The 52,910-nt window shown below is 62.0% G+C and carries 66 protein-coding genes and 2 tRNA genes (1 of these 68 running past the window's edge); 45 read left to right on the top strand and 23 right to left on the bottom strand.

What is annotated here, in order from left to right; translation table 11 throughout:
- The 5 genes from F2P46_RS20750 to F2P46_RS20730 form a co-directional block, all read left to right on the top strand.
- Window positions 1–1,838, top strand: the 3' portion of a protein-coding gene (locus tag F2P46_RS20750; RefSeq protein WP_166893675.1) for an LPS-assembly protein LptD. Its footprint begins 388 nt before the window's first position; only the last 1,838 of its 2,226 coding nucleotides appear in the window; its start codon lies off the left edge, out of view; its stop codon occupies window positions 1,836–1,838.
- A gap of 62 nt (window positions 1,839–1,900) precedes the next feature.
- The gene (locus F2P46_RS20745) at window positions 1,901–3,274 is read left to right on the top strand and encodes a peptidylprolyl isomerase (protein ID WP_166893673.1); all 1,374 of its coding nucleotides are present in this window, start codon (window positions 1,901–1,903) and stop codon (window positions 3,272–3,274) included.
- A 4-nt stretch (window positions 3,275–3,278) separates the two neighbouring features.
- Complete coding sequence (pdxA, locus tag F2P46_RS20740) at window positions 3,279–4,397, top strand: 4-hydroxythreonine-4-phosphate dehydrogenase PdxA (RefSeq protein WP_166893671.1); 1,119 nt, start codon at window positions 3,279–3,281, stop codon at window positions 4,395–4,397.
- A gap of 34 nt (window positions 4,398–4,431) precedes the next feature.
- Window positions 4,432–5,217: a 16S rRNA (adenine(1518)-N(6)/adenine(1519)-N(6))-dimethyltransferase RsmA gene (rsmA, locus tag F2P46_RS20735; RefSeq protein ID WP_166893669.1), complete on the top strand. Its 786-nt coding sequence runs from the start codon at window positions 4,432–4,434 to the stop codon at window positions 5,215–5,217.
- 13 nt (window positions 5,218–5,230) lie between these two features.
- Window positions 5,231–5,584: a DUF5710 domain-containing protein gene (locus tag F2P46_RS20730; RefSeq protein ID WP_166893667.1), complete on the top strand. Its 354-nt coding sequence runs from the start codon at window positions 5,231–5,233 to the stop codon at window positions 5,582–5,584.
- Between the two features lie 186 nt (window positions 5,585–5,770).
- Here the strand turns inward: F2P46_RS20730 and F2P46_RS20725 are convergent, their stop codons facing one another.
- Window positions 5,771–8,023: a PhoX family phosphatase gene (locus F2P46_RS20725; protein WP_166893665.1), complete on the bottom strand. Its 2,253-nt coding sequence runs from the start codon at window positions 8,021–8,023 to the stop codon at window positions 5,771–5,773.
- A 221-nt stretch (window positions 8,024–8,244) separates the two neighbouring features.
- On the opposite strand from F2P46_RS20725, the gene F2P46_RS20720 reads away from it, so the two are divergent.
- Window positions 8,245–9,363 carry a serine hydrolase domain-containing protein gene (locus F2P46_RS20720; protein WP_166893663.1) on the top strand — a complete coding sequence of 373 codons (1,119 nt, stop codon included), beginning with the start codon at window positions 8,245–8,247 and terminating at the stop codon, window positions 9,361–9,363.
- Between the two features lie 252 nt (window positions 9,364–9,615).
- Here the strand turns inward: F2P46_RS20720 and F2P46_RS20715 are convergent, their stop codons facing one another.
- Together F2P46_RS20715 and F2P46_RS20710 are read right to left on the bottom strand one after the other, a co-directional pair.
- On the bottom strand, window positions 9,616–10,230 hold the full coding sequence (locus F2P46_RS20715) for a hypothetical protein (RefSeq protein WP_166893661.1): 615 nt from the start codon (window positions 10,228–10,230) through the stop codon (window positions 9,616–9,618).
- 47 nt (window positions 10,231–10,277) lie between these two features.
- Window positions 10,278–10,895, bottom strand: a complete 618-nt coding sequence (locus tag F2P46_RS20710; RefSeq protein ID WP_166893659.1) for a hypothetical protein — start codon at window positions 10,893–10,895, stop codon at window positions 10,278–10,280.
- A gap of 227 nt (window positions 10,896–11,122) precedes the next feature.
- On the opposite strand from F2P46_RS20710, the gene F2P46_RS20705 reads away from it, so the two are divergent.
- Complete coding sequence (locus tag F2P46_RS20705; protein ID WP_166893657.1) at window positions 11,123–11,839, top strand: HAD family hydrolase; 717 nt, start codon at window positions 11,123–11,125, stop codon at window positions 11,837–11,839.
- Between the two features lie 129 nt (window positions 11,840–11,968).
- Window positions 11,969–12,985: a heat-inducible transcriptional repressor HrcA gene (hrcA, locus tag F2P46_RS20700; RefSeq protein WP_166893655.1), complete on the top strand. Its 1,017-nt coding sequence runs from the start codon at window positions 11,969–11,971 to the stop codon at window positions 12,983–12,985.
- Between the two features lie 41 nt (window positions 12,986–13,026).
- Here the strand turns inward: hrcA and fur are convergent, their stop codons facing one another.
- Entirely contained in the window at window positions 13,027–13,455 is a 429-nt protein-coding gene (gene fur / locus F2P46_RS20695; protein ID WP_126073843.1) for a ferric iron uptake transcriptional regulator, read from the bottom strand.
- Between the two features lie 90 nt (window positions 13,456–13,545).
- On the opposite strand from fur, the gene F2P46_RS20690 reads away from it, so the two are divergent.
- Genes F2P46_RS20690 through F2P46_RS20670 form a run of 5 tightly spaced genes read left to right on the top strand, consistent with a single transcriptional unit; the run spans window position 13,546 to window position 16,373 of the window.
- Window positions 13,546–14,106, top strand: a complete 561-nt coding sequence (locus F2P46_RS20690; RefSeq protein WP_166893653.1) for an outer membrane protein assembly factor BamE — start codon at window positions 13,546–13,548, stop codon at window positions 14,104–14,106.
- Window positions 14,107–14,148: 42 nt separating this feature from the next.
- The gene (gene dapB / locus F2P46_RS20685) at window positions 14,149–14,946 is read left to right on the top strand and encodes a 4-hydroxy-tetrahydrodipicolinate reductase (RefSeq protein ID WP_166893652.1); all 798 of its coding nucleotides are present in this window, start codon (window positions 14,149–14,151) and stop codon (window positions 14,944–14,946) included.
- 9 nt (window positions 14,947–14,955) lie between these two features.
- On the top strand, window positions 14,956–15,612 hold the full coding sequence (locus tag F2P46_RS20680; protein WP_166893650.1) for a MotA/TolQ/ExbB proton channel family protein: 657 nt from the start codon (window positions 14,956–14,958) through the stop codon (window positions 15,610–15,612).
- A 10-nt stretch (window positions 15,613–15,622) separates the two neighbouring features.
- Complete coding sequence (locus F2P46_RS20675) at window positions 15,623–16,045, top strand: biopolymer transporter ExbD (protein WP_166893648.1); 423 nt, start codon at window positions 15,623–15,625, stop codon at window positions 16,043–16,045.
- Between the two features lies 1 nt (window position 16,046).
- The gene (locus F2P46_RS20670) at window positions 16,047–16,373 is read left to right on the top strand and encodes a barstar family protein (RefSeq protein WP_166893646.1); all 327 of its coding nucleotides are present in this window, start codon (window positions 16,047–16,049) and stop codon (window positions 16,371–16,373) included.
- Between the two features lie 66 nt (window positions 16,374–16,439).
- Here the strand turns inward: F2P46_RS20670 and F2P46_RS20665 are convergent, their stop codons facing one another.
- Window positions 16,440–16,802: a VOC family protein gene (locus F2P46_RS20665; RefSeq protein ID WP_166893644.1), complete on the bottom strand. Its 363-nt coding sequence runs from the start codon at window positions 16,800–16,802 to the stop codon at window positions 16,440–16,442.
- Between the two features lie 151 nt (window positions 16,803–16,953).
- Here F2P46_RS20665 and F2P46_RS20660 point away from each other — a divergent pair, with 151 nt between their 5' ends.
- Entirely contained in the window at window positions 16,954–17,283 is a 330-nt protein-coding gene (locus F2P46_RS20660; RefSeq protein WP_166893642.1) for a hypothetical protein, read from the top strand.
- 186 nt (window positions 17,284–17,469) lie between these two features.
- On the opposite strand, the gene F2P46_RS20655 is transcribed toward F2P46_RS20660, so the two are convergent.
- The 3 genes from F2P46_RS20655 to F2P46_RS20645 all read right to left on the bottom strand — a co-directional run bounded on the left by F2P46_RS20655 (window position 17,470) and on the right by F2P46_RS20645 (window position 19,385).
- Entirely contained in the window at window positions 17,470–18,234 is a 765-nt protein-coding gene (locus F2P46_RS20655) for an AraC family transcriptional regulator (protein WP_166893640.1), read from the bottom strand.
- A gap of 53 nt (window positions 18,235–18,287) precedes the next feature.
- Window positions 18,288–18,896 carry a coiled-coil domain-containing protein gene (locus tag F2P46_RS20650; RefSeq protein WP_166893638.1) on the bottom strand — a complete coding sequence of 203 codons (609 nt, stop codon included), beginning with the start codon at window positions 18,894–18,896 and terminating at the stop codon, window positions 18,288–18,290.
- Window positions 18,897–18,983: 87 nt separating this feature from the next.
- A complete protein-coding gene (locus F2P46_RS20645) occupies window positions 18,984–19,385 on the bottom strand; it encodes a hypothetical protein (RefSeq protein ID WP_166893636.1) in 402 nt (133 codons plus the stop codon).
- Window positions 19,386–19,522: 137 nt separating this feature from the next.
- On the opposite strand from F2P46_RS20645, the gene leuS reads away from it, so the two are divergent.
- The 11 genes from leuS to F2P46_RS20590 all read left to right on the top strand — a co-directional run bounded on the left by leuS (window position 19,523) and on the right by F2P46_RS20590 (window position 34,022).
- Complete coding sequence (gene leuS, locus F2P46_RS20640; protein WP_166893634.1) at window positions 19,523–22,177, top strand: leucine--tRNA ligase; 2,655 nt, start codon at window positions 19,523–19,525, stop codon at window positions 22,175–22,177.
- A gap of 3 nt (window positions 22,178–22,180) precedes the next feature.
- Window positions 22,181–22,699, top strand: a complete 519-nt coding sequence (gene lptE, locus F2P46_RS20635; RefSeq protein ID WP_166893632.1) for an LPS assembly lipoprotein LptE — start codon at window positions 22,181–22,183, stop codon at window positions 22,697–22,699.
- A 7-nt stretch (window positions 22,700–22,706) separates the two neighbouring features.
- The gene (holA, locus tag F2P46_RS20630; RefSeq protein ID WP_166893630.1) at window positions 22,707–23,723 is read left to right on the top strand and encodes a DNA polymerase III subunit delta; all 1,017 of its coding nucleotides are present in this window, start codon (window positions 22,707–22,709) and stop codon (window positions 23,721–23,723) included.
- 60 nt (window positions 23,724–23,783) lie between these two features.
- A complete protein-coding gene (locus tag F2P46_RS20625) occupies window positions 23,784–25,049 on the top strand; it encodes a glutamate-5-semialdehyde dehydrogenase (RefSeq protein WP_166893629.1) in 1,266 nt (421 codons plus the stop codon).
- Window positions 25,050–25,064: 15 nt separating this feature from the next.
- Window positions 25,065–25,475, top strand: a complete 411-nt coding sequence (locus tag F2P46_RS20620; protein WP_166893627.1) for a CopD family protein — start codon at window positions 25,065–25,067, stop codon at window positions 25,473–25,475.
- Window positions 25,476–25,485: 10 nt separating this feature from the next.
- Window positions 25,486–26,085, top strand: a complete 600-nt coding sequence (locus F2P46_RS20615) for a 2-hydroxychromene-2-carboxylate isomerase (RefSeq protein ID WP_166893625.1) — start codon at window positions 25,486–25,488, stop codon at window positions 26,083–26,085.
- Between the two features lie 141 nt (window positions 26,086–26,226).
- Entirely contained in the window at window positions 26,227–27,396 is a 1,170-nt protein-coding gene (locus tag F2P46_RS20610; protein WP_166893786.1) for a class I SAM-dependent RNA methyltransferase, read from the top strand.
- 2 nt (window positions 27,397–27,398) lie between these two features.
- Entirely contained in the window at window positions 27,399–28,679 is a 1,281-nt protein-coding gene (locus tag F2P46_RS20605; RefSeq protein ID WP_166893623.1) for a multidrug effflux MFS transporter, read from the top strand.
- 330 nt (window positions 28,680–29,009) lie between these two features.
- Entirely contained in the window at window positions 29,010–31,241 is a 2,232-nt protein-coding gene (locus tag F2P46_RS20600) for an EAL domain-containing protein (RefSeq protein WP_166893621.1), read from the top strand.
- Window positions 31,242–31,329: 88 nt separating this feature from the next.
- Window positions 31,330–32,562, top strand: coding sequence for a putative DNA modification/repair radical SAM protein (locus F2P46_RS20595; protein WP_166893619.1), 1,233 nt, complete (start codon window positions 31,330–31,332; stop codon window positions 32,560–32,562).
- Window positions 32,538–34,022, top strand: a complete 1,485-nt coding sequence (locus F2P46_RS20590) for a UdgX family uracil-DNA binding protein (RefSeq protein ID WP_166893617.1) — start codon at window positions 32,538–32,540, stop codon at window positions 34,020–34,022. The genes F2P46_RS20595 and F2P46_RS20590 overlap by 25 nt, the downstream gene beginning before the upstream one ends.
- Window positions 34,023–34,047: 25 nt before the next feature.
- Here F2P46_RS20590 and F2P46_RS20585 read toward each other — a convergent pair whose 3' ends face one another.
- A complete protein-coding gene (locus tag F2P46_RS20585; protein WP_166893615.1) occupies window positions 34,048–35,172 on the bottom strand; it encodes a hypothetical protein in 1,125 nt (374 codons plus the stop codon).
- A 287-nt stretch (window positions 35,173–35,459) separates the two neighbouring features.
- Between F2P46_RS20585 and F2P46_RS20580 the strand changes: the two genes are divergently transcribed.
- Both F2P46_RS20580 and F2P46_RS20575 read left to right on the top strand, forming a co-directional pair.
- Window positions 35,460–35,535: transfer RNA gene (locus F2P46_RS20580), tRNA-Arg, on the top strand.
- 86 nt (window positions 35,536–35,621) lie between these two features.
- Window positions 35,622–35,695: transfer RNA gene (locus F2P46_RS20575), tRNA-Gly, on the top strand.
- Between the two features lie 70 nt (window positions 35,696–35,765).
- Here F2P46_RS20575 and F2P46_RS20570 read toward each other — a convergent pair.
- The 9 genes from F2P46_RS20570 to F2P46_RS20530 all read right to left on the bottom strand — a co-directional run bounded on the left by F2P46_RS20570 (window position 35,766) and on the right by F2P46_RS20530 (window position 39,799).
- Complete coding sequence (locus F2P46_RS20570; protein WP_166893613.1) at window positions 35,766–36,797, bottom strand: tyrosine-type recombinase/integrase; 1,032 nt, start codon at window positions 36,795–36,797, stop codon at window positions 35,766–35,768.
- Window positions 36,775–36,996 (bottom strand): DUF4224 domain-containing protein, encoded by a 222-nt coding sequence (locus tag F2P46_RS20565; protein ID WP_166893611.1) that lies wholly within the window; start codon window positions 36,994–36,996, stop codon window positions 36,775–36,777. Before F2P46_RS20565 ends, F2P46_RS20570 begins: the two co-directional genes overlap by 23 nt.
- 172 nt (window positions 36,997–37,168) lie before the next feature.
- Window positions 37,169–37,354 (bottom strand): hypothetical protein, encoded by a 186-nt coding sequence (locus F2P46_RS20560; protein WP_166893609.1) that lies wholly within the window; start codon window positions 37,352–37,354, stop codon window positions 37,169–37,171.
- Window positions 37,355–37,505: 151 nt separating this feature from the next.
- Window positions 37,506–38,126 carry a Rha family transcriptional regulator gene (locus tag F2P46_RS20555; protein ID WP_166893607.1) on the bottom strand — a complete coding sequence of 207 codons (621 nt, stop codon included), beginning with the start codon at window positions 38,124–38,126 and terminating at the stop codon, window positions 37,506–37,508.
- Window positions 38,123–38,446 (bottom strand): hypothetical protein, encoded by a 324-nt coding sequence (locus tag F2P46_RS20550; RefSeq protein WP_166893605.1) that lies wholly within the window; start codon window positions 38,444–38,446, stop codon window positions 38,123–38,125. The genes F2P46_RS20555 and F2P46_RS20550 overlap by 4 nt, the downstream gene beginning before the upstream one ends.
- Complete coding sequence (locus F2P46_RS20545; protein WP_166893603.1) at window positions 38,443–38,730, bottom strand: hypothetical protein; 288 nt, start codon at window positions 38,728–38,730, stop codon at window positions 38,443–38,445. The genes F2P46_RS20550 and F2P46_RS20545 overlap by 4 nt, the downstream gene beginning before the upstream one ends.
- On the bottom strand, window positions 38,727–38,996 hold the full coding sequence (locus tag F2P46_RS20540; protein ID WP_166893602.1) for a hypothetical protein: 270 nt from the start codon (window positions 38,994–38,996) through the stop codon (window positions 38,727–38,729). The genes F2P46_RS20545 and F2P46_RS20540 overlap by 4 nt, the downstream gene beginning before the upstream one ends.
- A complete protein-coding gene (locus F2P46_RS20535; RefSeq protein ID WP_166893600.1) occupies window positions 38,993–39,367 on the bottom strand; it encodes a hypothetical protein in 375 nt (124 codons plus the stop codon). Before F2P46_RS20535 ends, F2P46_RS20540 begins: the two co-directional genes overlap by 4 nt.
- Before the next feature lie 234 nt (window positions 39,368–39,601).
- Window positions 39,602–39,799 (bottom strand): Arc family DNA-binding protein, encoded by a 198-nt coding sequence (locus F2P46_RS20530; protein ID WP_166893598.1) that lies wholly within the window; start codon window positions 39,797–39,799, stop codon window positions 39,602–39,604.
- Window positions 39,800–39,909: 110 nt separating this feature from the next.
- Here F2P46_RS20530 and F2P46_RS38285 point away from each other — a divergent pair, with 110 nt between their 5' ends.
- Window positions 39,910–40,275: an Arc family DNA-binding protein gene (locus tag F2P46_RS38285; protein WP_166893596.1), complete on the top strand. Its 366-nt coding sequence runs from the start codon at window positions 39,910–39,912 to the stop codon at window positions 40,273–40,275.
- Here F2P46_RS38285 and F2P46_RS20520 read toward each other — a convergent pair.
- From F2P46_RS20520 to F2P46_RS20510, 3 genes are all read right to left on the bottom strand, one after another.
- Entirely contained in the window at window positions 40,272–40,997 is a 726-nt protein-coding gene (locus F2P46_RS20520) for an ORF6N domain-containing protein (RefSeq protein ID WP_208296710.1), read from the bottom strand. The two genes, F2P46_RS38285 and F2P46_RS20520, sit on opposite strands and share 4 nt — an antisense overlap.
- Complete coding sequence (locus F2P46_RS20515; RefSeq protein ID WP_166893594.1) at window positions 40,994–41,236, bottom strand: hypothetical protein; 243 nt, start codon at window positions 41,234–41,236, stop codon at window positions 40,994–40,996. Before F2P46_RS20515 ends, F2P46_RS20520 begins: the two co-directional genes overlap by 4 nt.
- An 84-nt stretch (window positions 41,237–41,320) precedes the next feature.
- Window positions 41,321–41,761 (bottom strand): helix-turn-helix transcriptional regulator, encoded by a 441-nt coding sequence (locus tag F2P46_RS20510; protein WP_166893592.1) that lies wholly within the window; start codon window positions 41,759–41,761, stop codon window positions 41,321–41,323.
- Between the two features lie 79 nt (window positions 41,762–41,840).
- Between F2P46_RS20510 and F2P46_RS38845 the strand changes: the two genes are divergently transcribed.
- The 9 genes from F2P46_RS38845 (at window position 41,841) to F2P46_RS20465 (ending at window position 48,873) form a co-directional block, all read left to right on the top strand.
- The gene (locus F2P46_RS38845; protein ID WP_166893590.1) at window positions 41,841–42,071 is read left to right on the top strand and encodes a Cro/CI family transcriptional regulator; all 231 of its coding nucleotides are present in this window, start codon (window positions 41,841–41,843) and stop codon (window positions 42,069–42,071) included.
- A 188-nt stretch (window positions 42,072–42,259) separates the two neighbouring features.
- Window positions 42,260–43,222: a hypothetical protein gene (locus F2P46_RS20500; RefSeq protein ID WP_166893588.1), complete on the top strand. Its 963-nt coding sequence runs from the start codon at window positions 42,260–42,262 to the stop codon at window positions 43,220–43,222.
- Window positions 43,219–44,724 (top strand): DEAD/DEAH box helicase family protein, encoded by a 1,506-nt coding sequence (locus tag F2P46_RS20495; protein ID WP_166893586.1) that lies wholly within the window; start codon window positions 43,219–43,221, stop codon window positions 44,722–44,724. The genes F2P46_RS20500 and F2P46_RS20495 overlap by 4 nt, the downstream gene beginning before the upstream one ends.
- A complete protein-coding gene (locus F2P46_RS20490) occupies window positions 44,721–45,662 on the top strand; it encodes a PriCT-2 domain-containing protein (RefSeq protein ID WP_166893584.1) in 942 nt (313 codons plus the stop codon). Before F2P46_RS20495 ends, F2P46_RS20490 begins: the two co-directional genes overlap by 4 nt.
- A gap of 255 nt (window positions 45,663–45,917) precedes the next feature.
- Window positions 45,918–46,142 (top strand): hypothetical protein, encoded by a 225-nt coding sequence (locus F2P46_RS20485; RefSeq protein WP_166893582.1) that lies wholly within the window; start codon window positions 45,918–45,920, stop codon window positions 46,140–46,142.
- On the top strand, window positions 46,139–46,627 hold the full coding sequence (locus tag F2P46_RS20480; RefSeq protein ID WP_166893580.1) for a hypothetical protein: 489 nt from the start codon (window positions 46,139–46,141) through the stop codon (window positions 46,625–46,627). Before F2P46_RS20485 ends, F2P46_RS20480 begins: the two co-directional genes overlap by 4 nt.
- A 93-nt stretch (window positions 46,628–46,720) precedes the next feature.
- On the top strand, window positions 46,721–47,560 hold the full coding sequence (locus F2P46_RS20475) for a hypothetical protein (RefSeq protein ID WP_166893578.1): 840 nt from the start codon (window positions 46,721–46,723) through the stop codon (window positions 47,558–47,560).
- The gene (locus tag F2P46_RS20470; RefSeq protein ID WP_166893576.1) at window positions 47,557–47,826 is read left to right on the top strand and encodes a hypothetical protein; all 270 of its coding nucleotides are present in this window, start codon (window positions 47,557–47,559) and stop codon (window positions 47,824–47,826) included. Before F2P46_RS20475 ends, F2P46_RS20470 begins: the two co-directional genes overlap by 4 nt.
- Before the next feature lie 108 nt (window positions 47,827–47,934).
- Complete coding sequence (locus F2P46_RS20465) at window positions 47,935–48,873, top strand: prohibitin family protein (RefSeq protein ID WP_208296709.1); 939 nt, start codon at window positions 47,935–47,937, stop codon at window positions 48,871–48,873.
- Window positions 48,874–49,001: 128 nt separating this feature from the next.
- Here the strand turns inward: F2P46_RS20465 and F2P46_RS20460 are convergent, their stop codons facing one another.
- Together F2P46_RS20460 and F2P46_RS20455 are read right to left on the bottom strand one after the other, a co-directional pair.
- Window positions 49,002–49,421 carry a type II toxin-antitoxin system HicB family antitoxin gene (locus F2P46_RS20460; protein WP_166893574.1) on the bottom strand — a complete coding sequence of 140 codons (420 nt, stop codon included), beginning with the start codon at window positions 49,419–49,421 and terminating at the stop codon, window positions 49,002–49,004.
- 136 nt (window positions 49,422–49,557) lie between these two features.
- Window positions 49,558–49,737, bottom strand: coding sequence for a type II toxin-antitoxin system HicA family toxin (locus tag F2P46_RS20455; RefSeq protein WP_166893572.1), 180 nt, complete (start codon window positions 49,735–49,737; stop codon window positions 49,558–49,560).
- Window positions 49,738–49,838: 101 nt separating this feature from the next.
- Between F2P46_RS20455 and F2P46_RS20450 the strand changes: the two genes are divergently transcribed.
- The 8 genes from F2P46_RS20450 to F2P46_RS20415 all read left to right on the top strand — a co-directional run.
- Complete coding sequence (locus F2P46_RS20450) at window positions 49,839–49,997, top strand: hypothetical protein (RefSeq protein WP_166893570.1); 159 nt, start codon at window positions 49,839–49,841, stop codon at window positions 49,995–49,997.
- Between the two features lie 191 nt (window positions 49,998–50,188).
- Window positions 50,189–50,410 carry a DUF2158 domain-containing protein gene (locus F2P46_RS38840; protein WP_166893568.1) on the top strand — a complete coding sequence of 74 codons (222 nt, stop codon included), beginning with the start codon at window positions 50,189–50,191 and terminating at the stop codon, window positions 50,408–50,410.
- Window positions 50,411–50,471: 61 nt separating this feature from the next.
- Window positions 50,472–50,699 carry a DUF2158 domain-containing protein gene (locus F2P46_RS38835; RefSeq protein WP_166893566.1) on the top strand — a complete coding sequence of 76 codons (228 nt, stop codon included), beginning with the start codon at window positions 50,472–50,474 and terminating at the stop codon, window positions 50,697–50,699.
- 7 nt (window positions 50,700–50,706) lie between these two features.
- A complete protein-coding gene (locus tag F2P46_RS20435) occupies window positions 50,707–50,880 on the top strand; it encodes a hypothetical protein (RefSeq protein ID WP_166893564.1) in 174 nt (57 codons plus the stop codon).
- A 24-nt stretch (window positions 50,881–50,904) separates the two neighbouring features.
- Window positions 50,905–51,231, top strand: coding sequence for a DUF3126 family protein (locus F2P46_RS20430; RefSeq protein WP_166893562.1), 327 nt, complete (start codon window positions 50,905–50,907; stop codon window positions 51,229–51,231).
- A 2-nt stretch (window positions 51,232–51,233) separates the two neighbouring features.
- Entirely contained in the window at window positions 51,234–51,560 is a 327-nt protein-coding gene (locus F2P46_RS20425) for an HNH endonuclease signature motif containing protein (protein ID WP_166893560.1), read from the top strand.
- A 154-nt stretch (window positions 51,561–51,714) separates the two neighbouring features.
- Entirely contained in the window at window positions 51,715–52,185 is a 471-nt protein-coding gene (locus F2P46_RS20420) for a phage terminase small subunit P27 family (protein ID WP_166893557.1), read from the top strand.
- Window positions 52,130–52,910, top strand: a 781-nt coding sequence (locus F2P46_RS20415; protein WP_229509374.1) for a terminase large subunit, incomplete at its 3' end; no start/stop codon positions are given. The genes F2P46_RS20420 and F2P46_RS20415, both read left to right, overlap by 56 nt.

Genomic DNA, 52,910 nt, shown 5'->3' with positions numbered 1-52,910 from the left:
AGGTCAACAACGCGCAGGGCTCGGCCAGGCGCGTCGATTTCATCAGCGAAGACGAGGCCATCGTCACCGACGGCACCTACACCACCTGCGAAGGCTTGCTGCCCGACTGGTACCTGAAATCGAACACCCTGCGCCTGGACGCCGGGCGCGACGTGGGCGTGGCCGGCAAGACAGTCATCTATTTCAAGGGCGTGCCGATCATCGGCGCGCCGGCGCTGTCGTTCTCGCTGTCGGGCGCGCGCCGCTCGGGCTGGCTGCCGCCGACCATCGGTTTCCGCTCCAAGGGCCGGGCCGAAATCCTGCAACCTTACTATGTCAACATCGCGCCGAACCGCGACCTGACCCTGTATCCGCGCTGGATGCTCGACCGCGGCCTGCAGTTCGGCGCCACCGGACGCTACATCGGCGAAAACGACTACGGCGGCTACGAGGGCAAGACCCACGCCGAAGTCTTGCTCAACGACAAGATCACCAAAACCGACCGCTGGCGCCTCGATTCGCAGCACACCCAGGGCATCGCGCCCGGCTGGTCGTACGGCTGGAACCTGAAGGCGGCCTCGGACGATAATTATCCGAGCGACTTCTCGCAGTCGATCTCGACCAGCGCGGAACGCCAGCTGGTGCGCGAAATCCGCACCGACTACCGCACCAAATACTGGAACGCCTCGGCGCGCGTGCAGAGCTACCAGGTGCTGCAGGACCCGGTCTCGGTGACCGATCCGAGCCGCACCGTGCCGCGTCCCTACGACCGCTTGCCGGAACTGCTGTTCCACGCCGGCCGCTACGACGTCAAGGGCTTCGACTGGGCGGTGGACTCGGAAATGACGCGCTTCTCGCATCCCGACCTGCCGACCGGCAACCGGGCGGTGGTGGTCTCGCAGCTCAGTTATCCGATTGTGCGTCCCGGCTATTTCGTCACGCCCAAGCTGATGCTGCACGCCAGCGCCTACGAGCTCGAAAAAACCAAGGCCGACGCCCCGCGCACGCTCACGCGCTCCCTGCCCACCTTTTCGCTCGACAGCGGGCTGGTGTTCGAGCGCGACGCCAAGCTGACCGGGCGCAAGATGACCCAGACCCTGGAGCCGCGCCTGTTCTACGTCTACACGCCGTACAAGGACCAGAGCAAGTTCCCCAACTTCGACACGTTTGAGGCGACGTTTAACCTGGCCCAGATCTTCAACGAAAACCGCTTCATCGGCAACGACCGCGTGTCGGACGCCAACCAGGTGACGGCGGCCCTGGTCTCGCGCTTTTTGGAGACCAACGGCGCCGAGCGCCTGCGCCTGGTGCTGGGGCAGCGTTTTTACCTCAACGAGCAGCGCGTCCAGCTGGCCAACACGCCGCGCACCGAAAACCGGTCCGACGTGCTGCTGGCCGCGTCGGGTCGCATTTCGGACAAATGGAGCTTCGACAGCGCCGTGCAATACAATGCCAGCGCCAGCAGCGTGGTGACGCAGAACTACGGCGTGCAATGGCAGCCGGGCGAAAAGAAGGTGATCAACGCCGAGTATCGCTATTTGCGCGACGTCGTCAAGAATGCGATGGTATCTTCCCAGTGGCCGCTGTCGAAACGCTGGTATGGCGTGGGCCGGGTCACGTATTCGGTACTGGAACATAAAGTCGTCGAGAGCCTCGTCGGTCTCGAATACCAGGCCGACTGCTGGGTGTTCCGCATGGGTGGGCAGCGTTTCGTGACCACCACGCGCAACACCTCGACGCCGATCTTCTTCCAACTGGAACTGAACGGCTTGTCCAAGCTCGGTTTCGGCAGCCCGCTCGAATCGTTTTACAAGAGCGTTCCAGGCTATACGAGGCTGAACCAGGGCTCGGGCCGCTAAGCGGGACGTCGGATTGTTTTATTCACATGAATATGAGTTCCCAGATTATGCGCAATATCCGTATGCACCAACTCAAGATCGCCGCCGCCTTGCTGTGCGCCCTGACCGCCGGCCAGGTGGCTGCCCAAGCCACGCCGGCCAAGCCGGCAGCGGCCGCGGCCAAGCCGTCGGGCGGCTTTTTGCCGCCGGCCTCGGCCTCGGCCAACGTCATCGATTCGATCGCCGTGGTGGTCAACGATGAAGTCATCACCCGCAACGAAATCACCGCCCGCGTGCGCGCCGTCGAAGGCGCGATGAAGTCACAAAACGCACCCGTGCCCGAGGCGGCCGACCTGCAGCGCCAGGTCATCGAACGCATGATCGTCGAACGCGCCCAGATGCAGCTGGCCAAGGAGATGGGCGTGCGGGTCGACGACACCATGCTCGACCGCGCCATCGGCCGCATCGCCGAGCAGCAGAAGCTGTCGGTGCAAGAGATGCGCAACCAGATGGAAAAGAGCGGCACCACCTTTGCCGCCTTCCGCGAAGAGATCCGCAGCGAAATCATGATGCAGCGCCTGCGCGAGCATGAAGTCGACAACAAGATCCAGATTTCCGACGCCGAGGTCGACACCTACCTGGCCGCCGAAAAAGCCGCCGCCGCCGACAAGGTCGAGATGAACCTGGCGCAGATCATGGTGCGCATTCCCGAAAACGCCTCGCCCGAGCAGATCGCCGCGCGCCGCGCGCGCGCCGACGACGTAATGCGCCAGTTGCGCACCGGTGGCGACTTCGCCAAGATCGCCGCCACCTACTCCGATTCGAGCGATGCGCTCAAGGGTGGCGAAATCGGCTGGCGCGCCGCTGACCGCTTGCCGCCGCTGTTTTCCGACGCGCTCGGCAAACTGAAACCTGGCCAGGTCACGCCGGTCTTGAAGAGCACCACCGGTTTCCACATCCTGAAAATGGTCGACAAGCGCAACCTGGCCGACGCCAGCGCCCCGGCGGCGGTGCAGCAGACGCGCGCGCGCCACATCCTGCTCAAGGTCAGCCCGACCATGACGGCGGCCGACGCCAAGCGCAAGCTGACCGAATTGAAGGAACGCCTCGACAACAAGGCTGCCAAGTTCGAAGAACTGGCGCGCCTGTTCTCCAACGACGGTTCGGCCAGCAAGGGCGGCGACCTCGGTTGGCTGTACCCGGGCGACACGGTGCCGGAATTCGAAACCGTCATGGCCACCCTGAAACCGGGTGAACTGAGCGACGTCATCGAAACCCCGTACGGCTTTCACCTGATCGAAGTCATGGAGCGCAAGAGCGATGACCAGAACAAGGAACGGGTGCGCATGGCTGCGCGCCAGGTGATCCGCGACCGCAAGCTCGAAGAAGCGACCGAAGACTGGGCGCGCCAGGTGCGCGACCGCGCCTACGTCGAATTCCGCGACGAGAACAAGTAAGCGCATGCGGCAGGCAAGCACACGGCCGGCGATCGCCATCACCACGGGCGAACCGGCCGGGATCGGGCCGGAAATCTCGATCCGCGCCGCCTGGGCCATGCGCGCGCAGGTCAACTGCGTGCTGCTCGGCGACGCCGCCTTCCTGGCGCTCACCGCCAGCCTGATCGACCCCGATATCCAATTGGCCGCCTTGTCGGTGCAGGCGCTGCGCAACGGCGGCCTGCCGCAGTTCGGCCCATCGCGCATTTGCGTCATCGACGTGCCGCTCGGCGCCCACGTGGTGCCGGGCGTCCTGGACCCGGCCAACGGCCGCGCGGTGCTGGCCACGCTCGACCTGGCGGTCGAAGGCGCGCGCGCCGGCTGGTTCGACGCCATGGTCACCGCGCCGCTGCAAAAGAGCACCATCAACGACGCCGGCGTGGCTTTTTCGGGCCACACCGAATACCTGGCCGAGCAGACCGCCACCGCGCAGGTGGTGATGATGCTGGCCGGCGAAACCGCGTCGGCTACCGCGTCGGCTACCGGGTCGGCTACCGCGTCGGCTACCGCGTCGGCTACCGCACCTGACACGCCAGACAATGTTGCGCTGCGGGTGGCGCTGGCCACCACCCATTTGCCGCTCAAGGATGTCCCGGCGGCGATCACGCGCGAGGGGTTGGGGCGGGTAATCGACATCATTCACCACGACCTGAAGACCAAGTTCGGCATTGCCGCCCCGCGCATCCTGGTCACCGGTCTCAATCCGCACGCGGGCGAGAACGGCTACCTGGGACGCGAGGAAATCGACACCATCACGCCGGCGCTGGAAGCGGCGCGCGCACGCGGCATCGACGCGCGTGGGCCGTATCCGGCCGATACCCTGTTCCAGCCCAAGTACCTGATGGACGCCGACTGCGTGCTGGCCATGTACCACGACCAGGGCCTGCCGGTGCTCAAATACGCCACCTTCGGGCGCGGCGTGAACATCACCCTCGGCCTGCCGCTGATCCGCACCTCGGTCGACCATGGCACCGCGCTCGACCTGGCTTGCGCCGGGCTGGGACAAGCCGACTGTGGCAGCATGGAACAAGCCATCCGCACTGCATTGCAGATGGTGGACGCACAGCGCGCATCACAGCTGTAGATTGCACCCTTAGAACCGCATTGAGAAGAAGAATATGAAACACGTCGCCCGCAAGCGCTTCGGCCAGAATTTTTTGACCGACAAACTCGTCCTCGATAACATCATCGACGCCATCGGACCCGAGAAGGGCCAGGCGATGGTCGAAATCGGGCCGGGCCTGGCCGCCATGACGGCGCTGCTGCTCAAGCGCCTCGACCACATGCACGTGGTGGAACTGGACCGCGACCTGGTCGCGCGCCTGGAAAACAACTTCCCGCGCGAGAAGCTGACCATTCATTCGGGCGACGCGCTCAAGTTCGACTACGGCCTCATTCCGGTACCGGAAGGGCAGAAGCTGCGCGTGGTCGGCAACCTGCCGTACAACATTTCGAGCCCGCTGCTGTTTCACCTGGCCGACTTCGCGCACCTGATCGAAGACCAGCACTTCATGCTGCAAAAAGAAGTCGTCGAGCGCATGGTGGCCGCGCCCGGCAGCAAGACGTACGGACGCTTGTCAGTGATGCTGCAGTGGCGTTACGACATGTCGCTCATGTTCATCGTGCCGCCGACCGCGTTCGACCCGCCGCCGCAGGTGGAGTCGGCCATCGTGCGCATGGTGCCGGTGCCGGCCGAACGCAAACTGGCGTGCGACGGCCCGACCCTGGAGGCGGTGGTGATGAAGGCGTTCTCGCAGCGCCGCAAAGTGATCCGCAACTGCATGGCGGGGATGTGTACCGAAGCGCAACTGGTCGAAGCCGGAATCGACCCGTCGATGCGTCCGGAGACGGTCGGCCTGGCGCAGTATGTGGCGCTGTCGAATTTGCTCAAGCAGCCGGCCTGACAGGAGTGCCCTCATGATCATGCTCAAAGTTCCGTACGCCGAAAAAGACGAGGCCAAGGGCCTGGGCGCGCGCTGGAACAAGGATAGCAAGCTGTGGTACGTGCCGGACGGGGTCGATGCGGCGCCGTTCCAGCGCTGGGTGCTCAAGGGCGTGCCGCCGCCGGCGTCGGGCAAGCCATCGGGTGCGCCGGCGGGCAGGGTCGATTCGTATGTGGGCAAGCAGGTCGTGGGAGCGCGCTATGTGGCGCTGGAACACGGGTGCAATCCGTTCGCGCCGTGCGCGGAGTGCGGGCCGAAGCTGGCCGCGTCGGGATGGACCGATGCGCGTGCCGAGGTGCTGCGCATTGTGGGTGGTTTGAAGACGTAAACGCTAGCTGGATTTTGGCTGCATTCTTTAGCCACCAACCCAAAAACCGTCATTCCCGCGAAGGCGGGAATCCAAGGCACCGTCGCTTAGCGTAGAGGCCTTGGATTCCCGCCTTCGCGGGAATGACGGTTTTGAGGCAGGTGGGAACGAGGCCTGATCAGGCCCGCCCACCTTCCAAATCGCTACTTACGTCCCGATCCGGCCGCCATCATTCTTGGTGATCACAATGGTCGCCGAACGCGGGCGCTTGCCCGGGCCGTAGCCGGCGTTGCTCGGCCACTGGCTTGTGTACTTCGACGGATCGGCCAGATTCGCCTGCGCGGTGTTCTCGCCCGGGTGCTGGATGTTGATGAACATCGACTTGCCATCCGGCGTTTCGCAGATACCCGTGATTTCCGAACCCGCAGGGCCGACCAGGAAGCGCTTGAGCGTTTCCGCTGTCGGCTTCTTGCCCACATACGTATCGACCGCCAGGGTGCCGCCAGCCGCTTTCGGATGGTTCAGGGTGACCTTGGCGCCGTCGCCGACCGTGCCCGGCACTGCCGCCAGCATCATGCAGTTGGTGACGTCGGTGTAGGCGCCATCGTCGGTCTGGATCCAGCAGATGCCGGTGTACGGGCTAAATGCCAGGCCGTCCGGGCTCGAGAAATCCTGGTCCGCGGTCAGGTTCGATAGGTTCACGAAGCCGCCATTGGCGCCCGCTTCGGCGCCGAACAGGTACACATCCCAGGTAAAGCTGGTGGCTGCCGAGGCGCCGGCGCCTTCTTTCATGCGCAGGATATGGCCGTTCGGATTACCGGCTTGGGCCGAGCTGCCTTTCATGTCGGTGTAGGCGCGCGGGTTCGAGCTGTCCGGTGCAAGTTGCGACGAGGTCGGGTCGACCGCGCGGTTCGAGTTGTTGGTCAGCGAGTAGTAGATCTCGCCGTTGGCCGGATTGACCGAGCACCACTCGGGACGGTCCATCTTGGTCGCGCCAACCGCATCGGCGGCCAGGCGGGCGTTGACCGCAATGTCGGCCTGGTCGGCGAACTTGTAGGCGCCGTACGCGGCGATGGCGGCGTTCGACATGGCCAGCTCGATCCACTGGCCAGTGCCGTCGGCGTTGATTTTGGCGACATACAGCTTGCCGCTGTCGAGGTATTTGTCGCCCGTGGCCATGCGGTCCGTGGCGGTCGCGTCGGCGGCTGCCCAGACGGCGCTCGAGACGAATTTGTAGATGTACTCGTTGCGCGAATCGTCGCCCATGTACACGGCCAGCTGCTGGCCGACCACCGGGTTGCCGAAGGCGGCGCTTTCGTGGGCGTAGCGGCCCAGGGCCGTGCGCTTCTTGGCCGACTTGGACTTGTCGTACGGGTCCATTTCGACGATGTAGCCCATGCCGTTCATTTCGTTGCGGTAGTCGTCGCTGCCGTCGGCCGACGCGCCTTTTTTGCTGATGTCCCAGCGTGCGTACTTGTCGTCGGTGCCGGCGCTTTCCCAGCCGTGGCGCGAAGTGGCGCCCTGGTTGCGGCCGTAGCGCTTGAGCGAGGCGATGCTCTTGTCGCCGGCGCGGGCGGCGTCGTCGGCGGCGCCACGCACGAAGTAGCCGGACCAGTTTTCTTCACCGGTCAGGAACGAGCCCCATGGCGACTTGCCGGTGCCGCAGTTGTTCAGGGTGCCGCGCGTCTTGGTGGCGGTCGGCGAGTATTTGGTCTTGAGCAGGGCATTGCCGCGCGCGGGACCGGACAGTTCGATGTCGGTCAGCGGGGTAATGCGGTGGTTGAAGGAGGACTCCTTGACATAGGACCAGGCGGCGCCGGTCTTCTTGACTTCGACCACGCTCACGCCGTGGATCGCCACTTCCTTGTCCACTTCCGACGCGGGGCGCGGCAGGGTGGTCACGCCGCCATTGGCGTGCAGGAAGAAGGACGACAGTTTCGAGTCGGTGGTCGCTTCGTGGTTCACGGCCAGCAGGCCGCGGTCCGAGCTGGTGGTGGTAGCGCTGCCGGTGGCCGACAGGCCATAGAACTCCATGCCGTCGTGATGGTCGCCGGCGCGGGTGTCGAAGTTGTTGTCGGTGCCGTCGTTCTTGAAGGCCGGGGTGGTGCCGTTGAGCGGGTCGCCCAGCGCATAGATGACCGAGGCGGTGTAGCCGGCCGGGACGCTGACCATGTCGGCCAGGCTTTTCGGCACGGCCGTGAAGGCCAGCAGTTTTTCAGCCGCGACCGGCGGCGGGGTCGGCGTTGGTGTCGGCGTGACCGGCGCCGGGTCGTCGCTGCTGCAGGCCGACAGACCGACTGCGCCGAAAATCGCCGTGGCGGCCGAGGCCATGCCGCCGCGCAGCAGGCTGCGGCGGCTCAGGCGGGCGTTCAGCACCGTGTTGAAGTGTTCGTTCGGCGAATCATTGCAGTCGATGTCATCTGGATCGATGGAGCTAACCAGATCGTTTGGCTTGTTCATGAAGGTCCTATGGCTGGGGGGTGGATTTAGCAAGCCGGATTCTAGCCAGCCCAGATGACCGTGCCGTGACGGCAAGATGACAGGAAGATGACAAGCTATCCATCACCTGTGCGGTCCATCCGGAAATATCATTTCCAAATAGCCAACGTTGCCCATTTTCATGCCATGATGACGTGGCGCTTGCCGACCCGGTTTGCCACCACCCTAAGGAATGTCACCCGATGAGATTTGCACGCACATTGTGTTTTTTGCTCGCCAGCCTGACTGCCAGCCTGCCCGGTGCGGCCGTGCTGGCCGCGCCTGCCGCCGGGACCGCGCCGGCGGCCGAGAGCGCGGCCAACGAGGCGGTCCTGGAATATATTCGCGCCGAAATGCAGGAGCGCCGCATTCCGGGCATGCAGATTGTTGTGATCCAGCATGGGAAGGTAGTGCTGTCGGGCGCGTTCGGGGTGGCCAATCTCCAGCACAAGGTGCCGGTGGGCGAGGGCACCGTGTTTTCGATCAATTCCGCGACCAAATCGTTTACCGGCGTGGCCATCATGCAGCTGGTCGAGCAGGGCAAGTTGGCGCTCGATGCGCCGCTGTCGCGCTATCTGGACGGCTTGCCGGCGTCGTGGCGGGGCGTGAGCATCGCCCAGTTGCTCAACCATACGTCCGGGCTGCCCGACGTTCTCGATGCGCAGGGCGACTTGCTGCCGGGCGGCATGGACGGAGCGTGGAAAACCGCGCTGGGCACGCCGCTGCAGTTTTCACCTGGCCAGCGTTTCAGCTATAACCAGACCAATTATGTGCTGCTGGGGAAAATCATCGACCGCCTCAGCGGCAAGCCTTTTGTGGAATTCATCCGGGGCGGGCAGTTCGAGGTGGTGGGCATGCCCAACAGCAGTTTTGGCGACACCGGCGACATCATCATGGGCAAGGCCAATTCCTACCGCTTCGCGGGCGGTGTGCTGCGCAATGTGGTGGAGGAATTTCCCCCGGCCATGCGCACCGGCGCCGGCATGAATACCACCGCGACCGAGCTGGGCAAGTGGATCGTGGCCCTCCAGCAAGGGCGTCTGCTCAATCCGGCCAGCCTGGCGGCGATGTGGACGCCATCGACCTTTGCCGACGGGCGCCCGGCGCCGTGGGCCTTGGGCTGGCCGGCGATCCGCCGCGGCCCCGGGGTGCAGCGCGCAGTGGCCGGCAATGGCGGCGGACGTTCGGCTTTTTATGTGTATCCCGACGACGACCTGGCGGTTATCATCTTGACCAACCTGGCCGGGGGCCGGCCGGACCAGTTGATCGACACCGTGGCCGGTTTTTATGTGCCGGCCCTGCGCAAGAGCGCCGTGCGCTGAACCGCACGCCAGAGAAGCGAAGGCGGCCGCGCCTGTGAGGCCGGAACGGCGCCGCAAGCCGGAACGCAGGTTAGAACGAAAGCCGGGACAAAAAAAAGCCCGCTGTGAAGCGGGCTTGAAATCCAATTCTTTTTGAGGAGAGTTGGAGGAGACAGGTGCAATTATGCTGCGCTACAGCATATCAGGCCAATTTATCTTTGGAATATCAGTTATGCCTTTTGCAAATATCACCTTCACAAGCCCTCGATCGCCTTACTTTTCGCGGCACAGCACGTTGACGTTGGTCACCTCGGCATCGCCCATTTCGCCGATGCCACGGTCCACCGAGCAGACCAGCTTGCCGCCGTCCGGCTGTTGCAGGACCGACACGCCGTAGCTGGTGCCGAAGGCGATCGCACCGCCGAATTTATACGTTTGCGCATCCTTGGCGACGTTGATCCTGTCGCTGCTGCCGTTGATCAGCACCAGGTTTTCGCCGACATACGGCTTGGCCGCGCCATCGGCGCCGACGATCTTGACGTTGCCGCCGATCAGATAGGTGTAGTCCCTGCAAGTAATGGTGACGTTGATGGCAGCCTGGCGCCCGGCGGTGTCTTTGCTGTTGTCCGGGGTGCAGTCCTGGTGCAGCGCGCTGGTTTTCACCTTCACGTCGTACTGCACGCCGTATTCGATGGCGTTAGGAAAGCGGAAGCTGGTGGCCTTGGCATCGACCGGCAGGTCGTTCATGCCGATATTGCTCAGGACCAGGCCAGAGTGCTTCAGATTGACGACTTTGCCTTCGACAGGGAAGGTCGCTTTGCCGCCGCACGCGGCCAGGCCCAGGGCGAGGGTCAGCAGCAGCGAATGGCGCAGGACGGATGACTTCATGAAATTCTCCAGAAAATAGGGCGCCGCCCGCTCGGGGGCGGCCGGGATCAGTTGCAGGTGATGAGGATGTTGTCGACGTCGGTCTTGCCCATGATGCCGATCGCGTTGTCGATGCGGCAGGTCAGGCCGGGCGGCTGCTGCAGCACGCTCAAGCCGTACGCCTGGGTTTCGCCGACTTGGCCAGGCATGGGTACGGGTTTCTTTTCATCGATGGGATCGACCCGCAGGTTGAATGTGCTCTGGTTGGCGCGAATGTTCAGGCGATGGGTGCCGTTGATGATCACCAGCGGCTCGGTGGTCAGGCCAACGATCTTGCCTTTGACATCGTGCGGTTTCAGGGTGCAGCTTACGCCGATCTGGCCGATGCCGTAGGTGCTCGACTTGCCCTTGCCGTTGACCATCTTGCAGGTGGCGTTCGAGGGAATCGATTTGAAGGTAATGTCGTACTCGGTATTGACGGCGATCAGGTCCGGGAACACGAAGCTGCCCGCGAACGGCTCGACCTTCAATTCCGGTCCACCCTTGTTCTGCAGCACCAGGCCGTCGATGGTGACGCCTTCGACGACGCCCCTCAATTGCATGGTGCCATCATCGTCGCCGCCGCAAGCGGCCAGGCTGAGCGCGCACGCAAGTGCCACGGCGGAACGCAGGTACAGATTTTTCATACTTTCTCCAAAACGAATGCGGGTAAGGTGGGGAGGCTGGGCCGCCGATGGGCAGCTTGATATGGACGTCATTTTAGAGCATTTGTCAACGCCGCGGCTCATTGCCTTGTATCGGGGTGTAAGGCCGCCGCCGTGGCGCTCCCGTCCTGGTGCGCGCGCCCGACAGTCCGGTTGATTTTCAGGCTGTGCCTCGCTATGCTGGAAGCGGACCAACTACCGAGAAGAACATGCCGACCACGCCACGCCGCACCTGGCCCAAAGCCATCCTGTTCGACCTGGACGATACGCTGTGGCCGATCGCCCCGGTCATCCTGCAAGCGGAGCAAACCCTGCACGCCTGGCTGCACAGCAACGCGCCCCGGGTGGCCGAGCGCTTCACCATCGACGCCCTGCGCCAGGCGCGCCTGGCCTTGCTGGCGCAGCAGCCCGAATTCGAACTCGACCTGGGCGCCTTGCGCCGCGCCGGCCTGCTGTCGGCCTTCGAAGCGGCCGGCGAAGACGCGGCCAAGGTCGAGCAGGCCATGGTCCATTTCTATGCCGCGCGCAATGCCGTCATCCCCTACGACGACGTGGTGCCCGGCCTGTTGCGCCTGAAAGCCCGCAGCATGCTCGGCTCGGTTACCAATGGCAATGCCGACCTGCAGGCGATCGGCCTGTCGCACCATTTCAAGGTGTCGGTGGCGGCCAGCCAGTTCGGCCGCGCCAAGCCCGACGCCGCAATTTTCCTGGCCGCCTGCGCCGAGCTCGGGGTCGACCCGGCCGACGCGGTGTATGTGGGCGACGATGTGCTGCTCGACGTGCAGGGCGCCCAGCGCGCCGGCCTGCGCGCGGTTTGGCTCAACCGTACCGGCAGCGAGCGCCACCTCGAGCACGGCGTGGCGCCGGACGCCATCTGCCGCAGTTTCGACGAGCTGCTCGACTGGCTCAAGCGCGAGCACGACTGAGGCGCCGAATGCGGCGCATGCGCCGCGCCTGCCACATAAAGCCCCGCCACGCTGGCGAACGTGCATAATAAGCGGATCAGCACTTGTGCTTGGCCTTGTTTTTGTCCTTACCGCCCCTCACCTAGAATCATGCAACTCGATACCCGCGCGCAAACGCTGCTCAAAGCCCTGGTCGAACGGTATATCGCCGACGGCCAGCCGGTGGGGTCGCGCGCGCTGTCGAAAATCTCCGGACTCGACCTCTCGCCCGCCACCATCCGCAACATCATGGCCGACCTGGAAGAGCTCGGCTATGTGGCCAGCCCGCACACCTCGGCCGGCCGCATTCCGACTCCGCGCGGCTACCGCATCTTTGTCGATACCTTGCTGACTGTGCAACACCTCGACGAGCACGCGGTCGACGCGCGCCTGCGCCTGCCGGCCCAGCAGCCGCAAAAGATGATCGCCAATGCGGCGCAGATGCTGTCGTCGCTGTCGCAGTTCGCCGGCGTGGTGCTCAGTCCGCGGCGCGAATCGGTGTTCCAGCAGATCGAATTCTTGCGCCTGTCCGAAAAGCGCATCCTGCTTGTCATTGTCGACCCGCGTGGCGACGTGCAGAACCGCCTGCTGTTGACCGAAGCCGACTACACGCCGGCGCAGCTGGTGCGCTCGGCCAATTACATCAACCAGAATTACGGCGGCCTGTCGTTCGACGACGTGCGCACGCGCCTGACCAAGGAACTGCGCCAGTTGCGCGACGATATGGGCAGCCTGATGCAGGCAGCGGTCGAAGCCGGCAGCGAGGCGATGACCGACCAGTCGGACGACATGGTCATTTCCGGCGAGCGCAACCTGTTGAGCGTGTCGGACCTGTCGTCCAACATGAGTTCGCTGCGCCAGATGTTCGACATGTTCGAGCAAAAGACCGGGCTGATGCAGTTGCTCGATGTGTCGAGCAAGGCGACCGGGGTGCAGATCTTTATCGGCGGCGAGTCGAACCTGGTGCCGATGGATGAAATGAGCGTGGTGACCGCGCCCTACGAGGTCAACGGCAAGATCGTCGGCACCCTGGGCGTGATCGGGCCGACCCGCATGGCGTACGAGCGCGTCATTCCAATCGTCGATATCACCGCCAAGCTGCTCTCGAACGCGCTCAGCCACTCGTGAGCGTAGCGCGGCGCGGCGCAGTAGCTTGGTCGAGGTTCCCCTTAGGTTTTGTGGGGGCAGGCTGGCTTGACGCAGTTGCCGTAGATCGCCAGCGCGTGTTCGGCAATCTTGAAGCCGCGCTCGACCGCCACCTTGTGCTGGCGCGATTCGATCTCGTCGTCGTAGAACTCTTCCACCCTGCCGCAGTCGAGGCACACCAGGTGGTCGTGGTGGGAGCCGGCGTTGAGCTCGAAAATCGCCTTGCCGGTTTCGAAATGGTTGCGGTTGAGCAGGCCCGCTTGCTCGAACTGGGTCAGGACGCGATACACGGTGGCCAGGCCGACATCCATATTATCGGTCAACAAAATCTTGTAAACGTCTTCTGCGGTCAGGTGGCGCACCTCGCTGTTCTGGAAAATCTCGAGGATTTTCAGGCGGGGCAGGGTGGCTTTCAGGCCGCTGGCTTTGAGGTCGCTGGGATTGTTACTCATGTTTGTTACTCGTATATTGGCGTAGTGCTTTATCATATAGCGTTTTAGACGGAGGTGCCTAGGCTTCCGTACAACGATTTGAGGTCATCTATGCCTGTCGATACTGCCGTTTTGCCCCGTTTTAGCCTGCGCGCGCCCCTGATGGCGACCTTGGCCGGGGCCGTCCTGAGCCTGTCCGGCTGCACCATGTTCGGTGGCGCCAAGGATCCCGTGGTCCCGGTCAGCGCCTCGCCCGACGCCGGCGCCCAGACCGTGCAGGCCAGCAAGCTGCAAAAGTTCCTGTGGATCTTCTCGCCGTATCGTCCCGACATTCAGCAAGGTAACTTCATCTCCCAGGAAATGCTGACCCAACTCAAGGTCGGCCAGACCCGCGAGCAGGTCAAGTTTCTTCTCGGCACGCCGCTGCTGACCGACATCTTCCACGCCGACCGCTGGGACTTTCCGTTCTACCTGGCGCGTGGCGATGGCGAGCTGACCAGCAGCCGGGTCACGGTCTACTTCAAGGATAACAAGGTCGAGAAATTCGACGGCGGCAACCTGCCGACCGAGAAAGAATACATCGCGCGCATCGCCGGTCCGTCCAAAGTGGCCGCCAAGCAAGCGCCGAAGCGGGAAGAAGCCGGTTCGGCCTCGATCAAGATCACTAAATAAGTCATTCCATACCAGCGCACCGGTAGCACGAGGGTCGGCACAATGAATCAGATGAAAATTGCAGTAGCGGGCGCCGACGGGCGCATGGGACGGATGCTGGTGGACGCGCTCGCCGCGGCGCCGGACGCCGTGCTGGCCGGCGCGCTCGGCCTGGCCGGCTCGCCCGCCATCGGCCAACTGGTCGGCCCGGCTCCCGGCGTGACGATCGAAGCGGACCTGGGCGCCGGCCTGTCTGGCGCCGATTTCCTGATCGACTTCACCCGCCCCGAAGGCACGCTCAAGCATCTTGCGTATTGCGCCGAGCACGGCATCAAGCTGATCATCGGCACCACCGGTTTCGACGATGCCGGCAAGGCCGCGATTGCCGCCGCCGCCGAAAAAACCGCAATCATGTTCGCTCCGAACATGAGCGTGGGTGTGAACGTCACCCTCAAGCTGCTCGAACTGGCCGCCAAGAGCATGTCCGAGGGCTACGACATCGAAATCATCGAAGCGCACCACCGCCACAAGGTCGATGCGCCGTCCGGCACCGCGCTCAAGATGGGCGAAGTCATCGCCGACGCGCTCGGGCGCGACCTGAAGGAATGCGCCGTCTATGGGCGCGAAGGCGTCACCGGCGAACGCGATCCGTCGACCATCGGCTTTGCCACCATCCGCGGCGGCGACATCATTGGCGACCATACGGTGCTGTTTGCCGGCACCGGCGAGCGCATCGAAATCAGCCACAAGTCGAGCAGTCGCGCCAGCTACGCCAGTGGCGCCCTGCGCGCCTGCCGCTTCCTGGCCGACAAGGCGACCGGTTTGTACGACATGCAGGACGTGCTGGCACTCAAGAACTAAGGCGGCGTCATGCCACCGGTCAATCATTTCAGCATTGCGCGCTACTGGGAACAGGGCGACGCGCTCAGCCACGCGGTGGCGTATGTGCTGATGCTGATGTCGCTGGTGAGCTGGTTTTTCATCCTGTCCAAAGCCTTCAGTACCTGGCGCGTGCGGCGCGCGGCGCCAGCGCTGGACGCCTTCTGGAGCGCCCCCACTCTGCAGGACGGCATCGCGCTGCTGGCCCTGGCCGACCGCGAGCGCATTTATCTGCCGCTGCCGGCGCAAGGGCTGGCCCACCTTGGGGCCGCCGCCACCCTGGCCGGCGCAATGAGCCGCGACGAACAAATCATCCGCGTGCTGCGCCAGGAAATCACGCGCGCCACCCATCGCATCGAAAGCGGACTGACCGTGTTGGCCTCGATCGGCGCGACCGCGCCGTTTGTGGGCCTGCTCGGTACGGTGTGGGGGATTTATCATGCGCTCTCGAATGTGTCCGCCGCCGGCAGCGTGCAGATCGACAAGATCGCCGGACCGGTCGGCGAAGCCTTGATCATGACCGGCTTCGGGCTGGTGGTGGCCATTCCCGCCGTCCTGGCGTATAACGGCTTGAACCGCCTGAACCGGCTCACGTTGGCCGAGCTCGACGGCTTTGCCCACGATTTGCATTCCTACTTCGGCAGATAAGGGGAACGGCATGGCATTCGGCAGCTTCAATCCATCGCGCCAGCAATCGATGATGAGCGATATTAACGTGACCCCGATGGTCGACGTGATGCTGGTGCTGCTCGTCATTTTCATCATGACCGCGCCGATGTTCACGCATGCGGTCAAGCTCGACTTGCCGCGCGCGCAGGCCGGCGCGGTGCAGCTGCAACCGCACACGGTGAGCATCGCCATCGACGCGCAGGGCTTGCTGTACTGGGGCGACGAGCGGGTCGATGCGGCCGGGCTCGACGCGCGCCTGACACAAGCGGCGCGCCAGGCGCCGCAGCCCGAATTGCAGCTGCGCGCAGACAAAAACACCCGTTACGAAGCCGTGGCCCAGGTCATGGCGGCGGCGCAGTCCCGAGGTCTCGGCAAACTGGGCTTCGTGATCGATCCACACAAGGAGAAATAATATGGCCAGTGCCGAACTGAATGGCGCCTCGATCCTCGGCTGGGATACCTTTCATTCCGAAAGCCGCGCGGCGTTCGGGTTTCCCGAGTATTACGCCAACACGATGGATGCCTGGGTCGATTGCCTGAGCTACCTGCGCGACGAAGACGGCATGACCCGCTTCCGGCTGAAACCGAACGAGGTGCTGGAGATTGTCGTCAAGGATGCGGCATCGATGCGCGAGCGCGTGCCCGACTTGCTCGACGAAATGACTTTCTGCATCGCCGGCATCAACGAGCGCTATGAGGATTACGGCGAGAAGCCGGCGCTGGCGCTGGTGTTGCGCTGAGCAGCCTGGTCGTTTTGCGTAGGGCGCGCGGGCAGCAAGTGCCCGTGCGCCTGATCCGGCTGATGCTCAGCGAACCTTCTTGAGGTCGAAATGCGGATTGTAGATCAGTCCCAAGGTATTGCCGAACGGATCCTTCAACTCGACCACCTTGATCGACTCGCCCACATCCTGGATGGCCGAGTGGATGCTCGCGCCCAGGCCGGTGATGCGTTCGACTTCGGCCTCGATATCGTCCACGCCCCAGTAGGCCACGCAGCCGGGCATGCCGGGTTCCCCCGGGTGCAGCCCCAGTTCGAAGCCGCCGATCTCGAAGCCGATGTAGAACGGCTCATCGAAGTAGGGCGCGGTGCGGAACACCTCGGTGAACCATTTCTTGGCCGCATCCATATCCTGGACCGGGTAGCAGACTGTGCGCATTCCGTTGATCATGATTGTCTCCTGTGAGTGCAAAGCAGCATCGTGCCACGGCGCGCGCCGCTTGTATTGTAAAAATGTAAGGCGGTCAGCTCAGGTCCGCTTTCGGCTAAAAAGGTCGATTGCGCCTGCTTGACCACAAGCCGTTTTTGAATGTCAAAAAGTTATGTTAGATAACTCCCCAGAGAGCAAGATACTCATCAATGCCTGCTTTCTCATCGAGAAATTGCAGAATGAACTAAACAATATCCTGTCTTTTTCAAGTGATCAGCTAAGCCGATGGCATTCGCAGAACGAGGTTCGCCTGGCTCTACTGCTTCAGTTCGCTGAGCAAACTCGGCTTCCTGAAGAATCCTGTGAACGCATTCGGAAAAACGTCTGCATGCTTCATAAACCGCTGACAGGCGCCGTCGACATTTCCGCCGATGACATCGGTAAAACATCTGCCTTGCTCCGTGAAATCGACAATGAGGGGTTCTGCTGCCCGATGATATAAAACTTGCCCCGCCCTGTGTCAATATTGGATCGGCGCCAACACCTTCACCGGCTTGCAGGTCTTCCAGTTGCAGTTCCAGTTGTTCGATCTGGTGATCAAGCGTCTGGTTCCCATCAAAAAATTAGGGGAACGACTTTGCCAGCGACTATTCGCGACGTACAGACGGTGCCGGGACGATGCACACGCTCAGGCCCGCGCGGCGAACGATTCCGGCGTGCTGCCCGACAATTGGCGGAATTCGTGGATCAGGTGCGGCTGGTCGTAGTAGCCCAGCTCGAGCGCGAGGCTGGTCCAGTCGAGCTGCCTGGGGTCGCTGGCGGCGCGGATGCGCGAGCTGGCCTGGCGAAAGCGGCATACGCGCGCGAACTGCTTGGCGCCCAGGCCGACCTTCGCGCGGAACTGGCTGGACAAATGCTGGCGCGACACGCCCAGCTGCGCGGCCAGTGTCTCGATGCGCAGGGAACCGTGGGAGCGTTCGATGGCGCTCACGGCCGCGTCGGCAAGGCCCGGTTTGATGTCGGTCGCCAAGCTGCGCAGGCGCTGCAGCAGCAAGCGTTCGACCGTGGCGACGGCCTGCGTATCGGAGAGGTCGCGCGACCATAGGGCATCGGTGAACTGGCGGGCTGTGGCGCCGTCCCACAGCGCGTCCAGCGAAGGATGCTGGTCGGCCAGTTCGTGCAGCGGCATGGTGAAAAAATGCGCGGCGGCGCCCGGTTTGAAGCGCGCCGCGATAGTGCGCACGGGCTGGAGCACGGGCACGTGGATGACCGTGCTCATCATGCCCGATACCCGGCTCAGCGCGGCCACATCCTGCCACAGGATATCCATGCAGTTATCGGGCAGCACCCGGTGCGTGACGGGGGAGGCGCCGGGCAGCACCTGGCAGGTCCACAGGCAAGCCAGATAGGGCGCCAGCGCGGGCTGGGGCGGGTGTTCCTGGTAGAGGACCATCAGGATGGCTGGGCAAGTGGACAGGAGGCTATTTTACCGTGCCAGGGCGGCGTTCAGGCCAGCAATCCGGGCCAGAAAGTTTTCAGGAATATCGGAATAATCAGGCTGAAAAACAGCGCGCTTACCCACCTGTATTGGGCAAGATCGTTCTTGATCGAGTCCACGCTGGCGCTCAGCCGATCGATTTTGGCTTCAAGGTCAGTCCTGACCTTGTCGATTTTCCCGTCGAGTTGCCTGATATCGGCACTCAGCTCAGTCTTGACCTTGTCGATTGTCCCGTCGAGTTGCCTGATATCGGCACTCAGCTCGGTCCTGACCATGTCGATTTTTCCGTGGAGTTGACCAAATTCGGCACTCGCATCGGTGCGTATCCTCTCTGATTTTCCGTCGAGAAGGCTGATTTTGGTGTTGAATTCGCCTCTGAAGGTGTCGACTTTGGCGCCAAGCTCGGTCTTGGTCGAATCGATCCGCGATGTGAGCCGATCTTCGGTATGCAGAAGATCACGCTGCAAGTCGTTTTTGGTTTGCAAAAGGTCGGCTTCCGACACAACCTCGCTCACTACCGCAGTCAGTGCTTTCGCATGTACATCTGCCTGGCTCCTTGGTACACCGCCCGATTCCAACTGCTGTGCATACCCTATTGCGTCGAATTTGATCGTCATGATGGCAATTTCCGGTAAAGCTTACGTAGCTCAGAAAAAATCCAGAAGATTTAGAGGGACCGCCATGCGCCGCGCTTGATCCTGCTTTCACGGGAAGAAAATTTTGATCGCCATGGCGATGTTCAGCGAAATGATCAGGCCCGACAAGCAGCGGCTAACGGTCAGATCATGTTCGATCGCTTTGAAGCGTGCCTCGAATTCGCGCCTCAGCGAGTCGACTTTTCCATCCACGCTATCGATTTTTGCATCCATGCGGTCGATTTTTGCAGTCAGTTCGGTTTTGACAACATTGATATACAAAACCACCCGCTTCTCGCTCTCTTCGATGTCGTGCCGCAGGCTGCTCTCCAGCCGCAACAAATCCTGCCGGCACACAAACTCGCCAACGACCTCAGTCAGTGCTGTTGCATGCACCTCTGCCTGGTCCCTGGGCACACCGGCATCTTCCAGCCGCTTTGTGTAGGCTAAGGCGTCGAATTTGCTTGTCATGTTGTTTAGACAGTAAGCCCGCCACATAGTTCAGCGAATTTTCGCCCCTTGCCCCCGGCCGTGCCCGGATACGGGATGTGCCAGTATAATGATCGGTTCATATTACTTTTGGCCGCGCCTGCTTGGCCGCACACATCATGCAAGATAAATATAGTCCCGCCGACGTAGAACAAGCCGCCCAAGCCCACTGGAAGGCCATCGATGCCTACAAGGCCGTCGAGAACGACCCGCGTTTCCCGAAAGGCAAGTACTACGCTTGCTCCATGCTGCCTTACCCGTCGGGCAAGCTGCACATGGGCCACGTGCGCAACTATACGATCAATGATGTGATGTACCGCTACCTGCGCATGAGCGGCTACAACGTGCTCATGCCGATGGGCTGGGACGCCTTCGGCATGCCGGCCGAGAACGCGGCCATGCAAAACAACGTGCCGCCGGCGCAATGGACCTATTCCAACATCGCCCACATGCGCGAGCAGATGGAGTCGATGGGCCTGGCGATCGACTGGTCGCGCGAAATGACCGCCTGCAAGCCCGAGTACTACAAGTGGAACCAGTGGATGTTCCTCAAGATGCTCGAAAAAGGCATCATCTACAAAAAGACCGGCACCGTGAACTGGGATCCGATCGACCAGACCGTGCTGGCCAACGAGCAGGTCGTCGACGGCAAGGGCTGGCGTTCCGGCGCGCCGATCGAAAAGCGCGAAATCCCGATGTACTACGCCCGCATCACTGACTACGCCGACGAACTGCTCGACTATGTCGACAACAAGCTGCCAGGCTGGCCGGAACGCGTGCGCGTCATGCAGGCCAACTGGATCGGCAAGTCGGTCGGCGTGCGCTTCGCCTTCCCGCACACCATCGCCAACCCCGCCGACGCTACTGGAAAAACGCTGATCGACGACGGCAAGATGTACGTCTTCACCACCCGCGCCGACACCATCATGGGCGTGACCTTCTGCGCCGTGGCGCCGGAACACGCGCTGGCGCAGCACGCCGCGCAAACCAACCCGGAACTGGCGGCCTTCATCGCCGAGTGCAAGCTCGGTAGCGTGATCGAAGCCGACATGGCGACCATGGAGAAGAAGGGCATGCCGACCGGCCTGTTCGTCACCCATCCGATCACCAATGAACAAGTCGAAGTCTGGGTCGGCAACTACGTGTTGATCACCTACGGCGACGGCGCCGTGATGGGCGTGCCCGCGCACGACGAGCGCGATTTCGCGTTCGCCAAAAAATACAATCTGCCGATCAAGCAGGTGGTCGCGGTCGAAGACAAGGAATATTCGCTCGACGCCTGGCAGGAGTGGTACGGCGACAAAGAGAGCGGCGTTTCCATCAACTCCGGCAAATACGACGGCCTCGATCACATCGCCGCCGTCAATGCAGTCGCTGGCGACCTGGCCACGGCCGGCCTGGGCGACAAGAAGATCACCTTCCGCCTGCGCGACTGGGGCATTTCGCGCCAGCGCTACTGGGGCACCCCGATCCCGATGATCCACTGCGCCGATTGCGGCGTGGTGCCGGTGCCCGAAAAAGACCTGCCAGTGGTACTGCCGGAAGACTGCGTACCGGATGGCAGCGGCAACCCGCTTAACAAACACGAAGCCTTCCTCAAGTGCGACTGCCCGCAGTGCGGCAAACCGGCGCGCCGCGAGACCGACACGATGGACACCTTCGTCGACTCGTCGTGGTACTACATGCGCTATACCTCGCCGGGCAGCACCGAGGCGATGGTCGACGCGCGCAACGATTACTGGATGCCGATGGACCAGTACATCGGCGGCATCGAACACGCTGTCATGCACCTGCTGTATGCGCGCTTCTGGACCAAGATCATGCGCGAACTCGGCCTGGTCAAGTTCGACGAGCCGTTCGTCAACCTGCTCACGCAAGGCATGGTGCTCAACGAAACCTACTACCGCGAACCGCAGCCGGGCAAGTACGTCTGGTTCAACCCGGCCGATATCGACCTGACCCTGGACGACAAGGGTCGTCCGCAAGGCGCCACGCTCAAGAGCGACGGCCAGCCGGTGATCATCGGCGGCACTGAAAAGATGTCGAAGTCGAAGAACAACGGCATCGACCCGCAAGCCCAGATCGGCCAGTACGGCGCCGACACCGCGCGCCTGTTCACCATGTTCGCCTCGCCGCCGGAGCAGACGCTCGAGTGGTCCGACAGCGGCGTCGAAGGCGCCAGCCGCTTCCTGCGCCGCGTGTGGGCGTATGCGTACGCACAGTCGCCGCGCATCGCTTCAAGCCTGGCCGCGACCGACAAGGTCGACGGCGGCGAAGCGCACAAGACGCTGCGCCGCGAACTGCACAAGATCCTGCAGCAGGCCGACTACGACCTCAAACGCATCCAGTACAACACGGTCGTTTCGGCCTGCATGAAGATGCTCAACACGATGGAATCGGCCAAGCTGGAAGATGGCGCGGCCACCGACGCGGTCATCGCCGAAGGCCTGTCGATCTTCCTGCGCGTGCTCAACCCGGTCGCGCCGCACATCACCCACGTGCTGTGGGAAGAACTGGGCTACGCCAAGGTCCACGGCGACATCCTCAACGTGCAGTGGCCGCAGGTCGATCCGGCCGCGCTGGAGCAGGCCGAGATCGAGATGATGATCCAGGTCAACGGCAAGCTGCGCGGCTCGATCAAGGTCGCCAAGGATGCCGACAAGGCCTCCATCGAAGCGATGGCGCTCGCGTGCGAAGCGGTGCAGAAGTACATCGAGACGCCGCCGAAAAAGGTGATCGTGGTGCCCGGCAAATTGATCAGCATCGTGGTGTAAGCGATGACCATTCTCCGCTCCGCCACAGTGGCGCGCGCCGCCTTTGCCTTGATTCTGCTCGCGTCCCTGTCCGCGTGCGGCTTCCAGCTGCGCGGCTCGAACGGCCAGTTCAAGATGCCGTTCCACAGCATCTACCTGGCCTTCCCCGAAACGTCGGCCCTCGGCACCGAGTTGCGGCGCAACCTGCGCGGCGGCGACGACGTGAAGGTGCTCGCCGATGCGTCCAAGGCCGAAACCCTGTTCGACGTGCTGTCCGAGACGCGCGGCAAGCAGATCCTCTCGCTCAACGCCCAGGGCCGCGTGCGCGAATACCTGCTGACCTACACGCTGGTATTCCGCCTGCGCGACAACAAGGGCGCGGAACTGCTGCCGGCCACCGAAATCTCGCTCAAGCGCTCGATTACCTTCGACGAGAGCCAGGTACTGGGCAAGGAATCGGAAGAAGTGCTGTTGTACCGCGACATGCAGACCGACCTGGTTCAGCAGATCCTGCGCCGCCTGGTGGCGGTCAAGCCGACATGAGCATGCGATGCAGCTGAGGATTGACGCGCTCGAAGGGCACCTGGCCAAGACGATCGCGCCGCTGTACGTGATCGCCAGCGACGAGCATCTGCTGGCGCTGGAGGCGGCCGACAAGATCCGCCGCGCGGCGCGCGCCAACGGTTACTCCGAACGCGACGTGCTGACCGTGGAGCGCACCTTCAAATGGGGCGAGCTGCTGGCCGCGAACCAGGCCTTGTCGCTGTTCGGCGACAAGAAGCTGATCGAACTGCGCATCCCGACCGGCAAACCGGGCAAGGATGGCGGGGCGGCGCTGCAAAGCTACGCCAAGGATCTCAGTCCCGACAATCTCACGCTGATCACCCTGCCCAAGCTCGATTGGCAGACCGCCAAGGCGGCCTGGGTGGGCGCGCTGCAGCAGGCCGCCGTGTACATCGAAATTCCGGCCATCGAACGCCCTCAGCTGCCCGGCTGGATCGGCACGCGCCTGGCAGCGCACGGCCTCTCCGCCGACCGCCAGTCGCTCGACTTCATCGCCGACCGGGTCGAAGGCAACCTGCTGGCGGCGCACCAGGAGATTCAGAAGTTGGCCCTGCTGCATGACCCCGGCAAGCTGACCTTCGAGCAGGTGCACGACGCGGTGCTCAACGTGGCGCGCTATGATGTGTTCAAGCTGTCCGAAGCCATGCTGGCGGGCGATTGCGCCCGCCTGGTGCGCATGCTCGAAGGCCTGAAAGGCGAAGGTGAGGCGCTGCCGCTGGTTTTATGGGCGGTCGCCGAAGAAATCCGTACGCTGTTAAAATTGAAATCCGGGATGGCGCAGGGACGGCCGCTCGGCGTGCTGCTCAAGGAACACCGCATCTGGGGTCCGCGTGAACGCATGATGGAACCTGCGCTGCGCCGCATCGCGTTGCCAACCCTGGAAGGCGCGATGCGCGACGCCGCGCAGGTCGACAAAATGATCAAGGGCCTGCGCGCCAAAGGCTTCGCCGGCGACGCCTGGGATGCGATGCTGCAGCTGGCCTTGAAAGTAACGCGCGGATAGAACGCAGCGGCACGCTACCATGGTGCCGGCGCGATCGACGCGCTTCACCTAGACGAGATAATGAACATTACCGAATACATGCAACAGGTCGGCCAGCGCGCCCGCGCCGCTTCGCGCGCGATGGCAAGGTCCGACAGCGCCAAGCGCAACCGCGCGTTGCTGCTGATCGCCGACGCCATCGTGCGCGACAGCGCGCTGCTGCGCGCCGCCAACCAGCTCGACCTCGATGGCGCCGCCGCCGCCGGCCTGGCGCCGGCCATGCTGGACCGCCTGCAACTGTCGGACAAAGCCATCGACACCATGGTCGAAGGCTTGCGCCAGATCGTCTCGCTGGCCGACCCGATCGGCGAAATCTCGAACATGAAGTTCCGCCCGAGCGGCATCCAGGTGGGCCAGATGCGCGTGCCGCTGGGCGTGATCGGCATCATCTACGAAGCGCGCCCCAACGTCACGGTCGACGCGGCGGGGCTGTGCATCAAGAGCGGCAACGCGACGATCCTGCGCGGCGGCTCGGAAGCGATCAACTGCAACCGCGCGCTGGCCAGGATCGTGGCCGAGGGCCTGGCCGGCGCCGGCTTGCCGGTCGACGGCGTGCAGATCGTCGACACCACCGACCGCGCCGCCGTCGGCGCGCTGATCACCATGCCCGAGTATGTGGACGTGATCGTGCCGCGCGGCGGCAAAAGCCTGATCGCGCGCCTGATCGCCGAAGCCACGGTCCCGATGATCAAGCACCTGGACGGCATCTGCCACGTCTACATCGATACCAAGGCCGACCTGGAAAAAGCGGTGGCGATCGCGTTTAACGCCAAGTGCCACCGCTACGGCACCTGCAACACCATGGAAACCCTGCTGGTCGCGCGCGCCATCGCGCCAACCGTGCTGCCACGCCTGGCGCAGCTGTATGCGGGCAAGGAAGTCGAACTGCGCGCCGATCCGGAATCGTTCGCGCTGCTGGCGGGTTACCCGCACCTGGTGGCGGCCGTGGAAGAAGACTGGTCCACCGAATACCTGGCGCCGGTCCTGTCGATCAAGCTGGTGGACGACATGAACGCGGCGATCGACCATATCAACACCTATTCGTCGAAGCACACCGAAGCGATCATCACCGAAGACTACAGCGACGCGCTGCGCTTTTTGCGCGAAGTCGATTCGGCCTCGGTGATGGTCAACGCCTCGACCCGTTTTGCCGACGGCTTCGAATATGGCCTGGGCGCCGAAATCGGCATCTCCAACGACAAGCTGCACGCGCGCGGCCCGGTCGGGCTGGAAGGCCTGACGTCGCTCAAGTACGTGGTGTTCGGCCACGGCGAAGTGCGCCCTTAACTACTTTGGATTGCCATGCTCTGGATTAAAGCGTTTCACATCGTCTTCATCGCCTCGTGGTTTGCCGGGCTGTTTTACCTGCCGCGCATTTTCGTCAACCTGGCGCAGGAAACCGAAACGGTGGCCACCGCGCGCTTGCTGCTGATGGCGCGCAAGCTGCTGCGCTTTACCACCATGCTGGCGGTGCCGGCGGTGCTGCTGGGGGTCTGGCTGTGGCTCGGATATGGCTTCAAAGGCGGCTGGATGCATGCCAAGCTGGCGCTGGTGCTGCTGGTGATCGGTTACCACCACGCCTGCGGCTCGCTCCTGAAAAAATTCGAGAACGGTGTCAATAAGCGCAGCCATGTGTGGTTCCGCTATTTCAACGAGGTGCCGGTGCTGCTGCTGGCCGCCATCGTGATCCTGGTCGTGGTCAAACCCTTCTGACGGGGGCTTCATGAGTAAAACGGTTCAGTATTTTTTCGCGCCGCAGTCGCCGTGGGCGTATCTGGGGCATGAGCGCTTCGTCGCCATGGCGCAGGCGCGCGGGGCGCTGATCGACATCAAGCCTTTCGACCTGGGCAAGGTGTTCAGCGTGTCGGGCGGGCTGCCGCTGGCCAAGCGTGCGCCGCAGCGCCAGGCCTACCGCCTGCAGGAGCTGGCGCGCTGGTCGAAGCATCTGGGCTTGCCGCTGATTGCGCATCCGACGTTTTTCCCGGTGCCGCCCGATGCGGCGGCGCGTTTGATCGTCGCTGCGCGCACCAGCCTGGGCGCCGAGGCGGCGCTGGGACTGACCGGCGCGATCATGCGCGCGCTGTGGGCCGAGGACAGGAATATCTCGGACGAAGACACGCTGGCGCAGATCGCCAGCGCCTGCGGGCTCGATGGGAAGATGCTGGTCAAGTCGTCGGCCACGGCCGGCGTGCAGGAACAGTACGACCGCAACACCGATGAAGCCATGGCCGCCAGCGTGTTCGGGGTGCCGTGGTACGTGGTTGACGGGGAGGGGTTTTGGGGACAGGACCGGCTCGATTTTGTGGAGCGGGCGTTAAGCTGATTCAATTCGTCGCACCACCACCACCCCGTCGTTCCCGCCGAGGGCCGCCTTGGCGCGGGAAGGACGGGAGAATTAACGATTTTTTACAACGGACAAAGGGTTCACCACATGCCATCATTTTTCTGCCCATGCCCACGCGGCATGGAAGCGGCGCTTGCCGAAGAACTGGGCGAAATCGCCCTGACCAGCACCACCATGAAGGTGCACAACCAGGTTCCCGGCGGCGTGCACTGCTCCGGCGACCAGACTGACGCGTACCGCATCAACCTGCACTCGCGCATCGCCTCGCGCGTGCTGATGCGCATGGCGCACGCCAGCTACGCCAACGAGAACGACATCTACGACCTGGTCCTGGCCCAGCCCTGGGAAGACTGGTTCGGCGTCGACCACACCATCCGCGTCGATGTCACCGCCGTCAAGTCGCCCCTGCGCAGCCTGGAATTCACCACGCTCAAGATCAAGGACGCCATCTGCGACCGCTTCCGCGACCAGTTCGACAAGCGCCCGTCGGTCAACACGCGCGAGCCGGACATGCGCATCGTGGGCTTTCTCGACAACCGCAACTTCACGGTCTACCTGGACACCTCCGGCGAAGCCCTGTTCAAGCGCGGCTGGCGTGAAGAAACGGGCGACGCGCCGCTGCGCGAGAACCTCGCCGCCGGCATGCTGCGCGTCTCCGGCTGGAAGCCGGGCACGGTGCTGTTCGACCCGATGTGCGGCTCGGGCACCATCCTAATCGAAGCGGCCCAGATGGTGCAGGGCATTGCGCCCGGCGCGCGCCGCAGTTTCGCGTTCGAGAAATTCCATAACTTCGTGGCCGCCCCGTGGCAGGACATGAAGAACGCGATCAAGCCGCTGCCGCTGCCAAGCGAGCCAACCATCTTCGGCAGCGACATTTCGGGCGACATGGTCGCCATGACGCGCCATAACCTGAAAATCGCCGGCATCGTCTTCGACGTGCCGCTCAAGCAGATCGAGGCCCAGGAAGTGAAGGCGCCGACCGAACAGCCAGGCATCCTCTTGACCAACCCGCCGTACGGGGAGCGGATCGGCGTGCGCGGCGACAGCACCATCCCGGCCGACGACATGTCGGTCGCGTTCTACTCGGCGCTGGGCACCACGCTCAAGCAGCGCTTCGCCGGCTGGACCGTGTTCCTGTTCACCGCCGACCTGACCTTGCCCAAGCTGCTGCGCCTGAAAGAAGCGCGCAAGACGCCATTCTTCAACGGCGCCCTCGAATGCCGCCTGTTCAGGTTCGACATGGTGGCAGGCTACAACCGGCGCGAAGAAGCCAAGCCAAAACCGGAGTAAGCATGTTCCCCAGTCCGCCGCCCAACCTGCCGCCGGACCCCGTCACGCCGGTGCCCCTGCCGCCCGTGACGCGGCGCGCGGTTCCCGGGATGGTGGGCCTGGCGACCCTGCTGGCCGGGCTGTCGATGTTGGGGCCCTTCTCGATCGACGCCTACCTGCCGGCCTTCCCCAACATCGAAGCGTCGCTGGGCGCGACCCCGATCGAAGTCCAGCAAACCCTGACCGCCTACATGCTCGCTTTTGCCGGCATGGTGCTGTGGCATGGCGCGCTGGCCGACGCCTTCGGGCGCCGCAACGTGGTGCTGTGCGCGCTGGTGGTGTTCGCCATCGGCACCTTCGGCTGCGCCGCCTCGCATTCGGTGCACTACCTGTGGATCTTCCGGATCATGCAGGGCGTCTCCGCCGGGGCCGGGGTGGTGGTGGGACGCGCCATCATCCGCGACCTGTACGACGATGCGCCGGCGGCGCGCCTGCTCTCCCTGGTGACGATGATTTTCACGATCGCGCCGGCCATTGCGCCCATCCTGGGCGGCTGGATCGTTACCTATTCCGACTGGCGCACCATCTTCCTGGTGCTGCTGGCCTACAGCGTGATCCTGTTCGTGTACTGCTACCGGCGCCTGCCCGAAACGCTGCCGCCTGACAAACGCCAGGCCTTCAATCCGCGCTACCTGTGGCAGAACTACAGCGCCATTTTCAGCTCGCCCCTGTTCCACATGAAGGCCGGCATCGTCGCCCTCAACTTCGCCGGCCTGTTTTTGTACATCTCGGCTGCGCCGGTGGCGCTGCCGCTGCACCTGCGCCTCGGACCGGACCAATTCGGATGGCTGTTCATTCCCTCGGTGGCCGGCATCTTCCTGGGCGCGCTCACGGCCAACCGCATCGCCGGCAAAATGAGCTTCGCGCGCCAAATCGGCATCGGTTTCGGCTTCCTGCTCACGGCCGCCAGCGCCAATCTGTTGTATCACAGCGTCTTTACACCGGCGCTGCCGTGGAGCGTGGCGCCGATGTTTTTCTACACCTTCGGCATGTCGCTGATCGCGCCCGGCGCCACCCTGCTCGCGCTCGACCTGTTCCCGCACATCCGCGGCACTGTCGCCTCGTGCCAGTCGTTCGCCGTCACCCTGCTGGGCGCACTGGTGGCGGGCGTGATCGCGCCGTTCTTGTCGCACTCGATGCTGTGGCTGGCCATGGGCCAGGTCGGTTTCGCCTTGTGCGCGCTCGGCTTGTGGGTGGCCTCGCGCATGTATCACCGCAGGCGCCCGGCGGCCCTGGAATCGTGACGCGCAGCACCACTTGACAATAAAAAGTTTTGCTTTGAGTAACGTTCCTCGGGTCAACATTCGTGCATATATGCTAAGATAGCCGTTTTTAAAACCTGACACGCTGCCCAAATCCCGCGCGCGACAGGCGTATTTGATTTTCGTCGTGGTCGCATCGCGTTGCGCGCCACCTCCAACCATCGACCATTTGGCGGCAGTTTTCGACACCATGCAGCATTCGGACAACGATCTTCGCAAGCGGCCCGGGCGCGCCCCGGCGCCCCTGTTTTCCGCACCTGCCGGGCAAGTGCGCGTTGCGGATGCGGACGATGGTTTCCGCTTAAGGTTCCAATGAACGACAATCCCGCCAGCGCGCTGTCGCAGACCGATGCTTCTTTGAGCGAGGCCGATGCCCAAGCGCAGCCGCGCATCCTGCTGATCGACGACGAGCCGCGCCTGCTGTCGGCACTGCACGAGCTGCTGCGCGACCGCGGTTTCGAGCTGGTGACCGCCAGCAGCGGCGCCGAGGCGCTGGCGCAACTGAGCGCGCGCCGCTTCGACCTGGTGCTGCTCGACCTGCGCCTGCCCGATATGAGCGGCCATGAGATCATGGACTTCATCAACGAGCGCGACATCGACGCCGACGTCATCGTGATGAGCGGCGACGTCGGCATCGAGGCGGCCATCGGCGCCCTCAAGCGCGGCGCCTACGATTACCTGCGCAAGCCCTACAGCCGCGAAGAGATGCTCAAGACGGTCGGCAACGCACTCCAGCAGCGCAGCCTGGCGCTGGACAACGAGCGCATCGCCTCGCAGCTGGAAAACTCCGAAAAGCTGTACCGCTACCTGGTCGACAGTTCGCCCGACATCATCTACACCCTCAATCACGAGGGGCGTTTCACCTTCATCAACGACCGCGCCTTCCAGTTGCTCGGCTTTGCGCGCGAAGACCTGATCGGCCAGCACTACACGATCCTGGTGCACGATGAAGACCTCGAACGCGCGCGCTATGCCTTCAACGAGCGCCGCGTCGACGAACGGGCCTCGCGCAACGTCGAACTGCGCCTGAAGTGCCATGCGCGCGCCGGCCAGGACCGCCAGTTCAACACCACCCTGATGACCATCTCGCTCAATTCGATGGGCATGCATGTGCCGGATAACGACGTCAGGAAGCTCGAGTTCTATGGCACCTACGGCGTGGCGCGCGATATCACCGACCGCAAGCGCGCCGAAGAAGTCATCTCGTACCAGGCTTACCACGACATCCTGACCGACCTGCCGAACCGCATGCTGTTCAAGGACCGCCTCGGGCTGGCCATCATCCAGGCCAAGCGCAAACTGACCGAGCTGGCCGTGATGTTCATCGACCTCGATCGCTTCAAGCTGGTGAACGACACGCTCGGCCACGTCAAGGGCGACGAGCTGCTGCAGCAGGTCGCGCTGCGCCTGAAGCAATGCCTGCGCGACGGCGACACCCTGGCGCGCCAGGGGGGCGACGAATTTACCATCGTGCTGCCGGAACTGGCCGGACGCGGCGAAGCAAAAGCGATCGCCGAGCAATTCCTCGCCTGCCTGCACCTGCCGTTCGACCTCGATGGGCACCAGGTGCACATTTCGGCCAGCATCGGCATTGCGATTTATCCGGGCGACGGCGAGTCGATCGACGAGCTGCTGCGCCATGCCGACATCGCGATGTACCAGGTCAAGGCGCTGGGCAAGAACGGCCAGAGTTTTTATCACAACTCGATGCTCGACGTGTCGCACCAGAAGATCGCGCTCGAACAGAGCCTGCGCAAGGCGCTCGAGCAGAACGAGCTGGAAATGTACTACCAGCCGCAGATCGACGTGATCACCGGCCGCATCATCGGCGCCGAAGGGCTGATGCGCTGGAACCATCCGCAGCGCGGCCTGTTGACCGCCAACGAGTTCCTGCCGTTCGCCGAAGACAATGGCCTGATGCTGCCGATTTCGGACTGGATGCTGGGCGCCCTGTGCCGCGACATGCTGGTCTGGAACGAGAACGGCGGCGAATCGATTCGCCTGTCCTTGAATTTGTCGCCGCAATACCTCGACCGCGGCGACTTTTTCGAGAAGATGCGCGGCGCGCTGCTGCGCTACGGGATTTCGCCGGCCCAGATCGAAGTCGAAATCACCGAAAATATCTGCATCCGCAATCCGCAGTACGCGATCGAGCAGTTGAACAAACTGTGCCAGCTGGGCGTATCGGTGGCGATCGACGATTTCGGCACCGGTTACTCCTCGCTGTCCTACCTGCACCGCTTCCCGATCCACACGATCAAGATCGACCAGTCGTTTGTGAAGGAAATCCACGACGAGCAGGGGCATTATCCGGTCATCCTGGCGATCATTTCGATCGCGCGCGGCCTGGGCCTGCATTTGATCGCCGAAGGGGTGGAAACCGAGGTGCAGGCGCGCTACCTCAAGTCGAACGGTTGCCTGACCATGCAGGGCTACCTGTTCCACCATCCGATTTCGCTGGGCAGCTTCCTGGAAGTGCTGCGGGAACAGGAAGTCCAACTGGCGGCCTGCCGCGCCACCTTGCCGCAGGCCAAGCGCGCGTAGCAATCCTGCACAGGCGCGCCGCGCGCGTGCCCCCGTCCATGGGAATGGTGTACCATACTGTATATACATACAGTGAAGCGCCAAGCCCATGGAACTGACCGACAAGCTCGAAATCCTCGCCGACGCGGCCAAATACGACGCCTCCTGCGCCAGCAGCGGCGCGCCCAAGCGCTCGTCCGAGGGCAAGGACGGCATCGGCGCCACCAACGGCATGGGTATTTGCCACAGCTATACGCCGGACGGGCGCTGCGTGTCCCTGCTCAAGATCCTGCTGACCAATTTCTGCGTCTACGACTGCCAGTATTGCGTCAACCGGCGCACCTCCAACGTGCCGCGCGCGCGGTTTTCGGTCGATGAAGTAGTCAAGCTGACGGTCGACTTTTACCTGCGCAACTATATCGATGGCTTGTTCCTCAGTTCCGGCATCATCCAGTCGGCCGACTACACCATGGAGCAATTGGTGGCCATCGCGCGGCAGTTGCGTGAAGTCCACAATTTCCGTGGCTACATCCACCTCAAGACCATTCCCGATGCCGACGCCGCCCTGATCGCCGCCGCCGGCAAGTATGCCGACCGGCTCAGCGTCAACATCGAACTGCCGACCGAGGGCAGCATCACGCGCCTGGCGCCCGAAAAAAGCGTGCACACCATCAAGCTGGCGATGGGCTCGATCCGCCGCAAGCTCGACGAAAAGGCGCAGGAGCCGCGCGCGCCCAAGTTCGCACCGGCCGGGCAGAGCACCCAGATGATCGTCGGCGCCGACGCCAGCGACGACCAGACCATTCTTAACACCGCCGAAACCCTGTACGGCAGCTACAAGCTCAAGCGCGTCTACTATTCGGCCTTCAGCCCGATCCCGCAAAGCCCCGACTCGGTGCCGGCGGCGCCCCCGCCCATGCAGCGCGAGCACCGCTTGTACCAGGCCGACTTTCTCATGCGCAGCTACGGTTTCAACGCGGCCGAACTGTTGCCGGCGGCCGGCAACCTGGCGCTCGACATCGATCCCAAGCTGGCCTGGGCGCTGGCGCACCGCGAGCATTTTCCGATGGACCTGAACCTGGCCGAAGAAACGATGATCGCGCGCGTGCCCGGGATCGGCCTGCGCAACGCCAAACGGCTGGTGGAACTGCGCCGCCTGCGCCGCATCCGCTACGCCGACCTGACCCGCCTGCGTTGCAGCATGAAAAAGATCGCCCCGTTCATCGTCACGGCCGACTACCGGCCGGCCTCGGACACCACCGCGTCCGAGGTGTTGCGCCGCTCGATGGCCGAGCACTCACCACGGCAGCTGGATTTATGGGCGGAATTGCAGGCGGCGTAAGCGCGGCCGCGTCGGCTGCGGCCGGGCGTCCGGTGCTGGTCCACTCCTTCGAGCAGTGGCGCCACGCCGCGCGCGACTTGCTGGCGCACAAAGTGCCGCCCCATGCGGTGCAATGGATTTCGCACAAGGACGACGGAGATTTGTTTTCGCAGGGCGCGGAACCGCCGGCGATGGATGCGGTCCAACCTCACAGCAAGTCCACCATGCGCATACCGCGCCAGCTGATGGACATGCTGCAAAGCGCGGCTTGCTGCCGCGTGCCGAACCGCTGGGCGTTTTTGTACCTGGTGCTGTGGCGCTGGCAGCAGGGCGAAAAAGACGTGCTCTCGGCCGCCGACGAAGACGGCGCCCGCCTGCACGCCATGGTCAAGGCGGTGCACCGCGAGGAACATGACATGCATGCCTATATCCGTTTTCGCGAGCGCCGCGAAGACGCCGGTCCGCCCCGTTTCGTGGCTTGGTTCGAGCCGGCCCACGATGTGCTGCCGCAGGTGGCGCGCCACTTCGCCAGCCGCATGGGCAAGGTCACCTGGATGATCGCCACGCCCGAGGCCAGCGTGCTGTGGGACGGCGCCACCCTGCACAGCACCGGCCCGCTGATGCGCGGCCCGGAAGACATCGACGACGCCGGCGAAGCTTTATGGCTCACCTATTACCGCAGCATCTTCAACCCGGCGCGCCTGAATGCCGACCTGATGCACGGACACATCCCCACGCGTTTCTGGAAAAACCTGCCCGAAGGCGCGCTGGTGCCCGAGATGGTGTCGCAGGCGGCGGCCGGCGCGCGCAGGGTGGGGCAGACCCACAGCGTGGGCCAGCGCGGCGGCACCGTCATTCCCATCAGTGCCGCCAAGGCCCAGCCGCAGCGCGACGCGCCCAGCACGCTCGACCAGTGCCGCCGTTGCGAGCTGTGGCAGCACGCGACCCAGGCGGTCGGTGGCGTCGGCCCGGTCGAGGCACGCATCATGCTGGTGGGCGAACAGCCGGGCGACCAGGAAGACCTGGCCGGGCTGCCCTTCGTCGGTCCCGCCGGGCAACTGCTGGACCGGGCCATGGCCAAGGCCGAGCTGGACCGGCGCACGATCTACCTCACCAATGCCGTCAAACATTTCAAGTGGGAGCCGCGCGGCAAGCGGCGCATGCACAAGACCCCGGCCCAGCGCGAGGTGGACGCCTGCGCTTACTGGCTGGGCAGCGAGCTCGCGCAGGTCCAGCCCGAGGTCGTCGTCGCCCTGGGCAGCACCGCGCTCAAGGCGGTGACGGGCAATCCGCACGCCACGCTCAAGGAGGTGCTGGGCAAGCCCTTCCTGCACGAGGGGCGCTGGGTGGTGGTGGTCTACCACCCGTCCTACATCCTGCGCGTGCCGGGCGAGGACATGAAGGCGCAAGCCTTCGGCGTGATGGTCGACGGCTTTCGCCAGGCGCGCGAACTGGCGGCGGCGCCGGCGCCAGTGCCGTGAGGGCGCGCCGATAGCGACACCGGCCTCACACCATTGGCCGCAAGCCGCCCGCGCGCTCGCCGATGCAGCGCACCAGCGCATGGCTTGCCGCATAACAGGCCATCACGATGGCGCCCACCAGCGCATAACACAGCGGTCCCGGCTGTTGCATCAGGCGGTGGCCGAACAGGTCGGCGCCTATCGCGGTGAGCAGCATCATCAAAGGAAAATGAAACAGGAAGGCCACGCTGGCGCTGTCGGCCAGATGGCGGTTCAGCCTGGCGAAGAAGGAGGGCGCCGCGCCGCGCGCCACGGGCACCATCGGGCTGCGGTAGAGCACGCTGGCGACGGCGGCAAATCCCAAGCCGACCAGCACGTACTTCCAGAGCATCAGCAGTTGCCCCCAGGGCGCCGGCAACAGGTCGGTGCGGGCGCCGGCCAGGCGCGAAAACAAGATCGCCGCCGCCAGCAAGCCCCAGGCCGCCAGCGGGTGGAGCAGGGGCCGCGGCCACGGCCCGCGCAGGCCGACCGCCACGCCCAGCAGCCAGACCGTTAGCCAGGGCCAGAACGTCGGCGGCATCCACACCACCAGGCCCAGCAGAAGCGCAGCGCCGCCCGCCAGGGGCCACGGCGCGTGGCTGCGCCATGCGCGCCGCAGTACAAGTAGCAGGCAGCAGGACCACCACAGGTAGGCGTACAGATACAGCATGCCGTTGCTGCCGAAGGTGGGCGCCAGGGCCGGTTGCAGCATGAACAGATTGCTGTAAAAGGCGGACCAGCCGAGGGTGACGGTGCTAAAGGCGGGAAAGTCCGAGTACAAGCCCGAGCCGTTGAAAAAATGTACACCGGCGAGGTCGAGCAGGCCGCCCAGGGTCAGCACCGGCAACAGCGCCAGATGCGAGCGCCACCAGCGCGCGAGCAGCGCACGATCGCCCTGCGCGGTCGGCATGTGGCGCAAGAACAGGCCGACGAAGATGCCGTTGATCACGAAAAACACGGCGAAAGATTCGTGCCCCAGGCCGGTGAGGAAATAGAATGCCTGGTCGATGTACGAGCGCGCCTGCATGGCGTCGTAGTCGACGAACATGAGGAAGCGCACGTGATAGACGAGCGCCATCAGGGCGCTGATCCACAGCGACGTGTCGAGAAATGTTGCAAAGCGTCTGTTCATGTCGCGCTCCTTCGCAAGGCCCGGACGGTAGCCCGGCGGCCCATTGTCTATGCATGTGATCGGCGCTCGTTTGTGGTGCGACAAAGTCGCAGGCCTCCACCGGATAGTTGCAGTGACACGCTGCAAGTGTCGAAAACCGCCCGGCGTCGGGCGGGAGGAGCCTGGCGGGGCCGGGATCAGGGGGCAAGATGGCGAATGGATCGAAAACCCTTGGGTGCGGGGCGGCGGGGAGCTTATAATGCCTGCGACCGTTCAGGTCGTTCAAGCGTCCGAATCGGACCAGGAATGCGGCTGTAGCTCAATGGATAGAGTATTGGCCTCCGAAGCCAAGGGTTGTGGGTTCGATCCCCGCCAGCCGCACCATCAAGAAAAACCAGAGTTTCCCACCTTCATTTTGTAGTCGGGTAAACTTGTCGGTAGCAGTCAATCAAGCGTAGAATGCGTTGCACGCGGGTGTAGCTCAATGGTAGAGCAGAAGCTTCCCAAGCTTACGACGAGGGTTCGATTCCCTTCACCCGCTCCAATGAGAAATGGCTAAAATCTCGATTTCTCCGCTCCACAAAACGGCTGGCGCTCCACAAAACACCGAAAAGTTACTTTGTAGGCGCCACGATCTTGCCCCGGCGCAGGTAGTGCCGTTGGGTCGTTTTGACGCTGTCGTGCCCCAGCAGATCGCTGGCCGCCTGGTCGCCCCGGTCGTCTGAAGTATCGTCGGCCGCCTTCGCACGCAGGTCGTAGAACCAGAATTTCTCAATCTCATCCTTCAGCTCAGGCACCTCTTTTCGTGCTGCCGCTCGGGCAGTGTCGAAGTGTGCGCGCAGCGTCGGCGCGGTCAGGCGCTTGCCCTGCCTGTTCACCAGCAACGCGGCCGTCTTCATCTTGCAGCCCGCCTTTCTGACCTCAATACGGGCAAGCAGCGCCGCAAGTTCGCCGACGATCTGGATCCGCAGCGGCTGCTTGGTTTTCTCCTGGGTGACGATGAGGTGTCCGTCGATGATGTCGTGCTCGCTCATGCTGAGCGCGTCGGCCGGGCGCTGGCCGGTGAGGTAGGCCAGGTCCATGGCATCGCGCAGCGGCGCGCTGGCGTGGTCATGCACGGCCTTAAACACTGCGTCGGTGATATACACCGTTCGCTTGGCCAGTGAGTGCCCCTGGATGCCCTCGCATGGGTTTGGCAGGTCGGTATAGCCCCACCCGCGCGCCTTATTCCACATCGTTGAGAAAACGCGCTTGCACCGGTTCGCCGTGGTCGGCTTGTCCGCATGACCATCGAGGAACTGCCGGATATGCATCGGCTTGATCTTGCTCAGCGGCGCCTCGCCGAATGAGGCCATCAGGTGCTTGATGTCCGAGCGGTACATCTTGGCCGAGCTGGCGGCCAGCTTGGGCAGCGCATCGGTCAGGTACCGCTTCTGCACATCTCCGAACGTCGCGCCGGCGCTGGGGGCAACAACCACGTTCAATTCGGCGTACTTTTTCAGGGCCAGAATGAAGTCGTCTCCCAGCGCAATTTCCTTGCGTGGCTTGTCCTGGGTGTACATGTAGAAGTAGACCTTGCCGCTTCGTTGCTTACGTGGATGCATGTGCGGCGGCATATTCAGGTTACGTGTGTTTTTTCGGCCCATGGCTTATCCTCGGCATTACCCATTCCTTCTCGCGCGGCGCCTCTTTCCGCCCCTCAACTGCGGCGACGGTGACGACTGGCTGTCCAATGGCATTGACCCAGAAGGGCAAGCCCATCGTTCGCAACGCCTCGATTTGTTTCGACTGCCTGCGACGCCCGGTCAGCGTGACCAGTGCGTCTTTAGTGAGAAAAGTTTCCAATTATGCACCATTCCTTTTTATCATCGTTCAGCCGGTTGTGCTGGTACTGAATCACGGGGTTTCGCCGTCACCGGGCGTAGATCGAGAGCGCACCGCTTCACCTCGTCCGAATACCGGTGCTGGGAAGTCGCGTTTGAAACGCGAGCCCCTGACGCGCTCGACACAGCCGGATTCATGCTGCCGCTCGTGTGAGGGCGTCCAGCTCGTCGGCCACATCGGCCGCCATGCTGGCGCAGGTTTGCAGCGCATCCGCCCGGCTCTCAGGCTGCAAGATCGGGATCGCCGCCAGCAGCGCGCTGATCACGTTGGCCAGGCCGGCTAGGCGCTTGACGTCTGCTTCGTTGATAGCGGTCCTCATGCTGCACCCAGTTGGCGGTGGGCTACGCGCAGCGGTGTGGTATCTTTCTGGTCGTTCATAGCATGCTTTCAAAAATTTTGGCTGTGATAGGCCATCCGGCGTCTGCGCGTCGGGTGGCCTTCTTTTTTCTGTTGCCGGTGGCTGGCGCTGGTTACTCGATATCGCCGGCTGGCGGATCGTGCAGGTCGAGCATCGGCTGAGCCTGCTTCTTGAGTGCATCTTCCTCGGCCTCGTTCGCCTGCTTCTCGCGGCGCCTGGCGCCCAGCCCTTTGCCGTGATAGCTGCCACGCCGCTTGCTGTCCACTTCCCGCAGCTCTAAATCCATGCAGCGGTAGCGCAGGCCGTCGCGCTGGTTTTTAATGTACTTGGCCATGGCGTTGAAAGCGTCGATATAAGCCAGCTTGAAAACGAAAGCGCGGCGCCCCGTGAAACCCATCGCTAAGAGCGTGAATCCGTCCCTTGTCATGCGGTACGAGGTAGTCTCGATTGGCGCCCCGCCGCTTGGGTTTTGACGACTGGATACCGTCTCCTCAAAAATGAGGCGGCGGTCAGGTGGAAGTTGCGAGCGCAATTTGAGAATGGCCCGCACCACGTTGTCGTGACGCTTCTTGAAGACGGTCGCCACCATAGTCGCGTCAGTGCTCAGCTCATCGCCGTCGGCCTGGATGAAATCCAAAAAGTTTAGCACTGGCACCTTGATATCGGCGAAACGCTCGTCCGTGTGCTTGCCGGCCGCGTCCGCCAGCAGTTCATGCGGTTGACGGCTGCTCATCGCAAGCCTCCTTTCTTCGGATTGAAATCTCGGATCATCGCGATCATTGCTCGGTCGCCGCCGACGCTGTAGGTCACATCGCAGGCCAATTGCATCGTGCGGGCAGACTGCTCGCCCTTGCTGAGCATGGTGACCAGGATGTCGGCCTGGCCAAAACCAGCCCTTGTGGCGCGCGCCAAGATAGTGTCCACGTGCTCGCGAAGACCAGGTGCAGCCAGCTCCGACGGATCGTAGGCGTAGATCGCGACCATCAAGAATGATGCGGGCGCGGTGAGAACGTAGTGGTCGTCTTTTTTGACGAAGTGCTGGTGTGCGCTCATGCTGCGCCACCGGTTTTCGCATCGCAGGCTTCGTCGTGTAGGACTTGAATCAAGCCCTCCATTTCTTCGGCAAGTGTGACAAGCAGCCAGCGAGCGTCGCTCTTCACCGCCTCAGTCCAATCTTCGAATTCTGCGCTTGACGTCAGAAGCGCCAAGCTGTGAAGTTGACCGGCGCGCATGCCGGCGTAATCCGCCGCTTTTCCAGGTGCGAACGAAACTGTAGCGAGGCCTGCGATTTGGTAGCTTTTGTGCTCAGGAGCATCCAGGGACGGGCGGGCGGTCATGCTGCACCTCGGCATACAGGGCTGGCTTTTGCGAAAACGAGATCTTCAATCGCCCCGTGCCCATCCTTGATTTTTTCAAGCGACGAGCCCAGCAGCCGAGTGAACGCGTACAGGGTGTCAATAGTGTCTTTGTCGCACTCGCGGTATTCGAAGTCCTCCAGCCGGTTCGCGATCGCCGTGGTGAGCACTTGCGCGTCCATGCGCGCGGTATTGATTTCGCTGGCGGCCTTTCTTGCCGTATCCAGGCTGCTCGTGGCGGCCATCATGATGCGGCCCCTTCTACGCGCACCAGCGCTACAATGGCGTCTGCTCCCTCTTGCGCCACAACGGAGTTGCGGTAAACCGCCTTCAACAGCGCATCCAGGCGGAGCATCGTGCGGCCGACGTCGGGAACGATGCTGTCTCCGTAGTTGTCGATCTCCTCGAAACACATTTCGCAAAGGGTTTGCGCTGCTAAGGTATGCCCCTCAATATCAGTGGCATGTACGTCAATGCAGCGGAGCAGGGCTTGCGCACCGGCATTTGACTCGCCGCCGTGTGCCTGTGCCGTATGATCCGACGCAAGCATAAGTGGGTTCTTTACAAGATTATCTTGCGATCCGATTTTTGTGGTGTTAACATTCGTTCGTTGGGTCATTTTCTACTTTCAAATGGGTGTGTTGATCCACGCGGCCTCGGATGCGTCAACATCCTCGGCCACAACTTTCCTGTCTCACCAGGTGGTTGGAAAAAATGACAAGGATGGCCTGCCAGCCGTCCTTGTCAGTAGTATTTATCTATCTCAGTGCAAACTTTTCATCTTCCGTGTTTCCATCAGGACACTGCGGTTAGCATAGTCGATAGCGCCGCAAAAACTCAAAATATTGGAACTTTACTTTGGCATTTCAGCCAAACCCTCGGCGTGTTTAGTCGCACGAATTCCTGCCTCGATTAAAAAGAGGATCTCGGCGTTCATCGTGCGCAAGTTCGCCTGCGCACGGGCCTTCAACATGTCGCGCTGACCCTCAGAGTGAAAACGCAAGATGAAGCGGTCCTTGTCTGCGTGTGTTGATGCGCATGTATTTTTCATGATTTCCTAGCGTTATGCCTAGTTGGCACTAGTGACCAAGATATGCCTACTAGGCATCAATGTCAAGTCGGAAGCATTGAATATATTCCTAGTTGGCATCAAGATGCGACATGGCCAAAAAACCTTACCCCAGCGAAGTTCTTGACCGTTACATAGTCAGGCTTCCGAACGGAATGCGTGACCAGATTGCGCGCGCTGCCGAAAAAAATGGACGCAGCATGAACAGCGAAATTGTGGCTCGGCTTGCATATACGTTCGAAAAAGACCTGACCGACTGGGTTAGCGGCAGTTCAACAGAGCAGCCCGAGGCTGGCAAATACACGGAAATTGCTGACTTGATCGTCCAGCACCTCGAAAGGCGCTTAGTGTTCCAAATGAAGCCGGTAAAGCTATCTGATCCGCATAGCCCGCCTTCTGCTGAAGTCGAAACACCCGTCAAGCCCGCTCGGAAGCGCGTGCACAAGCCCAAGCCCTAACCGACCCGGTCCGGCGGATGGTGCAAGGGCAAGGCGAGCTGTGAGGTAGGACCTGTAACCGCGTTCTTGCGGGCCTGGATCTTCGCGAAGTGCTCTTCTGTGGCTGTGCGCTCGATCAACGGTGCTGATGCCTGCGCAGCTTGTTTCACGCCACCCTTGGTCAGTTCGGAATAATGCTTAGTGCCGGCAGCCTCGTTGTGAATGGAGTGCCCAGTCGAGATTGGCACCTTGTTTCTCACGGAAAGACGATATGCCGCAACGTGCAGAATTTCCTTGTCATCAGCAGTCGCTGGCTCAAGGTCAGGATCGACTTCAAACTGCTTGAAGTAGTGATCCTCGAGTGCTGAGAACGCATCCCATGCCCGATCGGTTTCGATCATCTTTGCATGCCTGGTCGCGCCACGCTCCGTCCACAAAATCAGGGAGCGCGTCTTCGCTGAAATTTGCAACCCTCTTAAAGAAGGTCGCAAATTTTTGAGAGCCCGGCCAGATACCTTGTAGTAGTGCAGCCCCGAGTCAAAACGAAGCGAGTTGCGGGCGAAGTTCTGCTGGATGTGCTTTGCCTCCGTTTCGTACAGCTGCGCCAAGAGCTCTGTCGTGATGACGTTTTGCCCATTCCATTGGATGCGTGGCAGCGCGGCTGCACGTACTTTGAGCGACTGCATGGTGACCTGCGGCCCGGCGGCATCGGCCAGCAAATCGCTTGGTGGGCGGCCGCTCATGCTGCACTTCCGACAAAGGCGGCGAGGTCGCGTGTCGCGTCAGCGGCCAGGCTAACGCAGGTTTCCAGGATCGCACGGCGCTCGACGGCGGGAAGGATATCAATAACGCTGAGAAGGGCAGCAGCTGCGCCAAGACGGCCACCAGCGGCTTTGATCTGCTCGGCAAAGCCGCCGGGGATTGATGCAGGGAGTGCGTTCGCGGGCACTTTGCTAATGCTGGTCGTGCTGTTGATGGTCATGTTCGCCTCAGGTCGATTGGACTGAAACAAACTGTACACAAGAAAATATGGCAAGGCAAGAAAAACTAGCAATTTTTACCTATTTTATTTTTCTAGCTCTCCCCATTCCCAAACATCAAAGGCTTGCAGTTGAGAAAGTATCGCATCCCTTTGACGCTTGGTAGTCAGCATATCAAAGGCCGCGCCAATTAACACAGCCTGAGGTGAAAGCGCTTTCCGACGCCGCTCTCTATCTTCGACCATCCCTTTTTCGATGTCAGTCAGTAAAGTGCTGAGTGACTTGAGCATTTCGTCGCCGAGAGCCGCCACCTTACTAACTGCTGCTCCATAGGTTAGAAATTCAGGAGATGTCTGCAGTGCGTCGGCAACCGCTTGCAGCCGTGATCGCTTAGGAGCAGTGCCGCCTTCTTTCTCCCACTGTTGAACAGTCTGCCAGGCAGAGACGCCGACCTTTTCCGCCAACTCTTTCATTGACATACCGAGTTCTTCACGGCGCTGCTTTATTCGAGTGTGTATGGTATCCATGGCGTGATCGTACACTAGATTAATAGGTGGCGCACGGAAAATGCTATCCAATGCTGGAAATTCTAGTATAGAATGAGGCATGAACGGAATCGACAAAACTATTGCGTACTTCGGCGGCCTTGCATCCGCCGCTCGGGCCCTCGGAGTTGGGCGTTACCAAGTTGTTCAGTCGTGGCGAGCTGTCAACCGTGTTCCGGCTGAGCACTGCACGCGAATCGAAGAACTGACTGGCGGGGAAATCCGCTGCGAAGAACTCAATGATCGGGTTGACTGGGCAGTAGTTAGAAACTCGCACTCGCGCCCCACCTAATCCCACTGCGATAAATATAGCCAACGCCACCGCTCATACGGCGGCGCAAGGCCCCTTTACGCCCAAATTTTGGAGAGCAGCATGAAGACCATCATCAAACGCACCGTCATGCACCTGTACTGCCGCGAGCTGATCAAGGGCTCGACGGTCATCCGCGCGTTCAACCGCTTTGCGCTGTGGAGCGCTTAATGTCGGAAATTTTGACCCTGCCTATTGGCATGATCAGCATCAGCGGCGGAACGCAATCACGCGTCGCGCTCCACCAGGAGACCGTGGACGACTACGCCGAAGTGATCCGCCTCGGCGGTGAGCTGCCTGCTGTGGTGGTCTTCAACGACGGCGAAAGCTCGGGTATGTGGCTCGCCGACGGCTTTCATCGTTTCCACGCGCATCGAGCTGCTGGCGCTGCTGAGATTGTCTGCGATGTGCGCGCCGGGTCGCAGCGCGACGCAATACTGTTTTCTGCGGGCGCCAACGTCGCGCATGGCTTGCGTCGCACGAATGACGACAAGCGCCGGGCCGTCTCGATCCTCCTTGGTGACGAGGAATGGTCGAAGTGGAGCGACCGCGAAATTGCCCGTGTCTGTGGCGTGGGCAATAAATTTGTTGGCGACGTTCGCGCATCGGTCTGTGTTCCGAACACAGATGAATCTCCGGTTCGAGTCGTTGTCCGCAATGGCACAACCTATGAGCAGAACACCGCCAACATTGGGAAGGCTAAAGCTGCGGCGCCAGCGCCAGTATCGAGCGCGGCCGCAGCGCAGTCCCCGGAAACCGCCTCGGCCAGCCCCATGCCTGGAACCGCAAAGCCCACACCTGCACCTGTACAGCCGGAACCGATGGACGTGGAGCCTGCACAGCACGTCGTGACTGAAATCGACGCTTTGCGCGAGCAGGTCGCGGAATTATCAGAAAGCCTGCGCGCTACGCTGGCCGACAACGAAATGATGGGTCGCGTGTTCGACGCGGACGACCAGCTCAAGGCCGCCATGGACGAGGCCGCACGCCAAAAGGCTATCGCTGTCAACGCCGAGCGCACCCTCGCCGCGAAGTCGGGCGAATTTATCGAGCGCGCCAAGGCTGTCACCTACTGGCAGCGCCGCGCAGAGAAAGCAGAGAAGCAACTCGCCCGCCTGGAGACCGCAGCATGACGCCGAACTACGCCAGCACGAAATTCCCAGTGCCCCGCCCATTCCAGACCAGCGCACGCGAAAAGCTGCGCGAAGGCTTCAAGGCCGGCCACCGGTGCCAGATGGTCATGAGCCCGACAGGCTCCGGCAAAACCATCCTGGCTATGTTCTTGACGCACGAAGCGCTTATGCGCGACAAGCGCGTCATCTTCGTGGCCGACCGCCGCACGCTGATTAATCAAACCTCCGAAGTGGCCGACTCCCTCGGGCTGATCCAGCATTCTGTGATGATGGCCGGCCACTGGCGCTTTGACCCTTCTCGCAACTTCCAGATTGCCAGCGCGCAGACACTCGCGCGCCGCTCCTGGCCCGATGCCGACCTGATTATCGTTGACGAGGCACACACCCAGCTCAAGGCAGTGACGGACCATATCCAGACCTGCCGCGCCGCCGTGATCGGGCTGAGCGCCACGCCGTTTAGCGCTGGCCTTGGCAAGCTGTATCACAACCTGGTCAACGCCACCACTATGCGCGACCTGACCGAATCGGGCGTACTGGTTCCAATGCGTGTGATGTCCTGCACGAAAGTCAACATGGAAGGCGCAGCTACAGCTGGTGGAGAATGGACCGACAAGGCGGCGCAGGAACGCGGCATGGAAATCGTCGGCGACGTGGTGCATGAGTGGATCAAGCACGCCGAGGGCCGCAAGACCATCGTTTTCGGCGCCACCATTGCGCACTGCGAAGCGATGGCGCGCGAGTTCAACACAGCCGGCATCATGGCTACCGTGTTCACCGCCGAGACCACCGAAGCTGAGCGCAAGGACATTCTTGCCGACTTTAAGGCAGCGGATACCGCACTACGCGTGCTCATTTCGGTTGAGGCGCTCGCCAAAGGCTTCGACCAACGCGACGTGAGCTGTGTGTGCGACGTACGCCCGCTGCGCAAGTCCCTTTCGACCGCAATCCAGATGTGGGGCCGTGGCCTGCGGGCGTCGCCAGAAACCGGAAAGACGGACCTGCTGTTGCTGGACTTCTCGGGAAACATCGTCCGCTTTGCCGAAGACTTTGAGGTGATCTATCACGAAGGCCTCGACGCCTTGGATATGGGCGAAAAACTCGACAAAACAATCCGCAAGGATGACGAGGAAGAATCAGACCACCCGGCCAACTGCCCACAGTGCCAGTTCGTGCCGTTCCGCAAGCGCTGCATGTCGTGCGGCTTTGAAATCATCAAGGAAAACTTGATCGAGCACGCCGCTGGCGAAATGGTCGAATTCAAGGTGGGCAAGGCTGTAGTCGGCAACAAGTTGGCGGTGTGGGAGCAAGCATGCACCCTGTGCCGGAATCAGGGCAAGCCGGAGACCGCCAAGGGCCGCGCGTTCCACCTGTTTCGCAGCATTACCGGCGCCGAGCCGAAAGGCCTGCCGAGCTTTGACGCAGTGCCAAACGTGCCTATCTCGCGGGCTGTCATGAACAAGGCCAAGGCCAATGCGATTGCTTACCGCGCGGGGCACAAATGACGATGCAGAAAGCAGTCAATGCCTTGTCGTTCGTGCCACCGCACGACCGCGACACATGGGTTCGCATGGGCATGGCGCTCAAGAATGAGTTTGCCGAGGATGGTTTTGACGCCTGGGACTCGTGGAGCCAAGGTGCCGATTCGTATCAAACCAACGCCGCCAAGTCGGTATGGCGCAGCATCAGCCCTGCCGGAAAAATCGGCATCGGCTCACTGTTCCGTGAAGCTGCGGCTAATGGCTGGCGCGACAACGGCGAGCATCGTGGCCCGCTGACAGAAATGGAACTCGCCGAGCATCGCCGCGCGCGCGCCGCGCGTGACGCCGCTACCCTGGCCGAAGAGGACCGCAAACACCTCGCCTATCGCGCTGCTGCCGCCGAAGCACAGAAAATCATCGAGCTGTGCGAACTCAAGACCCACTACTACCTCAACTCCAAAGGCTTGTCCGATACCGTCGCGCTCGTCAATGACGCAACGCTGATCGTGCCGATGCGTAGCTTCGAGACCGGCGCGCTTGCTGGCTTGCAGAGCATCGCCTGGCTGCCGGCAGAACGTCGCTGGGAAAAGAAGATGCAGTTCGGGATGCGCGCCAAGGGATCGGTGCTCAGGCTGGGCAATGCGCGGGCCAAGGAGACGTTTTTGTGCGAGGGGTACGCCACGGGCCTGTCTATCGAGCTTGCGGCCCGCAGGATGCGGCTCAACGCGTCTGTGCTGGTCTGTTTCAGCGATTCCAACGTGGCGCACGTTGCGTCGATGGTTACCGGTTCGGCCTTTGTCATCGCCGACAACGACGTATCCCAGGCCGGCGAGAAAGCGGCCATCAAGACTGGCCTCCCGTACCGCATGAGCGATGTCGTCGGTGAGGACGCGAATGACCTGCACCAGCGCGCCGGCCTGATGACCCTGTGCGCCCTGCTGATGGCGGTTCGCATGAGCTGACTGCGCCTGATGTGAACAGCGCGCCGGTCGGGAAACAACAGCGGCGCGTGGGGAGTGCTCCTACTGTGGGAAAGATTCTGAAACAGGGGCAGATGGCGGCGAAGTTAGCACCATCGGATCGAACGGCTGACGGGTCATAACACTGCGACGGTGATATGTGAAGGCTCAGCTCTAGGAGGGCTGAGTCTGTCCAGCTCGGGTGATGAAGAAGCGTAGGAGCAGTAGGTGCTTGAATTATAGATAGAGGGTGACGTGATGGATCAACAGGTCGAGCGCCCAATACCGGCAAAAATTGAGCAGCGCCTGATGGAGTTACTGAAAATGAAGGAGTTTGATATGCAAGAAGTGAACTGGTGCCGTGCGACGTACTGGGCCCGGCGCGACGATTGGCACGCCATCCTGGTGGCCTGCCACAATGCCGGGCTGGCGCGGATCGCAACCGAAAGCGCAGCTGCACGCGCAGTCGAGGTGCTCCCATGAGCAAGCGCCCGATCCTCACGCTGCGCTGGGCCGGTAAGACCGCACCGGTACCCGACATCCTTTTCGTAGACGTGACCGATAGCGCGGCGCCGCCGGCGCTTAGGCCCGTGCGTGTTGCCACGTTGCCGCCGGCGGTGCGCGCCACCTTGGAACAAGAGCACTACGAAAACGTGGTGCGCCTGCTGGACGGCTGGGCCGATTGGATCAGGACTGGCGAACCGATTGCCGAAGGCGCACCACGGCAGTGCCTGGGCGCCCCAGACGCACGCATCCACAGCTTCGAAGACATGGAGATCGAGGTCAACAAGCGCCTGGTGCGCGAAGTTCACACGGCGGTGTGGGACCTGTGTGTCATCGAGCGCGAATCGGTCATGACGCACTACGGGCTCAAGACACGCGGCGTCTGGCGCGCGGACTTCGCCAAGGTATTCGATCAGGCGATCGACAGCCTGTTCAAGATGCTCAAGGACCGCGTGGCCTGCTGACAGCCAGGCTCGACACCCGCCCGGCAGTATCCGGGCGTGCAGATTTTCAGCATAGCGAGGCGGCGCATTCCGCCATAAAAATTGGAGAGAAAAATGAGTCAAGTCAACGAGTCGGCACCAGCAAGCCAGCGCAGCGAAAAGCCGGCGGTTTCGCTCAAGGTCATGAAGGAACGAGGCATGCCGGGCGTGTCGACGGTAAAGAGCTGGGGCGTCGATCCGCGCCTGGTGCAGTTCGAGCCTGGCTTTAACCGCCCGATCAACCGCGAGCACGTCGAATCGATCAAGGCGTCGCTGCGCGCCGGGCACGAGTTTGACGATATCAAGGTCCGCATCGAGGAGGGCATGATCATCGCCGTGGACGGTCACCACCGGATCACCGCTGCGGTTGAGTGGCTGGCCGAGCCTGGCGTGCGCGAGCCTGATGGCGGCTTCCAGCTGGGTGCCAAGCAGTTCCGTGGCGGCGATGCAGAGCGCGTTATCCACCTGATCACCAGCTCGCAGGGCCTGGGCCTGACGCCGTTGGAGCGCTCCGCGCAGTATCGCAAGCTGGTGGGGTGGGGCTGGACGCCAGCAGCGATTGCCGAGGCGGTGGGCCGGTCGGTGCAGAACGTGAGCGACGCCCTGGTGCTGGCCGACGCAAACAGCGACGTAAAGCTGGCCGTCACCGAGAAGCAGATCAGCGCAAGTAACGCGGCGAAGATCGTTCGCCAGAGCGGCGGGCGCGCCGGCGCCGTCATCGCTGAGCATGTCGAGGCCGCGCGCCTCCAAGGCAAGGCAAAGGCCACGGCCAAGCAGATCGCCGGGAACACGCCCAAGGACTTGGTGTCCGCAATACGGCGGGAGATGGATAGCGGTGGAACGTTCCGCGCAGAAGAGTTGTGCCCGACGTTTGCCGATCTCATCAAATATTTGCGCGGAACGGCGGCAGCATGAAAGACGGAAGCATAGGAGTTGCTTGTGCCGGTGTCGTGCTGATGATTTCCTTGCTGTTTGCTCTACCGTCAACACCGACGCCGACGCCAGCAACCCCTGAGTCACCCCCGCCGACGCCAACCTCGAACCTTCGGTATGAACCGCTCGTCTTTCTGGACCAGATCACCGGATGCGAATACCTGAGCACGCACACGTCGGCCACGCTGGTGCCGCGTGTGGCTGCGGACGGCAAGACGCACATGGGCTGCAAAGCGGCCTCGCCGTGACAGAAGAGAGTGCGGCATGCGCGGCCGAAGAAGGCATCGCTGCCGACGATATGTAGCGTACAGCATCACCGCGCAGCCGCCCCGCGATCCGGGCGGCATAGTAGAAGATTGGAAAATAATATGAGCTTAGTCAATCGTTACAAGGTGCAGTTGCCGGGCGGGCGCCAAGCGCTGAATGCATTTGCTGTCGGGCGCGATGTGGTGCTGGCGCTGGTCGTCCTCATCGTGCTTTCGTCCTTCTGGCCGTTCCGGACCGTGCCAACTGGCTCGCGCGGCGTCATCACGCAGTTCGGCGCCATCAAGGGCATCCAGAACGAGGGCCTGGTCATCCTGGCGCCGTGGGAAAAGCTGGCGCTGTTCAGCGTGCGCGCCGAGGAGGCCAAGATCGAGAACGCCGACGGCAGCACCAGCGACACGCAGCCGGTCAAGGTCAGCATGACCGTGCGCTACAGCATCTCGGTGGCCAGGGTGGCCGAGGTCTACGAGAAGTACAGTCATGACGGCGACCTGTCGTCCTATGTGCAGACAGCGACTCAGGAAGCGTTCAAGGCCGTCACGGCACGCTACACCGCACCGGACCTGATTGCCCAGCGTGCGCGCGTATCCGGCGATATCGCGGCCGCTCTGCGCACAAAGCTTGAGCTGTACGGCGCCCAGGTGATCAACATCGACATGCGAAACTTCGCATTCTCTGATGACTACATGAAGGCGATCAGTGCGAAGGTGACGCAGGAGCAGCTGCGCCTTGGCGCCGAGAACAAGCTCAAGACCGTCGAAGCTGAGCAAAAGCAGAAGGTGGCCATTGCCGAAGCCGAAGCGTCAGCGCTGCGTGCCAAGGCCGACGGTGAAGCATACGCGAACCTGAAAGTGGCAACCGCACAGGCTGATGCGTTGAGGGTGCAAAACTCTGCGCTGGCGCAGAATAAAGACGTGCTCGAGCTGCGCCGCATCGAGGTTGAGCACATGAAGGCTGAGCGCTGGGATGGGAAACTACCGGTCAACATGTATGCTGGTGCACCAATGCCGTTCCTGAACATCGGGAAATAAATTTCCAAAATCCATTGACAGCAGGATACATAACAGTAGAATAGCTGCCATCGGGACTTTTTGCGCCCGGAAATAAAGAAGCCCACTCCTTTCGGTCGTGGGCTTTTTTGCATTTCTGCGGGGACGAATTACGCGAAGCTGATTTCCAGCTTCTTGCCCAATGCTTTCGCGGCCTGTTCCACAAACTCGATTTTCGAAGAATGGTTCAGGTCGAACAATCGGTCAACCTGGGGCGTGTGGACGTTGAGCAGGCGCGCCAGATCGGCTTTGCGGAGCTTCTGCGCATACATCTCGTTCCATAGCAAGACTTTCGCTGTTTCCAGAGCTGGCAAGGACACTACGGCATCGCCGGCATCCGCAGCCGATGGTAATGGAATAGGGCGCCGCTCATCGAAGTAGATCGACAGCGCTACCTCCAGCGCTTCGACGGCATTGATCAGCGCGTCCTCTTTGTCGTCACCGACAGAGTGCGCCTCGGGAAAGTCGGGAAAACCGACCAACAATGTGCCGTTTGTATCTCGCGTGAGGGTGATGGGGTAGTTCAACATATTTTGCCTTTCCGGTTATCTGGTGCGTCTTATACGCGGTAGATCTATACGGGTTGTTGTTACGGATATTTAACGCTTACTGCTTGGTGGTCCATCAATGCATCGAGCCGGGAAGAAAACCCCTTTCGGGGTCTTCTTACTTAAGTCCAAGGTTTTTCTTAATGCTCTCTGCTAGTCCCTTACCAATTTCTTTTGTTCCATGGTCCGGGAAGACTGCTGTTTTGCCATTAAGAGAGACCTTGAAGTGACTGCCCTTCGCCGGGGTAATTTCAGCCCCCTGTTTGAGCAACCACCGCCGGAACTCGCTGTATTTCATAACCCTCCTTTGTTCGTTTCAGTGACTACATAATACAACATATATGTTGTGTTTGCAAGTGCTTCACAACAAATATGTTTTGTTTTCTTGTGCGAGACTCCATGACGCAGACCACCAAGCCCGACGAGCACCTGGTGCGCGAATACATGGACCAGCGCACGCACGCCGAACACGAGCCGCCGCCGAGTATCGAGGAGATACGCCGCCAGCTGGGATGGGGGCTGATCCCGCACAACGATGACAGAGAAGACCAGTCATGAAAATCGCACACGAGCGGGCCTGGCTGATGATCGCCACACAGCCGGTCGGGCTAGAACGATATCTCCAAGAGCGCGCCATGCGGCGGACGTAGACGGCACACGCAAGCGTCTGTAGCAATAGATAAATACCCTTTTTGCATGGAGTAGTCGTCCTATACTGTCTTTTCATCAATAACAATGGAGTGGCAGATATGTCAGATATTGCTAAAGGGAAAGTGGTTCAGCTGATCAGTGGTGGTCCGCAGATGTCAGTAGTTGACGTTTCGGATTACAACGGCAGTGGCAAAGATGATACGGAGAAATGCGTATGGTTCGACGCTAAGAGTGTTAGGTGCGAAGACGTATTTGATGTAGCCGTGCTGAAGGTGTATGAGCCGCCATCCAGTGCCTCGATGCGGGTAACTAGGAGTTGAGGCCAAGTACCATTAATAATTTGAGCCGCCTTCGGGCGGTTTTTTATTGGGCGGAATCGTTATGAATCACCAGATTTTTAGCATAGACCAGTTGATTGCGTGCTATGCACCGCCGAACCTTCGCTCGGTGATGCCAGGCAATAAGGTAATGCTCCGTTCTGGCGGACCAGAAATGACCGTGTGCGATACAAACGCTCAAGGTCAAGCAGTTTGCCAATGGATGGGTGCCGATGGCCTCACTCGCTCTGTGTTCGATTTGGAATGCCTCACTTGTTACGGCGCACGCTGAATTCACTATGACCAAGCACACCGTTATCTGCACCCTCACCGTCCACCGTGCATGGTGGGTGCTGCCCTACCTGAACACGCTCGCCTTCATGTGCGCACTGACTGGCCTGGAGCCGGACCTGCGAAAGGTGAACCGCATGATCGAGAAGGGCGTGACGCTCAAGGCCACGCCTGTCCGCTGATCACCACCATCGAAGGAATAGACCATGAGACTCGCAGCCGACCCGCAGCACCCCGACTACGATGCCGTTATGCTCCCGGCCAACGTATACCTGAACGGCGAATACTTGGGCCACTGCATCTTTGCAGATGAAGATTCCGGCGAGGCAGTCTGCGCCGCGCTGAACAGTGACGGCAGCATCTACCTGGTCGATGACGAGTTTGCTACCGAGGTGATGTGCGGACACATCCGCATCGAGAAGCGGACCACACCCGGCGCTGCGGGCTTCGATGCATGGATGCGTGAGCGCACCGGGGCAGCACACGCCGCATACATGGCGCGGCACAGCGCCGGCGGCCAGGCATACGCATAACGATGGCCTGGTCGAAGCTTTCCCGGCAAGAGCGCGGCTACGGCGCAGCATGGGACCGAGTCCGCAAGGTAGTGATGCAGCGGGACGGCGGCCTGTGCCAGGTATGCCTCAAGGCGGGCCGCTACGGCGTCATCGCGTACGCAGTCGACCACGTGGTCAGCAAGGCCAAGTGCGCGGCGCTGCGATGGTCTGACGTACGCACAGATGCCCCGAGCAACCTGCAGGCGATCTGTGCACCGTGCCATGAGGTGAAGACCGAAGCCGAGCAGGGGAAGACCAAGCGGCCGGTGGTGACAATCGGCCCGGACGGCTGGCCCATCTCAGAATAATGTATCACCAGAAACATTCTTACGCAACAACATTCCCCGTAGAAATGTTGTCATGAGGGCATCCCCAAACTTCGGGGGCTTGAGCCACACAGGACCGCGCTCACCCTCGATACGCACACCCGCGAATTGAGACTTTTTTTCTGGAATCGAAATCATGGCCGGACGACGCCCGACGCCAACCGCATTGAAGTTGGTAAAAGGCAATCCCGGAAAGCGAGGGTTGCCGAAAAATGAGTCCAAGCCGAAGCGCGAAATTCCATCGTGCCCAGCTCACCTCGACGATAGTGGCAAAGTTGCTTGGGGCCGCCTATCCGTTCTGCTTGATCGAATGGGCGTGCTGACGGAAGCGGACAGTTTCGCGCTTGAGCGCCTGGTCGACTGCTACACAGACATTTTGGAGTGCCGTTTGCTAATCGCGCGCGACGGCCGCACCTACACAACAACAACGATGCAGGGAGACGCCCTCATCAAGGGAAACCCAGCCGTCAATCAACTCCGCGCTGCCGATGCGCAGTTCAAGTCTTACCTGGTGGAGTTCGGCCTGACCCCAGCCGCCCGTTCGAAAGTGCATGCCACACCAGATGAAGACGACAAAAAAGACCCGCTCGCCGAGTTCTTCGGATGATGCGGTAACGGAGTACGCGCAATCGGTTGTTGACGGCGTGCGGGTTGCCGGACCAGACGTACGCGCCCAGTGCGCGCGCCATCTTGCCGACTTGGCGGAGGGCCCCAAGCGCGGTTTGGTCTGGAATCTTGCGGAATCGAACAAGGCCCAGCGCTTTTACCGGAACGTGCTGAAACTGAACGGCGGCGACTTCGAAGGCGTGCCGTTCGAGCTGCTGCCGTGGCAAAAATTCGTAGTCGGTTCGCTGTTCGGATGGCATGGCGGTGACGGCTATCGGCGCTTTCGAGTGGCGTACGTCGAGACCGCGAAGGGCTCCGGAAAATCGCCGCTTGCGGCTGGCATTGGAATGAAGGGGCTTGTCGCAGATGGGGAGCCGCGAGCTGAGATTTACAGCGCCGCGACGAAAAAAGACCAGGCGATGATCCTGTTCCGGGATGCTGTGGCCATGTGCGACCAGTCTCCGGAGCTCACAAAGCGGATCACCAAGAGCGGCACGGGGGAGAAAGCCTGGAATATGGCCTATCTCGCTCAGGGCGCGTTCTTCCGGCCGATCAGTAGCGACGATGGCCAGTCGGGCCCACGACCGCACATCGCACTGGTTGACGAGCTGCATGAGCACCGGACAAATACCGTTGTAGAGATGCTGCGCGCCGGCACCAAGTCAAGGCGCCAGGCGATGATCTTCATGATTACCAACGCCGGCAGCGGGCGCAACGGTCCGTGCT

The sequence above is a fragment of the Massilia sp. CCM 8734 genome (assembly GCF_011682155.1).
Lineage (GTDB): Bacteria > Pseudomonadota > Gammaproteobacteria > Burkholderiales > Burkholderiaceae_D > Telluria_A > Telluria_A rubra.
This window is presented reverse-complemented; position numbering and strand designations above follow the sequence as displayed.

Bases quoted from the DNA above. Each gene is read 5' to 3' on its own strand.
- F2P46_RS20470 (WP_166893576.1), top strand. From the start codon at position 47,557: ATGAAAGACGGAAGCATAGGAGTTGCTTGTGCCGGTGTCGTGCTGATG.
- F2P46_RS20585 (WP_166893615.1), bottom strand. From the start codon at position 35,172: ATGAACAGACGCTTTGCAACATTTCTCGACACGTCGCTGTGGATCAGC.
- F2P46_RS20600 (WP_166893621.1), top strand. From the start codon at position 29,010: ATGAACGACAATCCCGCCAGCGCGCTGTCGCAGACCGATGCTTCTTTG.
- F2P46_RS20460 (WP_166893574.1), bottom strand. From the start codon at position 49,421: ATGTTGAACTACCCCATCACCCTCACGCGAGATACAAACGGCACATTG.
- F2P46_RS20615 (WP_166893625.1), top strand. From the start codon at position 25,486: ATGAGTAAAACGGTTCAGTATTTTTTCGCGCCGCAGTCGCCGTGGGCG.
- F2P46_RS20675 (WP_166893648.1), top strand. From the start codon at position 15,623: ATGGCATTCGGCAGCTTCAATCCATCGCGCCAGCAATCGATGATGAGC.
- F2P46_RS20680 (WP_166893650.1), top strand. From the start codon at position 14,956: ATGCCACCGGTCAATCATTTCAGCATTGCGCGCTACTGGGAACAGGGC.
- F2P46_RS38845 (WP_166893590.1), top strand. From the start codon at position 41,841: ATGAACGGAATCGACAAAACTATTGCGTACTTCGGCGGCCTTGCATCC.
- F2P46_RS20710 (WP_166893659.1), bottom strand. From the start codon at position 10,895: ATGAAAAATCTGTACCTGCGTTCCGCCGTGGCACTTGCGTGCGCGCTC.
- F2P46_RS20570 (WP_166893613.1), bottom strand. From the start codon at position 36,797: ATGGGCCGAAAAAACACACGTAACCTGAATATGCCGCCGCACATGCAT.
- F2P46_RS20705 (WP_166893657.1), top strand. From the start codon at position 11,123: ATGCCGACCACGCCACGCCGCACCTGGCCCAAAGCCATCCTGTTCGAC.
- F2P46_RS20720 (WP_166893663.1), top strand. From the start codon at position 8,245: ATGAGATTTGCACGCACATTGTGTTTTTTGCTCGCCAGCCTGACTGCC.
- F2P46_RS20555 (WP_166893607.1), bottom strand. From the start codon at position 38,126: ATGAGCAGCCGTCAACCGCATGAACTGCTGGCGGACGCGGCCGGCAAG.
- F2P46_RS20475 (WP_166893578.1), top strand. From the start codon at position 46,721: ATGAGTCAAGTCAACGAGTCGGCACCAGCAAGCCAGCGCAGCGAAAAG.
- F2P46_RS20485 (WP_166893582.1), top strand. From the start codon at position 45,918: ATGGATCAACAGGTCGAGCGCCCAATACCGGCAAAAATTGAGCAGCGC.
- F2P46_RS20715 (WP_166893661.1), bottom strand. From the start codon at position 10,230: ATGAAGTCATCCGTCCTGCGCCATTCGCTGCTGCTGACCCTCGCCCTG.
- F2P46_RS20730 (WP_166893667.1), top strand. From the start codon at position 5,231: ATGATCATGCTCAAAGTTCCGTACGCCGAAAAAGACGAGGCCAAGGGC.
- F2P46_RS38285 (WP_166893596.1), top strand. From the start codon at position 39,910: ATGGCCAAAAAACCTTACCCCAGCGAAGTTCTTGACCGTTACATAGTC.
- F2P46_RS20515 (WP_166893594.1), bottom strand. From the start codon at position 41,236: ATGACCATCAACAGCACGACCAGCATTAGCAAAGTGCCCGCGAACGCA.
- F2P46_RS20655 (WP_166893640.1), bottom strand. From the start codon at position 18,234: ATGGTCCTCTACCAGGAACACCCGCCCCAGCCCGCGCTGGCGCCCTAT.
- F2P46_RS20425 (WP_166893560.1), top strand. From the start codon at position 51,234: ATGGCCTGGTCGAAGCTTTCCCGGCAAGAGCGCGGCTACGGCGCAGCA.
- F2P46_RS20650 (WP_166893638.1), bottom strand. From the start codon at position 18,896: ATGACGATCAAATTCGACGCAATAGGGTATGCACAGCAGTTGGAATCG.
- F2P46_RS20665 (WP_166893644.1), bottom strand. From the start codon at position 16,802: ATGATCAACGGAATGCGCACAGTCTGCTACCCGGTCCAGGATATGGAT.
- F2P46_RS20450 (WP_166893570.1), top strand. From the start codon at position 49,839: ATGACGCAGACCACCAAGCCCGACGAGCACCTGGTGCGCGAATACATG.
- F2P46_RS20645 (WP_166893636.1), bottom strand. From the start codon at position 19,385: ATGACAAGCAAATTCGACGCCTTAGCCTACACAAAGCGGCTGGAAGAT.
- F2P46_RS38835 (WP_166893566.1), top strand. From the start codon at position 50,472: ATGAATCACCAGATTTTTAGCATAGACCAGTTGATTGCGTGCTATGCA.
- F2P46_RS20560 (WP_166893609.1), bottom strand. From the start codon at position 37,354: ATGAGGACCGCTATCAACGAAGCAGACGTCAAGCGCCTAGCCGGCCTG.
- leuS (WP_166893634.1), top strand. From the start codon at position 19,523: ATGCAAGATAAATATAGTCCCGCCGACGTAGAACAAGCCGCCCAAGCC.
- F2P46_RS20605 (WP_166893623.1), top strand. From the start codon at position 27,399: ATGTTCCCCAGTCCGCCGCCCAACCTGCCGCCGGACCCCGTCACGCCG.
- holA (WP_166893630.1), top strand. From the start codon at position 22,707: ATGCAGCTGAGGATTGACGCGCTCGAAGGGCACCTGGCCAAGACGATC.
- hrcA (WP_166893655.1), top strand. From the start codon at position 11,969: ATGCAACTCGATACCCGCGCGCAAACGCTGCTCAAAGCCCTGGTCGAA.
- F2P46_RS20725 (WP_166893665.1), bottom strand. From the start codon at position 8,023: ATGAACAAGCCAAACGATCTGGTTAGCTCCATCGATCCAGATGACATC.
- rsmA (WP_166893669.1), top strand. From the start codon at position 4,432: ATGAAACACGTCGCCCGCAAGCGCTTCGGCCAGAATTTTTTGACCGAC.
- F2P46_RS20480 (WP_166893580.1), top strand. From the start codon at position 46,139: ATGAGCAAGCGCCCGATCCTCACGCTGCGCTGGGCCGGTAAGACCGCA.
- F2P46_RS20435 (WP_166893564.1), top strand. From the start codon at position 50,707: ATGACCAAGCACACCGTTATCTGCACCCTCACCGTCCACCGTGCATGG.
- dapB (WP_166893652.1), top strand. From the start codon at position 14,149: ATGAATCAGATGAAAATTGCAGTAGCGGGCGCCGACGGGCGCATGGGA.
- F2P46_RS20535 (WP_166893600.1), bottom strand. From the start codon at position 39,367: ATGACCCAACGAACGAATGTTAACACCACAAAAATCGGATCGCAAGAT.
- F2P46_RS20520 (WP_208296710.1), bottom strand. From the start codon at position 40,997: ATGAGCGGCCGCCCACCAAGCGATTTGCTGGCCGATGCCGCCGGGCCG.
- F2P46_RS20595 (WP_166893619.1), top strand. From the start codon at position 31,330: ATGGAACTGACCGACAAGCTCGAAATCCTCGCCGACGCGGCCAAATAC.
- F2P46_RS20430 (WP_166893562.1), top strand. From the start codon at position 50,905: ATGAGACTCGCAGCCGACCCGCAGCACCCCGACTACGATGCCGTTATG.
- F2P46_RS20670 (WP_166893646.1), top strand. From the start codon at position 16,047: ATGGCCAGTGCCGAACTGAATGGCGCCTCGATCCTCGGCTGGGATACC.
- fur (WP_126073843.1), bottom strand. From the start codon at position 13,455: ATGAGTAACAATCCCAGCGACCTCAAAGCCAGCGGCCTGAAAGCCACC.
- F2P46_RS20625 (WP_166893629.1), top strand. From the start codon at position 23,784: ATGAACATTACCGAATACATGCAACAGGTCGGCCAGCGCGCCCGCGCC.
- F2P46_RS20620 (WP_166893627.1), top strand. From the start codon at position 25,065: ATGCTCTGGATTAAAGCGTTTCACATCGTCTTCATCGCCTCGTGGTTT.
- F2P46_RS20550 (WP_166893605.1), bottom strand. From the start codon at position 38,446: ATGAGCGCACACCAGCACTTCGTCAAAAAAGACGACCACTACGTTCTC.
- F2P46_RS20530 (WP_166893598.1), bottom strand. From the start codon at position 39,799: ATGAAAAATACATGCGCATCAACACACGCAGACAAGGACCGCTTCATC.
- F2P46_RS20510 (WP_166893592.1), bottom strand. From the start codon at position 41,761: ATGGATACCATACACACTCGAATAAAGCAGCGCCGTGAAGAACTCGGT.
- F2P46_RS20590 (WP_166893617.1), top strand. From the start codon at position 32,538: ATGGGCGGAATTGCAGGCGGCGTAAGCGCGGCCGCGTCGGCTGCGGCC.
- F2P46_RS20610 (WP_166893786.1), top strand. From the start codon at position 26,227: ATGGAAGCGGCGCTTGCCGAAGAACTGGGCGAAATCGCCCTGACCAGC.
- F2P46_RS20545 (WP_166893603.1), bottom strand. From the start codon at position 38,730: ATGACCGCCCGCCCGTCCCTGGATGCTCCTGAGCACAAAAGCTACCAA.
- F2P46_RS20745 (WP_166893673.1), top strand. From the start codon at position 1,901: ATGCACCAACTCAAGATCGCCGCCGCCTTGCTGTGCGCCCTGACCGCC.
- F2P46_RS20540 (WP_166893602.1), bottom strand. From the start codon at position 38,996: ATGATGGCCGCCACGAGCAGCCTGGATACGGCAAGAAAGGCCGCCAGC.
- F2P46_RS20500 (WP_166893588.1), top strand. From the start codon at position 42,260: ATGTCGGAAATTTTGACCCTGCCTATTGGCATGATCAGCATCAGCGGC.
- F2P46_RS38840 (WP_166893568.1), top strand. From the start codon at position 50,189: ATGTCAGATATTGCTAAAGGGAAAGTGGTTCAGCTGATCAGTGGTGGT.
- F2P46_RS20455 (WP_166893572.1), bottom strand. From the start codon at position 49,737: ATGAAATACAGCGAGTTCCGGCGGTGGTTGCTCAAACAGGGGGCTGAA.
- F2P46_RS20660 (WP_166893642.1), top strand. From the start codon at position 16,954: ATGTTAGATAACTCCCCAGAGAGCAAGATACTCATCAATGCCTGCTTT.
- F2P46_RS20495 (WP_166893586.1), top strand. From the start codon at position 43,219: ATGACGCCGAACTACGCCAGCACGAAATTCCCAGTGCCCCGCCCATTC.
- pdxA (WP_166893671.1), top strand. From the start codon at position 3,279: ATGCGGCAGGCAAGCACACGGCCGGCGATCGCCATCACCACGGGCGAA.
- F2P46_RS20690 (WP_166893653.1), top strand. From the start codon at position 13,546: ATGCCTGTCGATACTGCCGTTTTGCCCCGTTTTAGCCTGCGCGCGCCC.
- F2P46_RS20420 (WP_166893557.1), top strand. From the start codon at position 51,715: ATGGCCGGACGACGCCCGACGCCAACCGCATTGAAGTTGGTAAAAGGC.
- F2P46_RS20490 (WP_166893584.1), top strand. From the start codon at position 44,721: ATGACGATGCAGAAAGCAGTCAATGCCTTGTCGTTCGTGCCACCGCAC.
- lptE (WP_166893632.1), top strand. From the start codon at position 22,181: ATGACCATTCTCCGCTCCGCCACAGTGGCGCGCGCCGCCTTTGCCTTG.